Genomic DNA, 48,552 nt, shown 5'->3' with positions numbered 1-48,552 from the left:
GTAAAACCTATCGAGTATTATCAAAACAACGTACAAGGTACACTGACTCTGGTTGATGCTATGCGTGATGCTGGCGTGTTTAAATTAGTATTTAGCTCATCAGCAACCGTATACGGTGACCCTGCAAGCCTGCCAATTCGTGAAGACTTCCCAGTTGGTGGCACGACTAACCCGTATGGCACATCAAAGCTTATGGTAGAGATGATGCTGCAAGATATCGCAAAATCAGATGAACGCTTTGCCTTTGTTATTTTACGTTACTTTAACCCTGTCGGCGCACATGAATCTGGCCTTATTGGTGAAGACCCAAATGGTATTCCTAACAACTTATTACCTTATATTTCGCAAGTCGCAGTGGGTAAGCTAGAAAAGCTAGGTGTATTTGGTGATGACTACGATACTGTAGATGGTACAGGTGTTCGTGACTATATCCATGTCGTCGATTTAGCATTAGGTCACTTAAAAGCGCTGAACCGAATTGCAAGTGATACAGGTGCGCACGTATTTAACCTAGGCACAGGTAATGGTTACTCAGTACTACAAATGGTTACCGCTTTTGAGAAAGCCAGCGGTCAAGCCGTGCCATATCAAATTTCACCGCGCCGAGCTGGCGATATTGCAGCTTGCTACGCAGCTCCAGAAAAAGCGTTAAAAGAGCTTGGCTGGCAAGCAGAGCGTGGTATCGATGAGATGATGCAAGATACATGGCGCTGGCAAAGCAATAACCCGAACGGTTACAAATAGTCAAAATCATTATAAGGCCGATGTTCACACATCGGCTTTTTAATTTGATGAGGCTTTCTTAAGCTGCGCAATACCCCAGAAAAGTATCCCTGCCCCCGTGCACGATAAGAAAAAGAATAACCCTAAGCCGACAGGCGATCCCCAAAACAAAATACTGTATAAAACTTCCATATCTATATCCTTCATTATTATTTGAATAGTAAGTTATATAAGTTTTAGGAACAGCTCGTCAAGTCGCACATCAGCGCATCGCTTGAATGCTCTCAAGCGCTACAGCTAGCTGAGTTTTTAGTTTTTTATAGCGTATATAAACAACCAGCACGATACTGCCATTAACACCAAGCTGGATAAGCCATAGGCTGTATGTTTTGAACATAACCATATTAAACAAGGCAACGATTAACAAAGCGCACCAAAGCACAACGCAGCCAATAAAACTCACATGCCAGTAATGAATTTGATGCTTCAGCTGGCTTTCTTTAAAATTAAGCATTGCATTAACGTCTAACGTTTCTGCTCGCCAAAGCTTTCGTCTTAAACGGTATGACCAAATTCCAAAACCTAAAGGAATAGGTACTAATAGCGCAAACAGAATGGTTTCATAGGTGTTTTTTGCCTCAAACAACATGGCGTAAATACAAAATACGGTTACCACAACACCTAAAAATGAGTCGATTAACCCTTTTAGCTTTAACTTAGTTCGCGACTTTTGCGTTTGTGCAATTAACGCTGCACTATCCACTTTCGGCGTTGCCTGCACGAATGCCTGCTGCCACTTAGCTAATTGATCATCTGCTTCGAATTTATCCACTTTATTTACTCCATTAGGCTCGCAAGTTGTTGCCTTGCTCTACTTGAACGTTTAGCAACCGCGTCCTCAGACAGCCCCAGCGTTTGAGCTATCTCACTTTGATTAAACCCTTCAAGCTGCAAAGCAAGCACCTGCCTGTATTTCAGCGTTAATTTACGAAGGGCAGCCATTAAATCTAAACTGTTGTCTGGTGATTTATGCGCACTTAAGGCTTGGGTGTAATCAATACTTTCAGAGCTTGCCACCTCTTTGCGGTTTTGCTCTTTTATCACATGATCAACCGCTTTATTGTGAGCTATTCGGGCAATATAGGTTTTTATGCTGGCATCGCCCCGAAAGGCAACATCGGGTGATGAGTCATTACTTTCAAAAGCGCGCCAAACAGCCAACGACATCTCTTGAATTAGCTCATCTTGTAGCGCTTGATTGATCTCATAGGTTGCAGCAACACGCGCCAACAGCGGCGCGTATTCATTCAGCAATGTGTTTATTTGAACATCAGCTTTCACTGTACTTCCATGTTTTTATTATTATTTGAACAAACGATTATAGGCACAAAAGTAGGTACATGCTAATACCGGCCCTACCAACAACATAGGTAAAAGACTATAAGGGGCAGCAAAGGTAACGAGCATATTAATCAAACAAAGCATGCTTAATGGTTTAATCACCTTTAGTGCCGTTGTAATGCCTTCTTTAACAGCTGCACTAAGCGAAGCATCGTTTAAAAGTAACAGAGGTACCACAAACATAAGCAACATATTTACAGGAACAATTGATACAAACATGACCCCTACACGCCAGCGCTCAACATCAACAAACTGACCTGACAATAAAGCCGATAACTGCTCACTACCAATCAAAGTACTCCCAACAGCAAATTGCACCAGCGCCAGTAAAATACCAACAACTGACCACACGGCAACTCGCCCCCACTTCGTCCATGTTGCATTGTGCTTAAATGAAAAGCCTTGCTGATTATTCAGGTTAAACAACAATGGCCACACCGTTGCCATTAACATAGGCGCTAACCATTTTGATACTGTTAAACCTGTAGGTGCAGGTAATAGCTGCACTAAACCAGGCACAATAGCGAAAAGCGTCATAAGTAAAAAAAGTTTAAACGGTGCTTTTTTAAATAGCCCCCACCCTTCTTTTAACCAAACAGCCGCATCACTAAATGGTGCGTTCGTTGAATCAAGTTTTAGCGTATTCACAGTTGATGTTGTAGTCGTCATGAGTTTGTCCTTTTCGTAAAAATAGATACATAAGACACTGCCTATTGCTACCACCAAATAGAACAACTTCGTGTCATTTGCAGCTATAGACGAGACAAACACAGAAAACCTGACAAAATATTTTTAAAAAATTAAAAATAATTTTATTTCGTTGAATTTTAAAGATTAAAAAGAGGTGGGACGCAGCTATAAAAACAGCTGTAAGCTTTAATTTTGGATTTTTACAGTAAGAAAATGGTGGCCCCTCCCAGACTTGAACTGGGGACCTAACGATTATGAGTCGTGTGCTCTAACCAACTGAGCTAAGGGGCCATTGTATTAGCGAAAGCTAAATTTTTTTGGTGCGTTTAGTAGGTTTAACTGACTAAAGCGGGATGCAGTATAAAAAGTTTTTGTAACCTTGTCACTAGCAAAACCCTTTATTTTAACAATCACTAAATCAACTGCTCAAATAGTAAACTCTTTGTTTTTACAACGACCTTAAAGCATGCCGATTAGTTTCTAGCCTCCGACATTGTTCTAGATCAAATAGCTAAATCACTAAACTCGTTAAAATAGCCGCTCAATCAATTGCGGAGTGCTGACTGTGATAAATTTACCAAGCTGGGATCAATCTCTGATCAACAAGTACAATATTTCTGGGCCTCGATATACATCTTACCCAACGGCATTGTCTTTAGCTGACGGTTATAGCCAACAAGATATGATTAACGCGATTGCGGCTTCGAAAAGCCGTTCTTTATCCCTTTATATCCATATCCCTTTTTGCAGTCAGCTTTGTTATTACTGTGGTTGTAATAAGGTGATCACTCGTCATCAATCTAAAGCCGATTTATACCTAGATAATTTAGCGCTTGAGATTGCTGAACAAGCAACGCTTTTTGCCGATTATAACGTTGAGCAACTGCATTTAGGGGGTGGTACGCCAACTTTCTTATCGGCAGAGCAAATGAGCCGCTTAATGGCGTTGGTTGAGCAACATTTTAATTTTGCTGATGATGCCGAGCGCGGTATTGAGATTGACCCTCGTTCTTTAGCTGATGGCATGCTAGTACACCTACGTGAGCTTGGCTTCAATCGTGTTTCGTTTGGTATTCAAGATTTCAATGATGATGTGCAACTGGCAGTTAATCGTCCGCAAAGCGTGCAATCTGTAAAAGGTTTAATTAGTGAGGCTCGTGAACTTGGCTTTAAATCTATTAATGCCGATATGATTTACGGTTTGCCACTGCAAACACCAGAGAGCTTTAAAGAGACAATTGCACAGCTGATTGAGTTAAACCCTGATCGCGTGTCGGTATTTAACTATGCTCACTTACCAGATAGATTCGCTGCACAGCGTAAAATTAAAGACGCTGACTTACCGTCTGCGGGCGATAAGCTCACTATGTTCAAAAATACCCTTGAGCAGATGTTAGCGGCGGGTTATCAGTTTATTGGTATGGACCACTTTGCCCGCAAAGACAATGAACTAGCAATTGCACAAAACGCAGGTCAGTTACACCGTAATTTCCAAGGTTACACAACGCATGGCCAATGTGACTTATTAGGTTTGGGTGTGTCATCTATTTCGCAAATAGGCAATGCCATTTTACAAAACGAAAAAGAGTTGAAGCACTATTACAAAGCTGTGCAAGAAGGCTATGGCAGTGCAATCTGTAAAGGTGTTGCTTTAACTGATGACGATACGTTACGTGCCGCAGTGATCAAACAATTGATCTGCCAGTTTGAGCTGGATATTCCAGCAATCGAAAAACAGTTTAATATTAACTTTGCCAGCTACTTCTGCGAGGCACTACAGGCACTCGACCCATTACTAGCTGATGGCTTGGTGTCTGTTAGCCAAGATAAGATCACAGTAACAGCTCGCGGTAATTTATTTATTCGTATTATTTGTATGTGCTTTGATGCGCACCTACAACAACAAATCAAGCAAACTCGTTTCTCACGAGTTATCTAGCCCAACAAAAAGCAGAGCCTAGGCTCTGCTTTTATTTTGCTTAAATCGCAGCATGTTTGTTTAATTAAATACTACGTTTTCGCTGCCTGGAGCGGCTTTAAACTCTTCAATTATACGTGCACAATCCGCTTTAATTTCATCGCTATGCTGCTCTTCAGCACGCCAGCGAGCTGTGTCCATTTTAAAAATCTCTTTTTTAGAGTATTTCTTACGGGCATCGTGCGTTGGCATATCTTTTACGACTTCGTACATTTTAAATATGCCAGGGTAGCGCTCACTTAGCTCAAACTCTTCAGCAAAGCTGTATTGAGAGATCAGCACCCAAATACGCAAGCAGCCTTCTGAGAACTCACATTGCTCTTCATTCATTGCACGGGCAATTAAATGAATGCTATCGGCTAGCTTTGCATTACGCTTTGCTTTTGATACCGCAAGCTTTTGCTCATGCTCAGCTTGCTTCTTGGCGATAAGCTTATTTTGCTCTTTTAGTTTATACAGAAGTTGCCCTGCATAAAACGCAAGCCCTGCGATAATTGCCGCACCAATTACGATGGCAATAATCAAGGTTGTGCTCATCGCTCATCCTCATCTTCGTCATCAAACCATTCATTGGCTAAGTCATCAGATAAGTACTTATCGAAGTCAGATTCACCTTCATCAAATGAATCATCTTCAAAGTCATCTTCGTACTCGTCTTCATCTTCAATGCCTAATAACTCACACAGTGCTTGGTGGCGAGCAATACGGCTATTGAAGTACTTAGCATCTTTACCTGTTAATAACTCACCGCGCTCATGACGCTCAACCAGCTTAAGTAGACGCTCGTCATTCTCTAGCGCTTCTAACTCTTGCTCTGGTGTTAGTTCAGGCTCAGCCACTTTCTTAAGCTCAACCATAGGTTTTAAGTTGCGTTTCATTTCAACTTTCGGCTCAGCCTTAGGCGCAACTAAAGAAACCGGCTTTTTACTACCAACACGCTTATCTTTCGGTTGATTGTTTGCAGCAGTGTTTTTTGCATTTTGTGCATCAGGTGCATTTCGAGACCCAGGTTTAGCACCTTTGGTCTTTTTAACTCGCTGCTCTTTTAACGCGCGCATCTCTCTAAGCTTTTCTTTGCTTAGACGTACAGGACCATTCGATGGAATTTTACGCGACTTTTTCTTTCTACTCATATCTTGATCATCTCACTTAAGAGGTTGTGCACAACGCCTTTGTGGCATTGTAATGCTGGCATAACCAGAAGAATTCGATGTGCGGATGTGGTTGGTCAACTTGACGAACTGCGCACTTTTCATACTTTTAGTACAAACGGTGGCTATTGTAACAGGACAAATAAAAAGGCGGTAGAGAAAACATCTCTACCGCCTACTAATCTGAGCGCCAATTATCTGGACACTTCTCCCTTCGACTTTTTAGTCTTTATTATTTTTATTATTATTGTTTATCCATTTTGTTATTGTTTTAACCTTCCGTGTAGCATTCCATTTTGTTTTTATTATTAAACTTCCATGAGCTTTTATTATTCTCGGTCAATCCTGACGCTTTTTTGTTATTTCCTTTAGGACACCTAACCAGTGTCAACCCCTAAAGACTTGCCGCAGTCACTTTCCTTATTACATTGTCCATGTTGTTTTTGCTGTCTCAGCGACAGTGATTAATTTACTCATTAATAATTTTGTTACAACTGATTTATATAATTTTTCTTACAGATAAGATATTGCAACAAGCTCAACTTATTTAATAACAAAGAGTTATGTATAAAATTGAAATAAAAATAAGATTTAGCTTACAGCTCGATATGGACAATGTCTCACAAAGGCGTGGGAGATTTCGACATGGTTTAAATACAAAAAAAGCAGCTTGCGCTGCTTTTTTCACACTAATCAAATATTACTGCGTAATATTTCTACCCGCAATCAGACTTTAGTGTAAGCCACCTAAGTATTTTGAAAGTACTTCGATGTCTTTGTCTGTTAACTTTTTAGCGATGTCTTGCATCATACCGTTTAAGTCGTTATTACGCGTACCATCACGGAATTTTTCAAGTTGTGACTTGATGTATTCTGGATGTTGGAACGAAACTTTCGGGAATTTAGCTAGTGATGTACCGTTACCACGAGGACCGTGACACGCAGCACATGCTGGAATACCACGCTCTGCATCACCGGCTTTATAAAGCTGCTGACCTACTTCTACTACATCTTTAGGTGTTGTACCTTCAGACATATTTAAAGAAGAGAAGTAAGCTGCTAGGTCTTTCATGTCTTGATCGCTAAGCGGCATAGCCATACCACTCATTACTGGATCCATACGACCTTCTTTGCCGCCAGATGTCATACCTAATTTAAACTCTTGTAATTGTTTATAGATATAATCTGCGTGTTGGCCTGCAATTTTAGGGTAGATATTAACCGGTGCATTACCGTCTGGGCCGTGACAAGCCGCACACGTTGCCGATTTCTCTTTACCTGCGTTTACATCGCCATCAAATGCTGTTGCGTTGCTTGCTGACAACGTACCAAGCAATATAGTTAAAGATAGTGCTATTTTTTTCATGGTGAATTCTCTGTTTCCGACCCTGTATCATCTACAATATGGATGTTGTGATTTCTATATTCTACACGATAATAAATTCTCTGGCACGTTTTCTGCCCACATTAAGCTCATAATTTATAGGGATTTGACTTAGATTAAGTTTATACCTAGTAATTTTCCTAATTTAAAGCCAATTTAGCACGCTTAAATACGCTTTTGAATGCTGCTTTAATAGTATAAAATACGTGCCTTAAGTGGAAATTAGCCACTGTTTGTTATTTTTTATAAAAGACTAGGAGAGCCTGTGCTCAAATCTCGTATCAAATATAATACTGCGTCCTTTGTTACCAGCGCACCTGATATCTCACGCTTACCTGCTGATACGGGGATTGAAGTCGCGTTTGCTGGTCGCTCTAATGCGGGTAAATCAAGTGCTTTAAACACGTTAACAGATCAAAAGTTAGCACGTACTTCTAAAACACCCGGTCGTACTCAGCTGATCAATACCTTTGAACTTGATGCCGATAAACGCCTTATCGACTTACCGGGCTATGGTTTTGCTAAAGTGCCTATCGAAATGAAGAAGAAATGGCAAAAATCGCTAGGTGAATACTTACAAAAACGTCAAAGCTTAAAAGGTATCGTTGTTTTGATGGATATTCGCCACCCGTTAAAAGATTTAGACCGTGACTTAATCGACTGGGCCGTGGGCAGCGAAATTCCAGTGCTGGCACTATTAACTAAAGCCGACAAGCTAAAACAGGGCGCGCGTAAAGCTCAAGTTTTACAAGTTCGTCGTGAGTTAAGTAGCTTAGATGGTGATATTACAGTACATGCCTTCTCTTCACTAAAAGGCACAGGCTTACCTGAAGTTGCTAAAAAGCTTGATGAGTGGTTTTTAGGACCCATTGAAGCGCAAGCACCTGAGTCTGACGAACAACCAGAAGCTTAATCGCTTAGGCCAAGTAATAACGCTTGGCTAATGATTCTATATAGTAGCCCTGCTCGTCTGAGCAGGCTATTTCGGCCCACTGATAATAAACATTTCTCGATACCCTCGCAGCCAAGCCATGTGCTAATTGTAAGTAAGGCACACTGACACCTTCAAATTCTCTCAGTAATAGTGGTTGCTTTGCTGATACCAACCAAGCGCGCTGTAAATTATCGACACAACAAAGCGCAAGGCCTTGCTCTGTCTCTTCGAAACGCCAATCAACAATAATAAAAGGCACATCTTCGACTGTGATGGCCATTTTCTCGACGGGTGTTTTTAAAAAATAACTACCTGCTTCTTTGCAAAGCACAGAGGCAAAGAGTTTAACCATTGCCTCGCGCTTTATTTCACTGCCAGCATAAAACCACCGCCCTTGCACATCAATCAATATAGGCACTTGCCCACAGTTTTGTGGCTGCCATTGATCAAAAGGTTTATCGGGAGCCTGAAGAGCGGCTTCTAAGTCAGCAAGTGATTGCATTATTTTTCTTTATCTAGCGTCAAAGAAAATGTCACAGGAACAGCTGTTGCAATTGATGGTAAACCCGCAAGTTTTTGTAACTCACTAATACCTTCTGTTACTTTGAAGTCACTTGCATTAATAATCACCGGCGTAAACGATGAAACAGTCACATCGCCTTTCGGTGACATATTAGCAAGTACATCAATCGTTAGCTCTTTCTTGTTGCCATGAAAGTCTAATTCAGCTTTCAAACCTTTAAGCACATGTTGACCTGGTTTTAGCGTTAACAGCGCTTTGCTTAAATCAGCAGTTAACACTGCATTAGGAAATTTAGCTGTTTCAAATAACAACTTGGTCATGCGCTCATTACGGATAGGGATCAGAGTTTCAACCGATATCAGATCGATCATCAACTTAAATTGACCTTGTTCGTTAAGTGTACCCGACACCTTTTTGAAATGATGCGCTTCTGCAACTGAATTCTTTTTGATAGACACAAAGCTCACATTGCTTTGCTCATTATTAACTTGCCAGTTTGCGCTGGCTAAAGGGGCAACTAAAATACTCGATAATGAAAAGGCAGCAACTGCCAAAGATTTAAACATAACGCATTCCTTCGAAAGTAAATAAGAATCACTTTGATGGTATCACTTGCGTTAATTTGTGCAATGAATTGTATGATAAGAGAAAGAAAAAGCGACTCACTCAACAAGGAGTGAGCCGTTATAGCAAACTGGGGAGAAGCTATCAATACGTTGCACCCTTTCAGATGCATCATCAACAGGATGTCCTACAGGATGAGGACGGCGCGGACTTTAGCAAATAGCAGATTAAAAATAAATTGCATAACCGCAGAAACAACACAAATTGATAAACATATAACGAAACACTAAAACCTTCTTTTCTTATTTACTTAAAACTAACATTACAGCGAACCGTAATTTAGGGTATGGTGAATTAAAAGCACACTTAAATCAGGCTTTTTTAAGGCTTGTTAGTGATAAAAATTGCAGTAGAAGAGTAAAAGGTATGAAAAAAATCCCCTTAATTTTATTTGCTACCTTACTTTTTTTAATGACCCCCTACTGCCATGCCAAAAAAACAACGACACAATATCCGGTAATTTTAGTTCATGGGCTCATGGGGTTCGATAACCTACTCGGCCTCGATTATTTTTATAATGTGGCTGCAAGTCTCAACCAAGAGGGTACCTTGGTGTTCACGCCAGCGGTCTCTGCTATTAATAGCTCTGAAGTAAGGGGCGAACAATTACTCACTCACGTAAAAGCTATTTTAGCACTGACAGGCGCCAATAAAGTAAACTTGATTGGTCACAGCCAAGGCGCGCAAACAGTGCGCTACGTTGCTTCAATCAGACCAGATTTAATTGCCTCAGTAACCAGTATTGGCGGTGCAAACTATGGCAGTGGCATTATTGATTTAATTAGACAAAAACTACCTGCAAATTCTCAAGCAGAACATACCGCGCGGTTCGTATTTGATGGGGTTGGTGAGGTCATTTCACTGCTCTCAGGCCACAGCCAATTACCGCAAGATACACTCGGTGCTTTAAGTAGCTTAAGTACACAGGGCGCTGACGTATTTAATCAAAAATACCCTGAAGGTTTACCAGAAAATAAGTGCGATCAAGGTCAGTTAGTTGCCGAAAATGGGGTGTACTATTTTTCGTGGAGTGGTACAGCAGCACTCACCAATATACTTGATCCAACCGACTTGCCCATGCTGCTTGGCTCGTTACTTATTTTAGGTAAAGATGATGGCCTAGTATCGCGCTGCAGCAGCCATTTAGGACATGTCATCAAAGATGATTATGAAATGAACCACTTAGATGAGATTAATCAGTTTATTGGTTTGCACAATTTTCGGGAAGTTGACCCTATTGAGCTTTATCGTCAACACGTAAAGCGGTTGCAGGAGTTGGGGTTTTAGTTAACGAGTAATGATTTATTTTTGGGTGAGTCGGGTCGCACGAAGCGATGTTCTATATATAGAAGCGATCAGCTTTCAGCCTTCAGCGGTCAGACGCGCGAAACAAGTTTCACGCCTACTTGTAGCAGCGGCTTTATGCCGCGACCCTTAAATTGGAAGCTAGATTCGAGATAAATACGGTATAACGGTCAAGCAAATCGCTAACTTTTAGTCTGAAAGCTGACGGCTGATAGCTGACAGCTCTAACTTTCCCCTAGAAACTCGCTAACTTTTAACCTGATAGCTGACAGCTCTCACCTATTGCGACTATTAGTGCGCCTGTTGCCAGTTGTCACCGCTGTCGGCTTCAACAATCAGAGGCACATCAAGAGTCGCGGCTTCAGACATTAGCTTACAAATTTCAGCTTTATAGTCGTCAACACACTCTTCTTTAATTTCGAACACTAATTCATCGTGCACTTGCATTAGCAACTTCACTGAACCTTCAGCTTGCGCGTTCACCCACTGATGAACTTTTAGCATCGCTTTTTTGATGATATCAGCAGCAGTACCTTGCATTGGCGCGTTGATCGCAGCACGCTCAGCGGCTTTACGACGAGCACCGTTACGGGCATTGATTTCTGGTAAATGTAAACGACGACCAAAAATCGTTTCTACATAGCCTTTATCAGCCGCTTTTTCACGGGTTGTTTCCATGTACTCAAGTACGCCAGGGAAACGCTCGAAGTATTTATCAATATAATGCTGTGCTTCATGACGTGGTACGTCTAATTGGCGTGATAAACCAAATGCCGACATGCCATAAATTAAACCGAAGTTAACCGCTTTCGCTTTACGACGCATATCGCTGGTAACCTCTTCAAGGCTAACCCCAAAGACTTCTGCCGCCGTAGCACTGTGTACATCTAAACCATTCGCAAACGCAGTTAATAGCCCTTTATCTTGTGATAAATGCGCCATGATACGTAATTCAATTTGGCTGTAATCGGCAGCCACAATTTTATGGCCTGGTGCAGCAATAAAGGCTTCACGAATACGACGACCCTCTTCTGAACGAATTGGAATATTCTGTAAGTTAGGATCCGTTGAACTTAAACGCCCTGTTGCTGTTACAGCTTGATGATAAGAGGTATGCACTCGCTTAGTGCGCTCATTAACCATTAGCGGAAGTTTATCTGTGTAGGTTGATTTAAGTTTAGATAAACCACGGTGCTCAATAATCACTTTTGGTAATGGATAATCATGAGCAAGTTCTTGCAATACTTCTTCTGCTGTCGAAGGTGCACCCTTAGGTGTTTTCTTGATAACAGGCAGCTCAAGTTTTTCAAACAAAATAGCTTGCAGTTGCTTAGGTGAGCCTAAGTTAAATTTTTCGCCTGCAATATCATAAGCTTCTTGCTCAAGCTCTAACAGGCGCTCGCCTAAACGTTGGCTATGAGCTGCCAGCATGTTGCTATCAATTGCAACACCAGTACGCTCAATATCAGAAAGCACTGTGACAAGTGGTAACTCAATATCTTCGAATACTGACTTCAACTGGCTATCAGCATCAATTTTTGGCCATAACACTTGGTGAAGACGTAGCGTTATATCGGCATCTTCAGCAGCATAAGGCGCCGCTTTTTCTAGCTCAATTTGGTTAAACGTTAACTGCTTTTTACCTTTACCGGCAATATCTTCAAAACTGATATTTTTGTGGCCTAGGTATTTCAGTGCCAACGAGTCCATATCATGACGGCTACCTACACTATTAAATACATACGACTCCAACATAGTGTCGTATTTGATACCCTTTAACTCGAAGCCCGCATTTGCTAACACGCTTTTATCGTACTTAAGGTTTTGTCCCACTTTCGCTTTGTTTTCGTCAGCTAAGATTGGGCCAATTTTTGCCATTACGGTTTCTAAGCTTAATTGTTTTGGCGCATCAGGGTAATCGTGAGCAACTGGAAGATAAGCCGCTTCACCGGCTTTAACCGCAAAGCTCATACCAACCAATTGCGCTTGCATATAATCAAGGCTGGTTGTTTCAGTATCAAAAGCAAACAATTCAGCGTCATTTAACTGCGCCACTAAGGTATCTAGCTGCTCTTCAGTTAAAATAGTTTCGTAGTGTGCATCAGCAACTTTTGGTAGTTCGTTAGCTTCAGTTGGCACATCTAAATGCGTATCAGCGTCTTTAGGGTTATCAAGTAGTTCAGCTAACCAACGGCGGAACTCACACTCACCATAAAGTGCAATCAGTTCGTCACGATTAGGCTCTTGCAGCTTAAAGGTTTCAAGATCTGACTCAACCTCAACATCACACTTAATTGTTGCTAATTCATAGCTAAGTGGCAGATGATCAAGTGCTGCAGCAAGTTTTTCACCAATCTTGCCTTTAATTTCACCTGCATGATCAATGACACCTTGCAATGATCCATATTTTTGTAACCATTTCACTGCTGTTTTTGGACCACAGCCATCAACACCTGGAATGTTATCGACCTTGTCACCCATTAAAGCAAGGTAATCAATGATCAACTCAGGACCAACGCCAAACTTCTCAACCACGGTTTCTGGATCTGAAATGCTATCTGTCATGGTATTGATCAGCGTGACATGTTCATTAACAAGCTGCGCCATATCTTTATCGCCAGTTGAGATCAGTACATGACGCTGCTGCTCTGACGCTATACGCGCAAAGGTACCAATAACATCGTCAGCCTCAACACCTTCAATACTAATCAGCGGGAAACCCATTGCTTTAATAATGTTATGTAGTGGTGCGATCTGTGTGCGTAAGTCATCCGGCATTGGCGGACGATTCGCTTTGTATTCACTGTACATGTCATTTCTGAAGGTTTTACCCTTGGCATCAAATACCACCACCATGTGCGACGGATCATATTGCTTGATCAAACTCTTAAGCATATTAACTACGCCATAGATTGCGCCTGTCGCTTCACCTTTTGAGTTAGTAAGGTGCGGTGGCGAATGGTATGCACGGAATAAATAAGAAGAACCATCTACAAGAATAAGTGGATTTTCAGGGATCTGAGCCATGGTGAAATTGGATCCTAATTGAATAACATTAAATTGTTTGTAAGCATGCCATAAGGCCATGAAGAAAACGACTGTGAATTATTAACCAATAAAGGTTTATGACAGAGCAAGCTGTGGATAACTTTGTAGATAACAGACAGAGTTAATTCTCCCGAAATGAAAAAACATTTAGGAAGATTTTATAAGTTCATGTTTTGATTTAAAAAAGATATTACGGCGTTCTTTTTTTATTATTTTTGTCCGATGTGGAAAACGGTTTTAGTAGCGATAACCTTTTGCTTATTCGATACCGAATTAACATCCCTTTTCATAACCGGAGGAGTATTCTAGCATAATGGATCAAAGATCATAGCGATCCTTTATACTTTTTTTTTCGTTAGTAATTTATAAAAAGGCATAAACAGCTATTCATCACGCTTTGCGAGTTATCAAGCGACGAAAATTTTTTATTTTGTCGCCATGCTCGTATCCTTGTTAAACTAAAGCTAGTCGCATTAAGGAGAGTTCAAAAATGAAAAAAGTTGCTGTAATTTTAGCTGGTTGCGGTGTTTACGACGGCGCAGAAATCAATGAAGCCGTATTAACCTTATTACATATCGCAAAAGCAGGCGCGAGCTATCAATGCTTCGCACCCGATATCGAACAAATGCACACCATTAATCACCTAACCGGTGAAGAAATGACACCTAACCGTAATGTGTTAGTTGAAGCTGCGCGTATTGCCCGTGGTGAAATTAAAGCGCTGACTGAGCTAAATGTAGATGAATTCGATGCCTTGATCGTACCAGGTGGCTTTGGGGCCGCGAAAAACCTATCTGACTTTGCTGTTAAAGGCGCAGATGCCCAAGTTCAAGGTGATGTACTGACAACTGCGAAGGGCTTTGTCGATGCCAACAAAGCAGCAGGTTATATATGTATTGCTCCTGCCATGCTGCCGCTTATTTATGGTAAAGGTGTAAAAACAACCATTGGTAACGATGCAGACACCGCTGCCGCTATCGAGCAACTCGGCGGAGCGCACCAAAGCTGTGCTGTTAATAATATCGTTGTCGATTCTCAGCATAAAGTGGTCACAACCCCAGCCTATATGTTGGCCCAAAGCATTTTAGATGCTGATGCGGGTATCGAAAAATTGGTTAACAAAGTATTAGAGCTTGCTTAAACATCAAGCTAAGAGCCAGTATTTAATGCTGGCTTTTCTTGCGCTAACGCAAAAAAATGACGGTTTTTCTCAAGAAAAAGCCTTTTAGATCATTTTATAAATTGTGGCTTAGCGTTATAATCGTTCTAATTTCCGTCAGATATCGTGATTGATCACGTTCAAATCGAAGTGAGCAAGGCAAAATGAAAAAACTATCAGCTGCATTATTACTGCTAGCAACAACGGCATATGCACAAGCGTATGACAACTCTTTGACTGAAGATGCAATTAAAAAGCGTCTAGCGCCAATTGGTTCTGTATATCTAGAAGGTGATAAAGCTGCGGTCGCTGCTGAACCTACAGGTCCTCGTTCTGGTGAACAAGTTTACCAAGCAGCATGTTTTGCTTGTCATGGCACTGGCGCACTAGGTGCACCTAAATCAGCTGATGATTGGGCTCCTCGTATTGCTAAAGGCATGGATACATTACTTAACCATGCAATCAACGGTTTCAACGCGATGCCTCCTAAAGGTACGTGTATGGACTGTTCTGATGAAGAGATCAGCGCTGCTATCGATTTCATGACTAGCAAGTAACAGTTTAAAACTAATACTAAGGGCTTAATTTTATTAAGCCCTTTTTTGTGGCTGCTTTTAGCCGCTAGACTAATGCTGTAGCCAAATACGCCCCATCATAAATTACTATTTTGTTAACACCTGTTACTTGACGATCTAATAAAAAAGTGGAACTATAAAGGACGAAATTTAAACAACAATAAGATCTGGTTCTAAATCATTGGAAGATTCAGCAACACACATTGATAAGCTAGGCCGTAAAAATGCTCGCTTAAAATCGCTTTTACAAAAGTATAAGCAATCACATCACTTGCAACATGCTCTTTTACAATTATCAGAGCAAGCAAGCACTGTTGCCGAATTAACCCTGCTCTACCCTGCTATCCACAACATTCTGCAAGACTATATCCCAAGTAAAAACTTCTTCGTTGTGTTGCATAACCCGGTTTACGATAACCTTGAGCTATCTTATTTTGCCGATGAAAAAGATGGTCTTTCAGTACCGTTAAAATATGAGCAGTACTTTAAAGAAGGCCTCACAGGTTACGTATTTAAACAAGGTAAAACCTGTTACTTTACCAAACAACAAACAGAGCAAGCGGTTGAACAAGGCTTACTTAAGTGCTTTGGTACGCCAGCTGAGCATTGGGTTGGAGTGCCCGTCTATCGCGATAAAGTCATTATTGGCGTCATGGTCGCGCAAAGCTATGACAATAAGCAAGGCTATTCTGAGCAGCAAATTGAGTTGCTCGAAGCGATGTCACTGTATTTAGCGACAGCGATTGAACGAGTTAAAAAACGTGAGCTGCTCGAATCTGAAGTTAAAATTCGCACCCGTGCACTGACACAAAGTAACCAAGCACTCAACGACGAAATTCAACAACGTAAAAATGCGCTAGAACGCCAACAGATCTTGTTTAAAATATCTGAGCTGGCAACGCAAAGTAAAAACCTCGACGATGTATATCAGCATGTTCATAACATTATAAAAAATATTACCTATGCAGATAACTTATACATCGCATTGTATGACCAACAGTCACATTGGTTAAGTTTCCCTTACTGCGTCGATGAATTTAACGATAATGGTAAACCAAGGCCATTTGCTAAAGGTTACAGTGAACTAGTGCTCAGCACTGAAAAGTGCCAAGTCATAGACAGTGAAAGAGCAAAAGAGCTAATCAAGCTTGGCGTAGTAGAAAGACCCGTTAATGTACCACCAGAGCGCACCGCGACGAGTTGGTTAGGTGCTCCACTTAAAACATCACAGGGCGTTATTGGTCTCATTGTTTGCCAAGCTTACAATAATAAGCATGAATTTAGTCAGGATGATTGTGAGCTAATCACCTTTGTATCGCATCAAATTGCTAATGTTATTCAAACTCATCTAGCCAACCAAGAGTTAAAGCTTAGTCACCAAAAGCTTGAGCACCGGGTCACTGAAAAAACCAAAGAACTTCGCCAAGCCAATATGCACCTGCAAATGCAAATTGAAGAGCGTAAAAAAATAGAACAACAGCTGTACCACGATGCACACCATGATTCACTAACCAGTTTACCGAATCGCAGTTTATTCTTAACTCAACTCGAAAAAACATTGCAGCACTACCAGCGCTATCCAGAGCAGCAGTTTGCAGTGCTATTTATTGACCTTGATAAATTTAAAGACATCAACGATCATCTTGGTCACCAAGCGGGCGATCAATTTTTAATTGGTGTTGCCGAGTCTTTCTCGCATTGTATTCGTGAGCATGATTTGCTTGCACGTTTAGGTGGTGATGAGTTTGTGATATTGCTCACTCACTTAACAGAGCAACAGCAAGCCCAAGATGTTGCCAAACGTATTATCGAAATTATGAGAAAACCTTTCTGTATGAAGGGTCAGTGCATTCAAAGTGGTGCAAGTATTGGTATTACCTACTCAAAACCAAGCTACAAGCACACCGATGAAATTATACGTGATGCGGATGCAGCCATGTATTACGCGAAAAATGCAGGCCGTAATCGCTTTGAATGTTTCCATCCGCTGCTTAATGCCAGCAATATACAGCATGATGCTGACAATATGCATCACTTAGATGATTTGCCTATGCACTTTAGAAGTGCCGAAATCATTACCTTGGATGAGCAAACTCGTGCAGAGTCTTTACTCGAAGCATTTGGTGAACACCCAGTACTTGGTAGCACCAGCTTTGAAGTGCTTAAGAAGTTTGCGACCGATAGAGTTCAGCACTTTGAGGTTGAACTTAATTTACTCAAACAAGCATTCAGTTTAGTAAGTGACAGTAATCTAGAAAAAGTACTGTTCCCTTGCTCTGGTTTAGTCCTTGAACGTATTAATTTTCAAGCACTATGTAAGCTATTAAAAGCCCACGATGCAAATAGAATGTGTTTATTATTCAATGAACAAGAAATTCGTTATGCATCAGCGGTACAAATTGAAAATTTAAAAAACTTGGTCTCACAAGGATTTTCGATTGGTTTGAATGAATTTGCTAAAGATCGCTGTGAATTAAACTTACTAACAGAATTCCAATTCGATTACTTGTTATTAAGTTCAACATTCAGTAAGCGTGTACTACAGCAAGAAAACTATCATCTACAACTGCAAGGTGTGCTGGCGATTACTAAGCTGCAAAATATCCAAGTAATCGCGAAAGGCCCGTCAATTTTTAACTACCGCACGTTACTCGATAAGCACGGATTGTCATTGTTTATTGGTAAGCAACATGCGCTGGCGCCCTTCGAACACGAAGCACCGAGCGCACAATTTATTACTTCTTAAGCATTGCTCTTAGATTAGCTACACGAGCTTGGCCTTTTTCCATGCGCTCAGCCTGTGAAGACGGTGGCTTTTTCGCTTCGAAGGCTAAATCATCTTGTGGTAACTCTTGCACAAAGCGACTAAGCTCAGTATCTGACGTTTCACCAAATTGACGACGTAACTTAGCATAAGTCATTACCAGCTCTTGCTGTGCACGCGTAATACCTACATAAGCAAGACGACGCTCTTCTTCAACGTTATCTTCATCAATACTTACTTGGTGCGGTAATAAGCCTTCTTCCATGCCAACCATGAACACATACGGATACTCCAAACCTTTTGAAGCATGCAGTGTCAGTAATTGTACCGCGTCAGATTCGTCTTCTTCTTCGTTACGCTCAAGCATATCGCGCAGGGTCAGTTTACTAACCACTTCAGCAAGGTTCAGCGGCGGGTTGTCTGCGTCACCTGTTAGCATGTCGGTGATCCAACGATAAAGCTCTGAAACGTTTTTCATACGCATTTCAGCGGCTTTTGCACTCGGTGATGACTCATAAAGGTATGCTTCGTAGTTAATTTGCCTAACTAACTCTTTCACTGCTTCAAGGGTATCGCCCCGTACCGCATTATCAGAAAGCTCAACCACCCAGCGGGCAAAACCAGCTAAAGCATTAAAACCACGGCCCTTTAATCTGTGCGCAAGCTCAGGCTCAAAACAGGCAGCAAATAAGCTGATATGCTTTTCATTAGCAAGGGTGCCGAGCTTTTCAAGTGTGACCGTACCAATCTCACGGCGTGGCGTATTTACAATACGTAAAAAGGCATTGTCGTCATCTTGGTTCACTAATAGGCGTAAATACGCCATGATATCTTTGATCTCTGAACGCGAGAAAAATGACATGCCGCCGCTGATTTTATAGGGAATGCGGTTGCTCATAAGTGCTTTTTCAAACACGCGCGCTTGGTGATTACCACGATATAAAATCGCGTAATCTTTATAGCTGGTGCGCTTCATGAATTTATGAGAAATGATCTCTGCCACCACTCGCTCTGATTCATGCTCTTCATCACGACAACCAATCACTTTGATAGGCTCACCATAGCCAAGCTCACTGAATAGCTTTTTATCAAATTCATGGGGGTTATTAGCAATCAAAATATTCGCCGCTTTTAGAATTCGCCCTGCGCTACGGTAGTTTTGTTCAAGCTTAATTAAACGTAGGCCCGGAAAATCTTTACTCAATAGAACAAGGTTTTGAGGCTTAGCACCACGCCATGAGTAAATTGATTGGTCGTCATCGCCTACCACGGTAAAACGAGCTCGTTCACCCACCAATAACTTAACCAGCTGATACTGACTGGTATTAGTATCTTGATACTCATCCACCAGCAAGTAACGAAAACGCTGTTGCCAACGCTCACGGGCAGTGGCATTTTGGCCTAACAATAAAGTAGGGATCATGATCAGATCATCAAAATCAAGGGCATTATAAGCACGTAATTGATTTTGATAACGCGCATACAGCTGAGCAAACAAGGCTTTTTGCGGCTCACGGGCTTCGCGAACAGCACGCTCTGGTAGAATCAACTCGTTCTTCCAACTACCTATTTGCATCTTCAGTAGATTGAGTAAATCTTTGTCTTTTTTAAGTTCTTCTTCGGTCAGCTCAGCTAGTAACTGGTTGGTATCTTGATCATCAAACAACGAAAAACCAGGTTTAAAACCTAACGTCGTTAACTCTTTTTTGATGATCTCAAGCCCAAGGGTATGAAACGTTGAAACCCATAAGCCTTTCGACTCTTGTTTACCCAGTGTTTGCGTTACACGCTCGCGCATCTCTTTTGCCGCTTTATTGGTAAAGGTTACCGCCGCGATATTGCGCGCTTGATACTCACACTTTTGCACCAAGTAAGCGATTTTATTAGTAATAACACGCGTTTTACCAGATCCCGCACCGGCTAATACCAGACACGGTCCACTGATATACTTTACCGCTTCATCTTGTTTTGGGTTGAGTTTCATAAGCCCCTAAAGAAATTATCCAAAGACAGGACGGGCAATTTTACCGTAATCACTACACTACGCCTAGCCAATAAGGTAAGATTGTTTTTTTACGTGACTCAAGGGACGAAGATGATCAACCCAGCAAAACTTGAAGAAATCGCTAAGCAAATTACTGACAACATGCCGCAAGGCGTGAAAAACCTTGCCGAAACAGTTGAAGGCAAAACAAAGCAAGCTATTCAAAACAAACTTGCTGAGATGGACTTTGTAAGCCGTGATGAGTTTGATATTCAAAGCCAAGTACTTATTCGTACTCGTGAAAAACTCACTGAGCTTGAAGAGAAAGTTGCACTACTCGAGCAGCAACTTGCTAGCAAACAAGACGAACAATAAAAAAGGAGAGCGAATTAGCTCTCCTTTTTTCTAACTAGCTAGTTTTAGCTTTTTTCTGCCACGCGTTCAAATACGCGCTTAACGGCAATACCGTAGGTATCACTAGCTTCTTCAGCACAGGTCACAACCGACTCAAGATCATTAAGATGACCATTTGCTAAGCCATAAACCCAACCATGAATTGTTAACTCTTGGCCTTTCGCCCAAGCATCTTGCACAATGTTAGTACGGCACACGTTACGTACTTGTTCGATAACGTTTAGTTCAATTAGGCTATTTAAACGCTCTTGCTCAGGTAATGCATTGAGTTGTTCGATGTGTTTTTCTTTTACATCACCTACGTGGCGTAGCCAGTTATCAATTAAGCCAAAACGTGCTTCGTTTAATACTGCTTGAACACCACCACAGCCGTAGTGACCAACAACCATGATGTGCTTCACTTTCAGTACTTCAACAGCGTATTGCATTACCGAAAGACAGTTATGGTCGGTATGCACAACAACATTTGCCACGTTACGGTGAACAAATAGCTCACCCGGTAATAAGTCTACGATTTCGTTTGCAGGTACACGCGAGTCAGAACAACCGATCCACAGGTACTCTGGGTTTTGCTGCATTGATAGAATTTTGAAAAACTCAGGATCATTTTCACTCGTACGCGCTGCCCAACGTCTATTATTTTCGAATAAATTTTTTAACTTTCTCATTGCGCCTCTTTACGGTATTTAATAATTAGCTTGGATCAAGATATTCCTTGGTGTCAGCTGCTTTTCGCAAAACGTACTAACTGTTACTTGATACCCTTGTTGTTGCAAATATAAAGCACGATCGAGCACGAGCCAAACTTCAATTGCCCTTCTGAACACATGTCGGACGAGTTCAACTCGCTCAGTAACCCTTTTGCGCTTTTTACCTATTTCTAAAAATTTATTGTAATCAATGCCTTCTGGTAAAGGTAATGATTTTTTCTCAGCTGCCCACAAACAAAATGAGCTAAACGAATCAGAGAAGATCGCTTTGTTCACTGATGGCACACTCACATAGTGCATTTCACCGGTTATTGATTTACGTAACGCATCAAATCCAAGACGCCATTCAACCTCTGTTTTTCTTACCTTATCAACTCGGCTCGGTGCTGTTACCGTTTCTTGCAGCGCCAGTTTTAAATCGCGATGAGTAAGCACAAGTTGACTTTGCTTGGCAGGCTCGCTCATTGCTTGATAGGCGTTATCTGTGAATAAATGATAACAGCATGGTGAAAAACTGATTTGTTGGGTTTTCGCTTTGCTTGCTTGCTGCATAAATGTTTGATGCAGACGACCACAAGCATGCAAAGCAACTGCATGCTGCTGGCTTTCAAAAAAGCCATCAGTATCATCGGTTAATACATCTGCTTGTGAAAACTGCATCGCCAATTGCTGTTGTTTAGCACTGTGTTGACCTTGGTCGCACAAGTGTTGTTGTAGCTCAATGCTATGTACACTTGGTGCTCCATTGAATGCCAACATGCGACCTAAATGCCCTTTACCTGCGCACCATTCTAGAACGGGCTGGTTTAATGGCTGCTGACTGATCGCCGCAACAAAGTCTTGTAGTTGCTCAAACTTACGGCCTTTAATGCCATTACTTATCCAAAACGGAAATTCATTACGGGCAGCACTTATCGCTGGCAACTCACATAATTCTGCCAGCTTTTCGATGTGTTCGATTTCATCAGTAAAATAACGATATAAAGCCTGCTGATCGGCATCAAGTTCACTCACTTGTTGGTCATCAAGCGCCCATAATAAGTTGCCTAATTCAGGCCAAGGAAGATCATCAAAATCAAATGCGGTACATTGCCAGTATTGGCGTGTTGAAAATAGCAGTGCATCTAAGGCAGCAAAGTGCTCGGCAAGTGTCATAACTACTTAGCGACAAGAAATAAAAAGCAGTATAACAGATTTATCTTATTTAACGTCGGTTACTACTGATCAAACGAATGTACAATGGCACACATGCAATACTTAGAATGATGGCTAGGATCAGCATCCAAGATAGCTCAAATCCTTCTGTTTGTTGTTGATCATACATAAAGCCATCAAAAGCCTGATCAAACTCATCCTGATCTAAGCCATATAAATCTGCAATCAAACGCCACTTTGCCATCGACATATTGCCAAGATTAATGCCCGGTGGTTGGATATAGCTTGCTAACACATGCGCTTCATAGGCCAGCTCTTGTACGCTTTTATGGGTGGCATAGTGCTGCTTGGTTACATCGATGCTTTCTTCTAAATGTAATAAGGCATACCGCCACCCTTTTAAGCTGGCACGATAAAAGCGCTCAACAACCTCTGGCTTTTTCGCTAAAAACTGCTCAGAGGTATATAAAATATCGCCATACACATTCAAACCAAACTTTTGCGGGCAAATGAGTCGGTGACCGACTCCTTGTAATGTCATCGTGTAAGGCTCATTGGTGACATAAACTTGCACCGCATCTAAATCACCGGCAAGCCACTCTTTAATACCGCCTTCATGGCTAGCTGCCATCAAGCTTTCTAGGCTCAATCCAGCACGCTGTAACATTACCAGCAATTCAGCATTTTCAATTGAGCCGATTTTACTTAGCTTTTTACCAGCAAAGTCTCTTGGCTGAAAAATATCTGAGTTATTTTTTACCATCCAGCAGTAAGGTGAAAACTGCAGTATGGCTCCAAGGGCAACAACCGGTGCGCCTTGCTGACGCTTTTGTAATATGCCTGAGTGGGTAATGGCGAAGTCGGCTGTACCGCTTAATACTTTAGGGAAGGTATCTGGGTGGTTTGGATCAGCAGGAATAATAGAGACATCAAGGCCAGCTTCCTTATAAAAGCCTTTTTCAGCAGCCATATAATAGCCTGCAAATTGGAACTGGTGAGTCCATTTTAACTGTAAGCTAACTTTATCAGCACACTGTGCGCTCATAGAAAGTATTAAACAGATTAACCCTAATAGGCTTTTTATACCTTGCACGCATCATCCTTGCTTGAAACCGTGCATTAACTATAGGAAAAATAGAGAAAAAAACAAGGCTGCTAATTAGCAGCCTTATTCAGGTTTTATAACTAATTAGCCACTTTCACTGCGCTCAACTCCTGACCTTGGCTGGTTAGGAACTGGGTGAAACATGGATTGTTTGTTTCATCTTGAACGTTGTATCCCAAACGGTTCAAATGCTCATTGAATACTTCATAATCACTCGGTTCGATAGCAAAGGCCGCCAGCACATTACCAATCGCTCCACCATGGTTACGGTAATGGAATAAAGTAATATTCCAATTACTACCAAGAGTATCTAAGAATCGCGCCAGTGCACCTGGGTATTCAGGAAACTCAAAGCGTAATAAACGCTCATGAAGTTGAGCTGGCGCTTTACCACCCACCATATAACGAATATGCAATTTAGCCAGTTCGTTATCTGATAGATCGCAAAACGTGTAGTCGTTTTCTGTCAGTGCTGCTTTTAATTCATCAAGCTCTTGCTGCCCTTGCCTTAATGCAATACCAACAAAAATTTGCGCTTCGCCGGGACCTGCATAACGGTAATTAAACTCGGTGATAGCTCTGCCACCTAATGAGTTACAAAACTGCTTAAAGCTACCCTTTTCTTCTTTTATGGTCACGGCAAGCAGTGCTTCGTTCTTTTCACCAAGTGCCGTTCGCTCTGCAACATAACGTAAGCGGTCAAAGTTTAAGTTTGCACCCGATAAAATCGCAGCTACGTTTAAGCCTTTAACACCATTTTGTTGGCACCACTTTTTAAGGCCCGCTGTTGATAGCGCCCCTGAAGGCTCCGCTATAGCACGAGTTGAAACAAAGATATCTTGCATTGCGGCGCAGATTTCGTCGCCCGTTACAGTGACCACTTCATCACAAAACTTTTGCGCTAAACGAAATGTTTCTGTGCCGATAACTTTTACGGCTACACCATCAGCAAAGCTACCAACACGGTCAAGCTCAACGGGCTTGCCTGCTTCAAGCGCTGCTTTTAGGCAAGCACTCTCATCAGCTTCAACACCAATGACTTTGATATCAGGACGTAACGACTTAATATACACCGCCATGCCTGCTAGCAAACCACCACCGCCAACAGGAATAAAAACAGCATCAAGGTCGTTCAATTGCTGCATTAATTCACGGGCAACGGTACCTTGGCCAACAATCACATCAGGATCATCAAACGGTGGCACAAACACCCCGTTACGCTGCTCTGTCAGCTCTAAAGCATGGGCTTTTGCTGCATCAAAATGATGGCCGTGTAATACCACTTCACCACCGAGTGAACGTACTGCATTCACTTTAATTTCAGGTGTGGTGACTGGCATCACAATCGTAGCTTTATGGCCTAAAAATGAAGCACTGAGTGCAACGCCTTGTGCATGGTTACCCGCTGAGGCTGTGATCACATCAGAACCTTTTGGCAACTTGCTCAGTTTATGAAATGCACCACGAAGCTTAAATGAATAAACCGGTTGTTGGTCTTCACGCTTTAACCACACATGGTTGCCTAGCCGTGCACTAAGATCAGCCATTTCGCTGACCTCAGTGACTTTTGCAAGGGGCTCCATGTTCGCTTGGATAATAGCGCGAAAGTAATCGAGCTCTTGAGAAACCATAATTAACTAAGCTCCTCAAGTTTTGCTAAATCGCGAACAGCTCCTTTGTCTGCACTGGTTGCAAGTAACGCATAGGCTTTAAGTGCAGATGAAACATAACGGTCACGATCAAGTGGTTTATAAGCATCTTTACCGCGTGCTAGTTGCTTTTGTTTACGCGCTTCAAGCTCTTCATCAGACAACGCCAAAGTGATTTCACGGGTTGCGATATCAATGATTATTTTATCGCCATTTTCAACATAAGCGATTGCACCACCGCTTGCTGCTTCTGGTGAAACATGACCAATTGATAAACCCGATGTACCACCCGAGAAACGACCATCGGTGATAAGCGCACACTTTTCACCTAAGCCCACTGATTTTAAGTAACTCGTTGGATACAGCATTTCTTGCATGCCTGGGCCACCTTTTGGTCCTTCGTAGCGAATTACCACAACATCACCGGCTTTTACTTCACCGTTAAGAATGCCTTCAACCGAATCATCTTGTGATTCGTATACAACCGCAGGGCCTTCAAAGTGCAGCATTTCTTCAACTACACCAGCACTTTTAACAATACAGCCATCAAGAGCTAAGTTACCTGAAAGTACAGCTAAGCCACCATCTTGACGAAAGGCATTTTCAACACTGCGAATACAGCCGTTTTCACGGTCATTATCAAGTTCTGGCCAGCGGCACTCTTGGCTCATTGCTTTTGTCGTACGGATACCAGCAGGGCCTGCTTTATAGAATTTTTGCGCCACTTCATTATTCGGATCGGTGGCATCCCATTTAGTCACCATTTCGGCCATAGTGTGACCTGCTACGTGATCAACAGTTAAATCGACAAGGCCAGCCTTACCTAGTTCACGAATAATTGCCATCATGCCACCAGCACGATGCACATCTTCAATATGATATTTATTGGTTGCAGGCGCCACCTTGCAAAGGAAAGGAGTTTTACGAGAAAGCTCATCGATGTGCGACATATCAAAATCAACACCCGCTTCTTGCGCTGCAGCTAATAAGTGTAAAACCGTATTTGATGAACCACCCATAGCAATATCAACTACCATTGCATTCATAAAAGCAGTGCGATTAGCAATAGCACGTGGTAATACTGCTGCATTATCTTTTTGATAATACTCACGGCATAAATCAACAATGCGCGCCCCCGCTTCAACGTAAAGTTGTTTACGGTCTTTATGCGTAGCAAGTGTGGTACCGTTACCCGGCAGTGCTAAACCAATCGCTTCTAATAAGCAGTTCATTGAGTTGGCAGTAAACATGCCCGAACATGAACCACAAGTAGGACATGCTGAGCGCTCTACTTTTTCAGAGTCTTCATCGCTTACTGTGGTATCAGCGCCTTTTACCATGGCATCAACTAAATCAAGTTTAATGTCGATATCAGCTAGGCGTGTTTTACCCGCTTCCATTGGACCACCTGATACGAAAATAACCGGAATATTTAAACGCAGTGCTGCTAGCATCATCCCCGGGGTGATTTTGTCGCAGTTAGAAATACAGATCATGGCATCAGCACAGTGTGCATTAACCATGTATTCCACAGAGTCAGCAATTAAGTCACGCGATGGTAGTGAATAAAGCATGCCGCCGTGACCCATTGCGATACCATCGTCGATCGCAATAGTATTAAATTCTTTTGGTACACCACCGGCTTCGGTGATGGTTTCAGCCATTAGCTCACTAAGTTGGTTAAGGTGAACATGACCCGGTACAAACTGAGTATATGAGTTAACAACAGCGATAATTGGCTTACCGAAGTCTTTATCAGTCATCCCTGTTGCACGCCATAAAGCACGCGCCCCTGCACGTTTGCGACCTTCTGTTGTTGTTGCACTTCTTAATTTAGCCATAATTACCTCAGTTGTTGCAGTGGCATGCCACTGACTTCCTCATTCCTAATTTATTTCTCACTAAAGCATCAATCTGACTGCTCTAGTTACCTGTTGATTTTTACTAGATTGCTTGTTGTTGAAATTGGTTTTCAACATTGACGTGTTTCACATCAACCAATTTATTTAACTGTGATGTTAGTAGATAAATTGGCTTATCGCTGTCTACCGTCATAGTGACGTGAAACGCTTCATCTGCCATTTCTAAATTCATGGTTGTTAGGTCAAAGCCGCGATGACGTGCAACGCGTAAAAAGCGCTCTACAGCGACACTTTGATTCTTTAGCGCAATCGTTAGGGTGTGTTTCATTTTACTGTCTCCGTCATCATTTCATCATTGGCAGCACCGGGTGGTACAAGCGGCCATACATTTTCTTTATCATCTATGCAGGCATGCAGAATGTATGGACCTTCACTATTTACTAACGCATCAACTGCAGCATCGACTTCATCTGCTTTAGTGATGGTTTGACCTGGAATGCCAAACACCGCTGCTAACTGCACAAAATCAGGATTATCTGAAAGGTTTGTTTCAGAATAACGACCTTCAAAAAATAGCTGCTGCCATTGACGTACCATGCCTAAGCGCTGGTTATCTAGGATTAGAATTTTAACTGGCAGATTGTTACGGCGAATTGTTGCCAGTTCTTGAATGTTCATCATAATTGAGCCATCACCCGACACCGTGATCACAAAGTCATTTGGGCGCGCAACTTGAGCGCCGATAGCGGCCGGTAAACCAAAGCCCATGGTACCCGCACCACCACTACTTAAATGATTACTTGGGTGGCTAAACTTCATGTGCTGTGCCACCCACATTTGGTGCTGACCCACATCACAGCACACAACACCCGTTGATGGCATTTTTTGGCTTAGCTGGTTTAATAAATAAGGGGCAAATACTTTCTCGCCTGGATAGTCATAACGCCATGCATGTTCTTTCATCATGCTTTCGATGTGCGTTAACCACTCATCAGGCGTTACAAAACAATCAAGTTGCGGTAATGAGGTTTTTAAATCTGCGACTAATGATGCTTTTGCAGGCTTACGCTTACCAACCTCTGCCGCGTCGATATCAAGGTGTATCACTTTTGCTTTTGCGGCAAACTTGCTTAAATTGCCAGTAACACGGTCGTCAAAACGAGCACCGATACAAACCAAAACATCACACTCTTGCACTGCTAGGTTAGCCGCTTTACCACCATGCATACCTAGCATGCCAAGGTCATATTCATAATCAGGTAATACACTGCCTAGCGCTTTTAGAGTTGATACCGCAGGCATGTGAGTTTTTTCTAAAAACTGCATAAGCTCGTTTTGTGCATCCGCAGCCTGTACGCCACCACCGATATACGCCACAGGGCGCTGCGCTTCACTTAAGATTTGGTTAGCTATCGCAACTTGGTTTGCGTCTAATTTAGGTAAATGATCTTCGGCGGCTAACCAAGGGTGGAATGGTACTTGCGCCATTTGGATGTCTTTTGGGATATCAACTAATACAGGACCTGGGCGGCCGCTTTGCGCTAGGTGGATGGCTTCTTGTAGTATTTCGGCTAAATCTTCAGCCCTTTCAACCATGTAACTATGTTTAGTACATGATAACGACATACCTAACACGTCCACTTCCTGAAAGGCGTCGGAGCCTATCGCTGCGGTAGGTACTTGCCCTGTGATTGCAAGTAACGGCACTGAATCCATCATCGCATCAGCAAGGGCTGTTATTAAGTTAGTCGCACCAGGGCCTGATGTTGCAAAGCACACACCTAACTTGCCTGTGCTGCGGGCAAAACCTACAGCTGCAAAACCCGCTCCTTGTTCATGACGCGTCAAATAATGTTTGACTGGCGCACCGTACAAAGCGTCGTAAATAGGCATGATGGCACCACCTGGGTATCCAAAAACATCCTTAACGCCATGTTTGGCTAATAAATCGATTGTTAACTCTGCGCCTGTCATCGTAAATCCTCATTCCTCAGTGACATTGTGTATTTGCTGCGACTCAAACCTTAAAACGAAAAAGCCCCCCGGACTGTTAAGTGCGGGGGGCTTTTTAAATGCTTCACTTTTCTCTAAGCACTAACTAGCCCCCGCGGTAATAATAATCACCACGACGTTAATTAGAATTAGAGAAAGTTTGTTTGTAAGCATTTATCTGTAACCAAATTCTGTTCATTTGTAGCGGAAATCTAGCCATCCCGCTGTCTTTTTCTATTAGTACCGCGCTGGGGCCTGTAAGTCAAGATAAAAATCAATTCAAAAAACAGGCTAAAAAGCAAAATTAAAGAAATAAATATTCAACAATTTCACATATGAAGATTTATATTTCACTATTTATTAAAAATTGAAATTTCATACCTCGTTATTTGCTATTATATGATTGATTAATTTTTAGCAATTAGATGTGATTTTTCTGCATAAAGCCGATTTAATTTAACGCCTCAAAGAAAAATTAGTTTAGTATTGAAAAAACCACGTTATGAAAAGGAAAGTTATGAAATTCGTCCAGCGTATAAATGCCCTGTTTTTTATGGTGCTACTGCTTGGTTTTAGCCAATATACACTTGCAGAGCCGGGGTTATGGAAAGTAGAAAAAAACGGCGTTGCTTCTTATTTATTCGGTACCGTGCATGTTGGCGATAACAGCATGAAAGGCTTGCCAAGTAAGGTAACAAAAGCACTCGATAACTCAGATAAAGTCATTGTTGAGGTGGATATCAGCGCCATTTCACCAATGGAAATGCAGCGTCGCTCATTACCATTTATGATGCTGAAAAATGGCAAAACCTTACAATCAGAATTATCACCAGAAAACTATGCAAAACTGCAAAAGTACTTTGCTGATAAATCAATTGATATTGCAATGTTTAAGAATTTAGCACCATGGGCGGTGATGGTCACCATGATGCAGATGGAGTTCCAAAACGTTGGTTTTTCAGATCAATACGGCATCGACAAGCAAGTACTTGCTTACGCCCAAGAACATAAAATATCTGTTGGTGAACTAGAAACTCTTGAACGCCAAATGGAAATGTTTGAGCACTTAGCAATTATGAATGACAAGATGATCGAAGAAACATTCGAGCAACTTGCAGACGTAGATACCTACTTTTTTGGTCTTATCAAGGCTTGGAAATCGGGTGATATGAAAACACTTACGCAGTTTTACAATGAAAGCTTTGATGACTCTCAATATGGTCAACTAAGCGAGCAAGTGATGTTGATAGACCGTAACAACAATTGGGTTAATCAACTATCGACTCGCATCGGTAAAGAAAAGCTGTTCATTGCAGTGGGCGCTTTGCACTTACCAGAGCAACACGGTTTATTGAAGCAATTAACAGATAAAGGTTTTACCATTACCCGTATCTAAATGATTTCAATTATTAAAAAAGCGCCTTATGGCGCTTTTTTTGTGAAATCTGCCATATCTAAATAATTGTTGATACCGGCTATTTTGTCACTCGCGTGGTGATTAACATACACCACGGTGCTGGTGCCTGCAGCACAGATTTTTTCTATTAGTAATAACACGCGTTGCCTATTCGCTTCATCTAGGCCTAAGCAAGGTTCATCAAGGATCAATAAATTAGGGTGTTTAACCATAGCCCGAGCAATCAACAATAAACGCTGATCACCAAAAGACAGCTGGCTAAATGAACTGCTTTGCTTGTCACTTAATCCTAATAACGCTAACCATTTTTTGGCTATGGCAAGTTGCTTATCGGTGGCTTTTTGGTAAAGACCAATGCTGTCATAAAAGCCCGAAACAACCGTATTGAGCGCAGTGATACTCACCCGATAATCCATATGTAGCGCGTTAGAAATATAACCAATGTGTTGTTTAATTTGCCAAATACTCTCACCGCTTCCGCGCTGGTAGCCAAACACCTTGATATCATTGTTGTAACACTGCGGGTTATCACCAGTGATAAGGTTCAGCAAACAAGTTTTACCTGAGCCATTTTTACCTGTTAACTGCCAATGTTCGCCTTGGTTAATTTGCCAGTTTAGTTTTTCAAAGATAGCCTCGCCGCCATAACTCACTGCTGCGTTATTGAGCCTAACCAGCATAGAATCTGTGAGCGGAGGCGCTTGATGGTCAATATCAGCATCAGGTATTTGTAACTGAGTATGAGTGAGATGCAATAGCTTGAGTAAATCATCGCGCTGCTCAGGTGAAGGTTTCGCTAATTGCTCTGTGACATGACCCTCTTTAACGTAGGCGTAATGATCAACAAAGTCAGGGATCTCAGTTAAGCGATTGAGCACAAAAATAAGGGTCGTTGTTTTGCTAAGCTCTGCGAGTAGCTGATTAAGCCCAGCCATTGCCATGACATCTAAGCCATCAAAAGGCTCATCAAGCACAAGTAAATCTGGTCGACCTATTATGGCTTGGATCAGCATCAGTTTGCGGGTTTCACCGGTCGATAAATCGCGAAATGCCTTGCTAAGTTTGTCACTAAAATCAAATAGGCTTATTAACTGCTGTAGCAAATCACTATCAAGCTGTTGCTCGTCTCGACCTGCAATAATTAACTCATAAACCGTACTCGAAGGCGTAACGCCATCAATAATATCATCTTGATCTTTAGTTAGCTCAGCCGCAAGGAGCTGCTTTTGGCTGTCTGGCGAAACCAATGCTATACGCTCAAAGCTATTCTCATACTGGCCTTTTTCTATTTTCGCAAAACCGGCAATGGCAGCTGCCACGGCCGATTTACCTGCCCCATTCGCACCAAGTAAAACCCATTGCTGCAATGACGAGACATTGATATTGAGATCATCTAAATAATAAACGTCATTGCCCAGCCCCTTTAGGCTAGCTTTAACATTAACCAACTGCACTTGTTGCACTTTGAATCCTCATTCTAAGTTACCGTTAGCTTGACGTTACCGTATTCGATAAAAAATTAAAAATCGTTTAAACCTTTTTTGAACACAGCTGCGACTAAGGTATAAAAGGTCATCAACAGGAAACAGACAATGAAAAAATTACTTTGTGTAGCAGCTATAGGCTTAGCACTAACAACAACATACGCAATGGCAAAAGACTCACGTGAACTAAATCACAACTTTGCTGTGAGTGGCGCAAGCCAGCTTGATATTGATTTTCCGGTGGGCAGCTTAGAAGTCGAAAGCTATGACGGTAGCGAAGTCGTCGTTACAGTTCGCATTGAACCAAAAAATGACAATAGCTGGTTCAGCTCTGATGTCGATTTATCAGATATTGAATTAAGCCACTCGCAAAGTGCCAGCTCACTTAGCTTAAAACTAGATAATGACGACATTCAACAAAACTGGCATGTAAAAATGCCTAAATCGATGGCAATTGATGTTGAACTTGGTGTTGGCGATATTGAAATTAACGACGCAAGTAATTCAGTTGAGATTGAGCTTGGTGTGGGCGCGGTAAGAATTGATAGCGCGCTTGATGATTACAAACGTATCGAGCTTGATACGGGTGTGGGCGACACTAAAATACGTGGCTTAAAAAATGACGGGAACACCAGCCGTAAAGTGGTTAGCTCGCATTCAAGCTATCGTGGCAATGGCCAATACGATATCGAAGTCGAAGTGGGTGTTGGCGACATTAAAGTAACAAACTAATTTAACGCTTTAGTTATCCCTGTGAGCTCTCAGTAAATAAAATGCTGAGAGCTTTTTGCACTGAATCCAGCGTGATCGGTTTGTAAACGTGCAAGTTTGCTCCAAGTTCGTATACTCGTTGTAAATCATCATTCGATGTATTGGCTGTCACCACCAAAATTGGCACCTGCAGCCCCTGCTCATTACGAATAATATCAATCGCTTTAAAGCCATCCATAACTGGCATATTTAAATCCATAAAAATTAAATCGTAATGCTTATCTGAGGCTTTATCTGTAGCAATTAAACCATTTTCCGCCACATCAAAGCTGTAATTTAAATGGCTAACCATGCGCCCTAAAATGGTGGCGTTGAGTGGGTTATCTTCCACAATTAAACAATGTAAAGCTTTCGGCAGCGGCGCTGGCATTGCTGATTTAGGCGTGCTTTCTAGTTCTAAATTAATTAACACTTTCACACCTTGTGGCTCAGCATTAAGAAATTGGATTTCTCCTTTTAATGCTTTCACAATGTGCATAACTCTAAGCAGTCCCGTTTTTAAGCCTTGAAAGTGTTGCTCTGAGTCATTTTCGTAGCTAAGTAAATCTGTCGGCGGCTTTTCAAAGCCTTTACCGTTATCTTGTATTTCCATTACAAAGTGCTGCTCACCTTGGCATGCAGCGGTTACGGCAATACGGCCTTGGCTTGGAGTAAATTTAACGGCATTGTTAATGATTTCAGCAACGATTTGCGTCAACCTTGCATGGTCAGTGCTCACCTCTTTATCGAGTGAGTCAGCTAAGTTCACGCTCAAGGTAATACCTTTATCGTTACAGGCATATTCATAGGGTGAGATAGCTTGCTTTAATGTTGATAACAAATTGCTGCTAGTAAAACTTAACTGCCATTCACCCGAGGTTAGCTGCTGTAAATCCATTAATTCGTCTAGCATGGCCACCAGCCTATTAACGCAATAAAGCGCCTGCTGTTTAGTCAGCTGCTGACTGTCGCTGATATCAAGCGCTTCGATGGATGCGGTTAAACCTTGCAAAGGTGTTCTAAATTCATGACTAGTACGGGCAATAAAGCGCTCTTTATTTTTATTAACACGCTCAGCGAACTCTTTTTGTTCTTTGTACTTAGCAATATTTTTAGTGACCAGTTTCTCCATAGGTTTAAAAATGAAAAATAGCTCAAGTGCTAATAACGTCATGGCGAGCAACCAAAACAATAACTCTAGCACCGCCAAAAACGTGACTTTCTGAACTGATTTTTGCTCGAGTAACTTAACCGCTTGGTCTAGCTTTGTGAGCAGTGCTTCAAGCTGATTGCTAACAAATGTTGAGCGGTCCACATAGGCAAAATCATCGGTATTGTTTAATAGCTGCTGTGCTTTACTCACATAGCGCTTTACATGTTCATCTAACGCGGTCGGCGGCGAGAAATAATGGGCCTCAAGCGCCTCATTTAAATGAATATAGTGACCTTGCTCATCTTGCTGAATTAAAAATTGATGCCCTGCAATAAATTGCTCAACCGCTTGTTGCAATAGCCTTCGGTGTTGCTGTTGAAAATGATCGGATTCATGATAAATGAGTGCATTGCCATACAAGGCAATTTTTTGTGACAGCATACGTTGTTTACCGGCAATATTGATGACCTTGGCATCACCCTTTTGGATATACAAAAGGCTCTGTATCAAGATAGCTGATACAGAGACCAATATGGCAATCGCCAATAACCCCCAGCGATATCGTTTTCGGATATCTGTGACTAGCTGCAACATGCTTTACTCATTATTTTTTAAAATAATTGTAGTTCATAGAATACAAGAAAGCCCACTTGAAGTGGGCTTTAAACATGATAGTTAACAGAAATTTATCGATTTTCGAGTCGGTTATAGTCAAATAACCCAAATTCAACGCCGCGATACTCTTTCGCTACACGGTGTAAAATATCGCTGTATTGCCAAAACTGTGGATGTGTTCGGCGAATAGCAAACTCACTTTTCAGATCTCTGTAAGCTACTTCATCTGTTGCTTTAGCAAGCCCAGCTACAAAAGCTGCAACTTGCTGATCATTGTGCAAGTACCAAATGGCTTCTGGGTAATCACCTATAAACCCAGGCACAATCGTTACTGTATCTTCGTCATAAGCTCGTTGCCCTTCTTCATTCAATAAGCTAGAAATATTGTAATGAGCATTATGGTGGATCAGGGTATAGGCCTTGTGCTTATTATCGCCATCTTTGACTAACACAAACGAAATTTGCGGTAGCAAGTTAACAGCTTTAACCGGAAGGTTGTTAATTTTAGCAAGCGGCTCAGGTACTTTCGTATAGTCGTAACGAGGGCTCAATATTGGCTTCAGTTTCGCTTTTAGCATATTGAACAACTCAGACTGCGGATCCATTGTTTTGTATTCAATACCCGTAGGTTGACTAAATGACAATTCATCCTCAAAGAAGCTCGTTAAGCTAGGTGGCGATTTACGATACCACTGAGCTTTAATTCCTCTGCGCTTAGCTTCTGGTAATAATGCAAGGTAGTTTGCTTCACCTTCTAAGCGTAAAAAGTCCATGTACAAACGAGTTAATAACTGATGACCAATGTTGCCATAAACATCAAAACCCGCCACCAGCAAGTAATGAATACGTTCAAATAGTGCGTAGTCGAGTATCCAGGCGGTTTTTGGTTGCTGGCCTATCCAGCCTTTTACAACTGTTGCGCTATCAAAGTGGCGGAACACTGTGAGTGCTGCATTTTGGTTATGGCCATCACCCTGCCAAAGTAAATCGGTTGTTAGGTGCTGACCGTTCTCAAACATCTTATTAGCCAGTGCAACTTTGGCTGACAAATATTTGTTTTGGCGTTTTGAATACTTCACCCAACTAGAAATCGGCAAGGCATTGCTTTCTTCTTCAGCTGGTAATGCTAAGGCATCTTCATGTTGTAACAACATTTCACCGACTTTAGGTGTCGCCGCCATTTCAGGCTTCGCAAAACCCACCCAGAACTGGTCGTTAATTACATTTAACGCGATTTGACCTCTACAAACAGGCCCTTTAATAAAGCCCATAATAATAAGCTCAGCTTCATCAAGCATAAACTGATAACGTGAGTTGACTGGGATTGCAGCAAAGGCTTTAAATGGGTTTGATGCCACTTCTGGTTTATAGCTTGGCAGTTTATTTACTTGATAATCAGCTTCAATAAATTGCGAATGGATGCGTGCAAGCTTTTCGTCATTTAATGCTAAAGGTAAATGTGTTTTCGCTAAAATAGTCGAGCGGTCATGCATTAAACGGTAGTAAACACGCTCAACTTTAGGGTCTTCATAAGGGCGACGGGTGCTAATGTGTTTGATCTCTTCACCCGGCGGAGTCGAAGAGCGAACTAGCTTAAAGTAGCTGTGTTTATCGCCATGCTCAGGGAAGTAAATATGCGCTAAATACCAGTGCTCATAAATATAGCGAGCAGCCAACTGATGCTTTAAACCATCTTGATTTAAAAATGCTTCCCAACGTTCGACTTGTTTGAGTACACCCTTTTCAGGAGGCTCGATATGAGCTAAATAACCGCCTTTTCGGAGCCACTTAGCAAGGTGCTGAAATTCTTCACTCGAGATACCCGGTAAACCATAAGGCATACCACTATGCGGGCTATCTTTAGCGAATGAGTCAAACTCATTCATTGTGGTACATGTTTGCTCACGGTCGAGTGAAAAATCAAACTCATCGCCTAAAATTGCTTGTTTAGGCAGTGGGCTGCTTTGCTTAAGTACTAAGGCATTATAAAGCACACTACCGGCAAGGTTCGCTTCTTCGGTTTGAGCTCGCTCATTAAGTACTGGGGTAAAGCCTTTTTCACGCCACTGGGCGGTACTTGTCGCATCAAACAACAAGCGGCTTGGCTCTTGCGCTAGTAAACGTGTGCCGTCATAAACACGCTCTTTACTTAAGCCGCGGTCGATACCTTCCACAGAAGATAACTTAAGCTGACACGGTGCATCATAGCAGCCATGACAAACCACACAGCGACTATCAAGTACGGGCTTTACATCACTTAAAAACTCAGCACCTTCAAGTGTTGATGCTGCAACCACGCGCTGTTGTGGTTGTTCTTTACCAAACAGTTCATCGTAATGAGCAGCACCTAAATATGCACAGCCACTTAATAGAATAAGGCCAAATACGGTGGTGAGGAGTTTTCTCATCCTTCCTCCTCGATATCTTCAACGTCATCACCTAAATCGAAGGTTGGCATCATATCGACTTGCGGCGATACAAAGGTTTGGTCGTTGTCGCAACTAAGCATCGCGCTTAATAGTGGCCCACGAACGAGTGTCAGCTGCGCATCATGCTCACCATCAATCAATGCTTGATAGTCATCATTTAACGCTTCAAGACGGTATTCATTAATGGCAATTGCGACACTGCTATCAACAGCTGGGTTTTGGCAAAGCTGCGCGAGTAACTCTTCGCTTAGCGTTACATGTAATAGTAAATCTGGAGATTCGATGTCACGGCTATGAAGGTTTTCATCGAAATAAAAAAGAGGAAGGGTTAAATCGCTATTTTGCTCTAATTCCATGTGCTGCTCTCTACATCAAAATGACTTTTAATTGTACGAGTATAGCAAACTATAAGTTCAATAATTAGCGAAACTTATCAGCCGTTAGCAGCTTTTTAGCTGCTAACTAACCGAACTATAAAAACAGTGAACAATGCATTACCAAGGTAGCGTTTCGCCGTTTGAATGCCAAAATCCACCTGTGTTGCTAAGGTTTAATTCGTCAATCCGCTTGATGAGCCGCTCTGCAGCAGTTTCTGGGCTGATATCGCCAGCAAAATTAACCATTTGCGTTTGTACAAAGCCCGGATGAAATAACCCTACGGCAATTTTTTTATCTTTTAGCTCATGGGCTAAACTAACACTGGCGGCATTAAGTGCCGCTTTTGACATACGATAACCAATGTAACCGCCCGAGCCATTATCTGCAATTGAGCCCATGCGCGATGTGATCATCGCCACTTTAGCATCAATACCTAAGCTTTGCTGTAATGCATGAGTAATACGAATAGGTGCAATACTGTTCACGCTGATTTGTTTTTCGATGGCAGCAAAGTCCATATCAGCTAATGTTTCATTATGAAAAATACCGGCGTTGTTAACCAAAATATCAATCTTGTCGCCGTGTAAGTAATTGGCAAGTGTTGCAACATCATCGGTGTTAGATACATCTATGTCGCTAATAATTTTCACATCGAGTGCTTGAAGCTCCTCACTTGGCGTGCGAACCACTGCAGTAACACGGTAACCTTTGGCTAAATACTGTTTACAAAAATTAAGACCAATACCTTTATTGGCCCCCGTAACCACCACATGCTTAGTCATCAATCTGCTCCTTAGTAGGCTTTTTTATACCCAAACCACCTCAAGGTGCGAGTTTGTGCATTTTGAGGAGGCTTAGATATATATACCTTGGGACAGATTGGCAAAAACCAAGGGCTTAAGTTAATTCATCAATGGTTGATTTAAGAATAGAAAATACGGCCCCTTGCGGATCGGTAATCACACTAAAGCGCCCAACATCTGGAATGTCTGTTGCTGGCACACAAATAGCGCCATTAAGCTGCGTTGCTTTAGCGACTGCCTGATCGCAATCTGCTACCGCAAAATACGGCATCCAATGGGGTGGAATATCATCTGGCCATTCATTGGTCATCTCAAGCATGCCTGCTATCGGTTGCTCATCAATGGTAAATAAAGTGTAATCCATCCCCTCCATTGGTTTCACCTCAAACTGCCATCCGAATAACTGACAATAAAAGTCGCGACTTTTTTGCATGTCTTTCGACACAAGCTCAAACCAGTAAGGCAGGTTAAGCTCTTGTACTCGTTTTGCCCCGATATGCTCACCGGCTTGCCATAAGGCAAATGTTGCACCGCCTGGTTCTTGAAGCATCACCATGCGACCTGCCGTCATAACATCATGTGGCCCTGCCAATACAGTTGCACCTAATGATTTTGCCAGCTCAGTACTTTGGTCAACATTATCAACAGCAATGTACAATAACCAATGGGTTGGCATCTCGCTCATACTTTCTGGCAGTTGATACATAGCGGCAATATCATCACCTTGTTTTTTCAGCATGGTGTAATACATATCTTCGCCTATCGGCTGGTCATCAAAGCCCCAGTCAAAAAGTTGCGTATAAAACTGCTTTGCAGCTTGCCAGTCTTTCGCGCATAACTCGGCCCAGCAGAAAGTACCTGCGGGGTGTTTTGTATTTATTTTTGTCATGGCTGTTCCTCCTTGGTTAAACTTAAGCAACAATGGCACAATTTACCAATCAAACCAGACAATAGTTGTGACACTTCGTTGAAGTAAGTAGTTTTGCCTTAGCTAAACAGACAATGAACAGCTCTAGCTAACGCTGAGTTACAGAGACAAAAATGCCGCTAAAAAAGCGGCATTGTAATAACTAATTAGTGATGATGCCCATGCTCACCTTTGAGCTGATTACCTTGCGCATCATAAAAACCGCTCGCGCCATGCTCAACAAACCCTAAGTTGATCATTTTAGCTAAAAATGGATCGCTTTCATTATCACCGATATCTGCGTAATCGGTCGTTTGATAGTTATCCCATTTCGCAAATTCTGCCTGAATCTTTTGCTGGTTGTGATGACTGGCTGTTAAAGCAATTTCACGGCTATAAGTTGGTGTTGAAATACGAATTGCTTTGAGTAACTTTTGATTGGCAAGCCAGCTTAGCTCTATTTTGCTCTCACCCTGCTGTTGTGTGTAATATTCTGTTAGTTCACAGCCTTCACCCGTACTTTTTTGGTGCGTCATTGACGCTAAAAACTTATCGCTTACTAACTGATATTTGCTACTCCAATCTTGCTCACCTTGCACTTCCGATGGTTGATACTCAATACCACGCTGGGCATGCTGAAAATAACGAATTGGGCGAATTTGTTGATTGCGCAACTGTTGCCATAATTCAATAAACTGTGGATTCTGCTTAGCCACCTGGTGAGGCGTACGCCAAAGGGTAAAGGTGTTTTCAGTATGCTGCTTATTAGCAACTATATCTGTTGTGACCGTATAGTCTGCTTGCGTAAAACCGGTGTTCATATCGCATTGCCCTGCAACAGCAAGTGGGCTAAGTAATGAGGCAAGTAAGATGGCTGCTTTCACGGGATTCTCTTTTTTGTCTTGGTTTTCAGTATAACTAATTGAGTAAGGGAGGCTCAGAGCCTCCCAAGCACTTATTACTGTGCTAATTTAGCATCGGCTTGTTTAACAAGGTCAGCGGCATAATCCATAACATGGAAAATAAGGCTTTGCTCATTAGTGCCTGTTACTAAATGTGCACCTGGGCCTACTGCATACACACCTACATCTTCTGCTGCGTGTGTTTCAGATCCCAGTGGTACGACGGCTTCTTGGTGGAAACCAGGTGTTGTTGTGTCAACATCAGTTAGATCTACACGACCCGTTACCGGCGCAAAGTTATAGCCTGCATCAGCATCAGTCTCATCACCTAAGTTGCGGAAACCGCCACCATTGGTATAACCAACTGTTGTGTATGGCATGTTATCTGCTGCAAGTGATGGTTCATCACTACCCACAGGTACCACTTTACCTAAGATTGGGTTACCACGTTTTGGGTAGCCTGCAATAGTAAATACGTGGCTGTGGTCAGCTGTAACTATAATTAGCGTGTCTTCAATGCTGGTTTTATCAAGAGCAACTTGGACTGCTTTTGAAAGCGCAACTGTGTCGCTTAGTGCATTGTAAGCATTACCCGCGTGGTGCCCGTGGTCAATACGGCCAGCTTCAACTGTTAGCATGAAACCATTGGCGTTGTTATCTAATACATCGATTGCTTTAGCTGTCATTTCAGCAAGTGAAGGCTCGCCCGCTACATCGTTTGCGCGATCTGCTTCGTATTGCATATGTGATTCATTAAATAAACCAAATACGCGCTCTGTTGACTCTGCATCGATTGCATCAAAACCAGCTTGGTCCATCACATATTGACCTGCTGGGTATTTAGCTTTCCATTCAGCAGTTAGGTCACGACCATCTGTACGGTCACCTTCTACTGAGCTCACAGCATCAGCAGAATTAAAAGCAGCGTCTTTCGGTAAGAAATGACGACGACCACCGCCCATGACAACTTCTAAGCCATCAACATCTAAGCCTTCGTAGCGTGCCTCTAGGTTTGCTTCAAAGTTAACTAACTGCGATGCAATATCTTCACAGCCAGCGGTAACTGCCGCTTCTGGCATATCTGATACGTCTTCCCAGTTACGGTCAGCCGATTTTGCATACGTTGCTGCAGGCGTTGCGTGAGTGATACGCGCTGTCGAAACAATACCAGTCGACTTACCGGCAATCTCAGCAAGCTCAGTGGCTGTAACTAGTTCATTACCTGCAACCGTTGCACAGTTACCACGCTCGATGTCCTCATCAACACCGATAACGCCAGCATCCGTTTTTACGCCCGATGCCATTGCTGTCATCGTACCCGCAGAATCAGGTGTTTGCGCATCAACGTTATAGGTTTTAGCAAACCCTGAGAATGGTAGTGTTTCAAAGCTAAGCTGATGCTCTTCACCTAACTTACCTTCAAGCTGACCGGCCATGATACGTGCTGCCGTCACGGTTGAAATACCCATGCCGTCACCAACAAACAGAATCACGTTTTTCGCTTTACCTGACTCTTTTACAACGGCAGCAATGTTTTCTTCGCTAGTAGCGACTTTAACTTGTGCTGACTTGAACCATTCATTATCGGTCAACGGCGCTAATTGCGATGCCGTTAACGACGTTGCTGGTGCATTACAAGCAACGGTTGTGTCCGTTACTTCTGCTGAGTCTAGCTCACCGTTATCGTTACTATCTTCACCGGTTAGGGTTTCTGTACCACCGTTTACACACTGCTCAGAACCAACAGCTAATGTATTTTCAACGGTTAATGTTTTTGGTGAGTTGTCATCATCATCAGAACAACCCGCTAATGCCACTACTACAGCAAGAGAAATTAAATTTAGTTTTTTCATCGTCGTCGCCATTATTCTTCAATTAGTTCTAGAGCTTGGTTAATGATGTGGAAAATTACGTTTTGCTCCACAACGCCTTGTGCTAGTTGCGCACCTGGACCTTTTGCATGAAGTGAAATATCTTCACCCGCATGAGTCTCAGAACCTAATGGCACAGTGGCTTCTTGGTGATAACCAGGCGTCGTCGTATCAACACCCGTTAAATCAACACGACCTGCAAATGCCGCTTCGCTATATGATGCATCTGCATCAGTTTCATCACCTAAATCGCGAAAACCTAAGCCATTTGCATAACCAACTGTGGTGTACGGCATACCATCTGCCGCAAGGCTTGGCTCTTCGCTACCAATGGCAACCACTTGACCTAAGATTGGATTACCGCGCTTTGGATAACCCGCGATAGTAAATACGTGGCTGTGGTCAGCAGTAACAAGAATAAGTGTTTCTTCTGGGTTGGTGTTCTCTACTGCTGTTTGCACTGCTTTGGCAAATTCAACGGTATCGTTTAACGCGTTATAAGCATTGCCCGCATGGTGGCCATGGTCGATACGACCAGACTCAACGGTTAAGAAAAAGCCTTTTTCATTGCTCTTTAAGATGTCGATCGCTTTACCTGTCATTTCAGATAATGACGGCTCACCCGCTACATCGTTAGCGCGATCTGCTTCGTATTGCATGTGTGATTCGTTAAATAATGCAAATACACGTTTGCTGTCAGCATTTAGCGTATCGAAGCCAGCTTGGTCCATAACGTACTTACCATCAGGGTACATTTCTTGCCATTCAGCAGTTAGGTCTCGCTCATCAGTACGGTCACCTTCTACTTCACTGACTGCATCAGCTGAATTGAACGCTGCATCTTTCGGTAAGAAGTGACGACGACCACCGCCCATCACAACTTCAAGACCATCAACGTCAGTGCCTACGAAGCGTGCTTCTAGATTCTTTTCGAAATTAACAAGTTGTGAGGCGATATCTTCACAACCGGCTTCTACAGCATCAGCTGGCATGTCTGACACGTCTTCCCAGTTACGGTCAGCCGATTTTGCATAGGTTGCAGCTGGTGTTGCGTGAGTAATACGTGCCGTTGAGATAACACCTGTTGCTAGACCTTTAATTTCTGCCAGCTCTGTTGCGGTAATTAACTCATTACCCGCAACAGTTGCACACTCGCCACGCTCGATATTTTCGTTTACACCAATTACACCTACATCGGTTTTAACGCCTGAAATAATTGCTGTCATTGTGCCTGCAGAGTCAGGTGTTTGCGCATCAACGTTATAGGTTTTGATCTGCGCTGAATAAGGGAATTCTTCAAAGCTTAGTAAGCCTTCTTCGCCTAACTTGCCTTCCATTTGTCCCGCCATGATACGCGATGCAGTCAGCGTTGAGATACCCATACCATCGCCAACAAATAAAATGACATTTTTAGCTTTAAATGTTTGCTCAGCCTGAGCCGCCGCCTCTTTTTCTGTTAATTTTGTTTCAGCAGCACTATACCAATCATTTTGTTTTTGACTGTCTGGTAACACACCTGCATTGGCCGTCGCTGACAATGCCAACGTTAAACCAATTGCAGTAGCAATTTTATTAATTTTCATCGTTACGTTCCGTTAGTACGTTATTTTAAGAATTTGAGTGCTAACTAAACTGCACTTGGATAATTAGCGCAGCCATACTAAGAAGGCATTGTTACTAAAAAAGTGAGTTTTCATGACGAAATGATGAAACCCAAAAAAGTAGCTCAAGAAGGTAAGTAATTAGTTTTAGAGGAAATAATAGGGTTAGTGGTTTAAGAGTAATTCAAGCTTCCTTTTAAATAACTTCAATGTAATCAACATGAATAAAAAGCCCTTGAGCATATTACTCAAAGGCTTATAGTTGCATTGTTATTTAATTTACTTACTTTTTGCGACGTCTTAGCAAGCTAAATGGCGCTAGAAGTAAAGTTAGCCAAAATAAACTACCGCCGCTGCTTGAAGATGATTTTTCAACTTCAGGTTTGCTACCTTCACCGTTTACAGTCACAGTAACGGTTGTTGAAACTTGTTCTGAACCATCAGATACAGCATAGCTAAATGTTTCTGTCGCTGAGCTGCCAGCATATAAATCAGCAAACTTCCCAGCTGGGTCATATGTGAATGTACCATCCCCATTATCAGTAACAGTTCCTTTAATACCTTCCACATCTAACGAGACCACAGATAGAGCATCGCCATCTTCATCACTATCATTCACTAAAGCATCTATGAGTACTGTTGATGATTTAGATGTTGAAACCTCGTCAGCTTCAGCTGAAGGTATAGTATTGATACCCGTAATAATCACAGAAACCTGAGCCATAGACTCTGAACCCACTTCATCAGCTATCGTATAAGTCAATGCATCTGTTACTTGTTCACCTTTTGTCAATGAATCAAATTGACCATTTGTAGAATATGTCCAAGTACCATCATTATTATCTGTTAATTCACCTGTTAGAGTATCCAAGTAATCAATTAATGTTATTGAATGACCATCAGCATCACTATCATTTTGTAATGGTGAAATATTTACAGTTCCATTTTCGTCAACATAAACAATATCGGCTTCAGCTGTTGGAGGCGTGTTGATAGATACAGATATGGTTACCTGCCCCTCAACAAATGCACCATTATTATCAGTCACAATATACTTAAAGGAATCGGAAATAACTGTTCCAGGAACTTCATCATCAAACGCGGTTGATGCATCGTATGTAATCTGACCATCAACTAAACTTACAACACCCAAGGTTCCATTATTTTGTACACTATCAATTGATAGAGTATCACCATCTAAATCTGTATCATTTTCTAAAACATTGATAACTGTTGTTTGACCTGACCAAATTGATGCAACATCTTCAGCTGCTACAGGTGCGTTATTTGGAGGCGTATCAGTATTTAGTGGAGCACCCGCACTAATTTGGTATCCACCAGTAGTTGCGGTCGTATCTTCATGCTGCACTGCGGCGTAGAGAGTTGACTCTAAGTCCGTAGTAGCAACTTTATAGAACACATAGCCTGTTTTAGAAGGGTTTGTATCTAACGTAATATCTTGATCAATTACAGTTATGCCATCTGACTTATATAATGTAAGGCTAGGTTTCATCCCCAAGCTTAAGTCAGATACACGAACAACAAACTCACTTGTGGTATCAATGTTTTCGATTTGATAAAAGTCTAGGTCTCCCTGAGAGTCAACCATCCCCTCGATTCCAGCATTACTTGGAGTAAGATCATCACTCAGATAATAACTGTCATTACTATCGCTGTATGGGACATCACTGACTACTAGTGAAGTTTTAGCTATACGAACAAAATTCTCATCGATACTTGGCAATGTCTCAGCTTCTGGTACTGAGCCATCAATTGTTGGCGTTAATAACCCTGTTGTGGTGTACACTGCATTGCTGTCATTATTGTCTACATGCACTTCAACTTGATAAATACCATTTTGATTATAAGGTGCAATTACTGAGTAAATTCCGTCCCCTGAAACAGCATCTCCACCAATGCCATTATCAAACATTTCAAGTTCGCTTTTAACTTGGTTTGGATCTGTAATAGTTGCCTTAACATTAGCGCCTGTAATTAGTTTATCTTTTGTGATTGCCGTAGTCAGGATCATAGGGGCTGGATAAGTAACTGCGTTCCCATCAACTCCTTCAACGTTGACAGAGTATGTACCTGATAAGCTTGGTTCAGCACTCACATTTACCGCAGCAGTAAGGCTAGTACTTTGATTTAGATTCGTTAATTGTAACTGCCACTGCCCTGCACCATGTGCAGATAGTTTCTGGTTAGAAATATTAGCACTACATGATTGAGTGCTAGCAGTATCTATACAGTTGAAATCTATATCGGTAACGAGTGTACCAGCACCATCAAATAGCGCTAACTCAAGATCTGCAAGATCTGCATTGTGATTTACAAAAACATTTATGTTATCTAGCCCAGAATCAACATAAATTGGCTGACTGGCGCTTTGAGTACTATCAATTGAGTATGTTGTAGATGCAAGGTTCTGATTATCTGTCGCAATCGCATTAGCTTGCAAGAAAGCATCAACAATTTCAGCCAATGATGTTGGTGAAGAAAAGTACTTACCACCAGTAGCATTAGCTAAAGTGAGAAGTGGGCCAGTTGGTGATGCACTACCATAGCCAAAACTGAAAATTGGCATATTGGCTTGTTGATAATTACTGATAACCGACGCCTGTGACAAGCGAGAATCATTGTCATCACCGTCGGCTAGGACAAAAACAACACCTGGGGCACCGCTTGCCTGAGTTTGTTGATATTGTTCTAAGTTATCAAGCGCTAATTGTGAACCATCGTAAAGGGCTGTTGACCCTCCAGCTCTGATTGAATCAATTGCTGCTTTTAGTTCAGTTTTTACTGAAACATCTGGGCTTTCAATTTTAGTTACAGGAAAATCTTGTATCACATTATAGTAGCTAGAGAAGCTAACTAACCCCATTGATGTAGTGCCTTCTGCTGTAGCATCAACAAGTATTTTAGCTGCTTGTTTGGCATTATTGATTGCCGCGCCGCCCATACTACCTGAACGGTCAATAACCACTTGCATATCAATATCACCTTCAACCCAAACTACATCAAGCTGATCTCGGCATGATGCTTGAGCTGAAGGTAGTTCAATCTTTACTGGTGTTACATCATCTGGAGCATTGTTAGCCAGAGTAAGAAAGCGAGTACGCTCTGGTTGAGCCGTTTTTCTTCCTAACTTAGGATCATCTTTGGCATCTTGTAATAGCACTTCCCATGCACTTTTTCCGTATACTCGACCTTGAGCTGTTCTATCAACATTACCAATATTTGTTGCAGTAGAGTGATTAAGCCAAAGCATATCACCTTGTAGAGCTTTCCACTGATTACTCATAATAGAGTTAGTAGCTAAATCAGTTTTTATAGGGCTATTTGCATCTGCGCTTTCAGCTACGCCTTGATACTCGTCAAAAAGGCCATAAGCATAGTGCCCCCATTCATGGGCAAGTGTATAACCAGCACCTTTAGGATCTTGAAGCATATCATGGTCTTTGCCAGCACCTGCACCGTTCGGGAAAACATCACCAAACCAAATATGCATGCCATTCGCACCAAAACCTGACGCATTAGCTCTAGGCCATTCTCTTGACCCCCAAATAATATCTGATTTAGAGCGATGTTTATTTTCTCTAAATACACTCACTGTGCCAAGCTTATGCTCACCATTTGTTTGCTCACAAATAGCATCTGCGAAATTTTTAAAAATTTCTTCATAGGCATTCTGCTCTGCACCTTCTGGATTATTGTATAACGACACTGTTATATCAAAAATTGCAGTTGACGAATCAGTACTGACAGCTGAAAGGCTTTGCATCCTGTTAGCTGCAAATACTTTCTTTTGCTGATGCTGATCGACGGTACTGACTCTAGATAACCAACTATTGGCAGCAATTGTTGATGTTGAGGCAAGTGCAGCGGCAACGCATAAAGCAGTTTGCGTAAGTTTATTTTTATACACTAATAATTCCTTTTTATATTAAAAACTTAAATTTCACCTACTGTTTTAAAGCTACTATTCGATTTAATAACTAAAAATATTGGGCGATAACTCCTTACTTAAATGTGGTCTATATTTTAAAAGTTTTCGACCACTACAGAAGGAAGTGCCTGTTACAGGAAAGGAATTAACATTAATTAGATTGATATATACATAGTTATTCATACCGATTGTTGGCAAATAATTAACACAACAATCCCCACCGAGGTGTGAATTTTATGTATGTCTTCAGTATTTCAGAGCTTTTGAAGATAGAAAGAGAAAACCTACTGCAACTTATGAGCAATTTAGATCAAACCATCAAAGTACAAGCTATAAAGATACTGAGCATCTAAAGGGGAATTAAAAATATACTGCAAATAGCAAAGCTATTTTTTGACAAGTAGCACTTAAGCTAGTCATTAGCCATCCCTGATAAAACCATTCCATTTACATGACGGCAGTGATTCTAACAAAATCCATTAACAAAATACTACTATAAGATTGATTTTCGATTTCCTGTTTAGGAACAATATATTAAGCGAGATTTACCCAACTCTTATAATATTTAACTGACATCTAGCTGATACTTGAGCAATTTAAGCTAATTTCACATAAAGAATCTAACATCCCCAATACAGAAACTATATTAACAATAAAAATTTAGTGAAATATTCACATTAAAATGACGTTATTAATGAATAAAACGATAAAACAATAGCGTAATGGTGATTTTTATACAGTGGTTAACGAGGGTAAAGTTCAAAGGGTCTAGGTAAAGCCATTAGGAGGAATGGTTTATGGTAATGGGGGTCATAAAAGAAAAGGTTTACATGGTTGTGTTGGGTTTCGCTGCGCTCAAACCAACCTACCCGAAGAATGAACAGGACGAATACCGAGTGAGACACCACACAAACCAACCCCACCAATCTAATCTGACGTCTAAAAGCTGATAGCTCTGTTTACGTTGGGTTTCGCTGCGCTCAAACCAACCTACCCGAAGAATGAATAGGGCGAATACCGAGTGAGACACCACACAAACCAACCCCACCAATCTAATCTGACGTCTTAAAGCTGACAGCTGATAGCTTTTTCACCCATAAAAAAACCCGAGACTAAGCTCGGGTTTTTCTTAATGCTTGATGCATTACTATAGTTGATTACTC

Annotated in this window: 37 protein-coding genes and 1 tRNA gene; 10 read left to right on the top strand and 28 right to left on the bottom strand. The window is 41.8% G+C overall.

The features are described from left to right. On the top strand, nt 1–744 hold a 744-nt coding region (gene galE, locus HUS61_RS18795; RefSeq protein WP_175083384.1), incomplete at its 5' end, for a UDP-glucose 4-epimerase GalE. Nucleotides 745–985: 241 nt separating this feature from the next. Here the strand turns inward: galE and HUS61_RS18790 are convergent. The 4 genes from HUS61_RS18790 to HUS61_RS18775 all read right to left on the bottom strand — a co-directional run bounded on the left by HUS61_RS18790 (nt 986) and on the right by HUS61_RS18775 (nt 3,105). Beyond that, nucleotides 986–1,555 (bottom strand): hypothetical protein, encoded by a 570-nt coding sequence (locus HUS61_RS18790; protein ID WP_175083383.1) that lies wholly within the window; start codon nt 1,553–1,555, stop codon nt 986–988. Nucleotides 1,556–1,560: 5 nt separating this feature from the next. Further along, a complete protein-coding gene (locus HUS61_RS18785; protein WP_175083382.1) occupies nt 1,561–2,064 on the bottom strand; it encodes an RNA polymerase sigma factor in 504 nt (167 codons plus the stop codon). 21 nt (nt 2,065–2,085) lie between these two features. After that, nucleotides 2,086–2,793, bottom strand: a complete 708-nt coding sequence (locus HUS61_RS18780; protein ID WP_175083381.1) for a hypothetical protein — start codon at nt 2,791–2,793, stop codon at nt 2,086–2,088. Nucleotides 2,794–3,028: 235 nt separating this feature from the next. Further along, nucleotides 3,029–3,105: transfer RNA gene (locus HUS61_RS18775), tRNA-Ile, on the bottom strand. A gap of 274 nt (nt 3,106–3,379) precedes the next feature. On the opposite strand from HUS61_RS18775, the gene hemN reads away from it, so the two are divergent. Further along, on the top strand, nt 3,380–4,753 hold the full coding sequence (gene hemN / locus HUS61_RS18770; protein WP_175083380.1) for an oxygen-independent coproporphyrinogen III oxidase: 1,374 nt from the start codon (nt 3,380–3,382) through the stop codon (nt 4,751–4,753). Between the two features lie 60 nt (nt 4,754–4,813). On the opposite strand, the gene HUS61_RS18765 is transcribed toward hemN, so the two are convergent. The 3 genes from HUS61_RS18765 to HUS61_RS18755 all read right to left on the bottom strand — a co-directional run bounded on the left by HUS61_RS18765 (nt 4,814) and on the right by HUS61_RS18755 (nt 7,309). Continuing rightward, nucleotides 4,814–5,329: a DUF2489 domain-containing protein gene (locus HUS61_RS18765; protein ID WP_166341077.1), complete on the bottom strand. Its 516-nt coding sequence runs from the start codon at nt 5,327–5,329 to the stop codon at nt 4,814–4,816. Then, on the bottom strand, nt 5,326–5,925 hold the full coding sequence (gene yihI / locus HUS61_RS18760) for a Der GTPase-activating protein YihI (RefSeq protein WP_175083379.1): 600 nt from the start codon (nt 5,923–5,925) through the stop codon (nt 5,326–5,328). The genes HUS61_RS18765 and yihI overlap by 4 nt, the downstream gene beginning before the upstream one ends. Before the next feature lie 751 nt (nt 5,926–6,676). Beyond that, nucleotides 6,677–7,309, bottom strand: coding sequence for a cytochrome c (locus HUS61_RS18755; RefSeq protein ID WP_054561153.1), 633 nt, complete (start codon nt 7,307–7,309; stop codon nt 6,677–6,679). Between the two features lie 283 nt (nt 7,310–7,592). Here HUS61_RS18755 and yihA point away from each other — a divergent pair, with 283 nt between their 5' ends. After that, nucleotides 7,593–8,240 (top strand): ribosome biogenesis GTP-binding protein YihA/YsxC, encoded by a 648-nt coding sequence (gene yihA, locus HUS61_RS18750; protein WP_054561154.1) that lies wholly within the window; start codon nt 7,593–7,595, stop codon nt 8,238–8,240. 4 nt (nt 8,241–8,244) lie between these two features. On the opposite strand, the gene HUS61_RS18745 is transcribed toward yihA, so the two are convergent. Continuing rightward, the gene (locus tag HUS61_RS18745) at nt 8,245–8,763 is read right to left on the bottom strand and encodes a DUF1285 domain-containing protein (RefSeq protein WP_175083378.1); all 519 of its coding nucleotides are present in this window, start codon (nt 8,761–8,763) and stop codon (nt 8,245–8,247) included. After that, on the bottom strand, nt 8,763–9,350 hold the full coding sequence (locus HUS61_RS18740) for a YceI family protein (protein WP_175083377.1): 588 nt from the start codon (nt 9,348–9,350) through the stop codon (nt 8,763–8,765). Before HUS61_RS18740 ends, HUS61_RS18745 begins: the two co-directional genes overlap by 1 nt. A 424-nt stretch (nt 9,351–9,774) precedes the next feature. On the opposite strand from HUS61_RS18740, the gene HUS61_RS18735 reads away from it, so the two are divergent. Then, complete coding sequence (locus HUS61_RS18735) at nt 9,775–10,695, top strand: triacylglycerol lipase (RefSeq protein WP_175083376.1); 921 nt, start codon at nt 9,775–9,777, stop codon at nt 10,693–10,695. A gap of 309 nt (nt 10,696–11,004) precedes the next feature. Here HUS61_RS18735 and polA read toward each other — a convergent pair whose 3' ends face one another. Beyond that, nucleotides 11,005–13,740 (bottom strand): DNA polymerase I, encoded by a 2,736-nt coding sequence (gene polA, locus HUS61_RS18730; protein WP_175083375.1) that lies wholly within the window; start codon nt 13,738–13,740, stop codon nt 11,005–11,007. Between the two features lie 511 nt (nt 13,741–14,251). Here polA and elbB point away from each other — a divergent pair. From elbB to HUS61_RS18715, 3 genes are all read left to right on the top strand, one after another. After that, nucleotides 14,252–14,902: an isoprenoid biosynthesis glyoxalase ElbB gene (elbB, locus tag HUS61_RS18725; RefSeq protein WP_175083374.1), complete on the top strand. Its 651-nt coding sequence runs from the start codon at nt 14,252–14,254 to the stop codon at nt 14,900–14,902. 182 nt (nt 14,903–15,084) lie between these two features. Further along, nucleotides 15,085–15,477, top strand: a complete 393-nt coding sequence (locus HUS61_RS18720) for a cytochrome c5 family protein (RefSeq protein WP_054561160.1) — start codon at nt 15,085–15,087, stop codon at nt 15,475–15,477. A 199-nt stretch (nt 15,478–15,676) separates the two neighbouring features. Continuing rightward, entirely contained in the window at nt 15,677–18,241 is a 2,565-nt protein-coding gene (locus HUS61_RS18715; RefSeq protein WP_175083373.1) for a diguanylate cyclase domain-containing protein, read from the top strand. On the opposite strand, the gene rep is transcribed toward HUS61_RS18715, so the two are convergent. Next, nucleotides 18,231–20,243, bottom strand: coding sequence for a DNA helicase Rep (rep, locus tag HUS61_RS18710; RefSeq protein ID WP_054561162.1), 2,013 nt, complete (start codon nt 20,241–20,243; stop codon nt 18,231–18,233). The two genes, HUS61_RS18715 and rep, sit on opposite strands and share 11 nt — an antisense overlap. A 111-nt stretch (nt 20,244–20,354) precedes the next feature. Between rep and HUS61_RS18705 the strand changes: the two genes are divergently transcribed. Further along, nucleotides 20,355–20,618 (top strand): ubiquinone biosynthesis accessory factor UbiK, encoded by a 264-nt coding sequence (locus HUS61_RS18705; RefSeq protein WP_054561163.1) that lies wholly within the window; start codon nt 20,355–20,357, stop codon nt 20,616–20,618. Between the two features lie 44 nt (nt 20,619–20,662). Here the strand turns inward: HUS61_RS18705 and can are convergent, their stop codons facing one another. From can to ilvG, 7 genes are all read right to left on the bottom strand, one after another. Beyond that, entirely contained in the window at nt 20,663–21,325 is a 663-nt protein-coding gene (can, locus tag HUS61_RS18700) for a carbonate dehydratase (protein WP_062568501.1), read from the bottom strand. Between the two features lie 18 nt (nt 21,326–21,343). After that, nucleotides 21,344–22,522, bottom strand: a complete 1,179-nt coding sequence (locus tag HUS61_RS18695; protein ID WP_175083372.1) for a methyltransferase — start codon at nt 22,520–22,522, stop codon at nt 21,344–21,346. Between the two features lie 49 nt (nt 22,523–22,571). Continuing rightward, nucleotides 22,572–23,567, bottom strand: a complete 996-nt coding sequence (locus HUS61_RS18690; RefSeq protein ID WP_175080898.1) for an ABC transporter substrate-binding protein — start codon at nt 23,565–23,567, stop codon at nt 22,572–22,574. Between the two features lie 140 nt (nt 23,568–23,707). Beyond that, nucleotides 23,708–25,258, bottom strand: a complete 1,551-nt coding sequence (gene ilvA, locus HUS61_RS18685) for a threonine ammonia-lyase, biosynthetic (RefSeq protein ID WP_054561166.1) — start codon at nt 25,256–25,258, stop codon at nt 23,708–23,710. A gap of 2 nt (nt 25,259–25,260) precedes the next feature. After that, nucleotides 25,261–27,117 (bottom strand): dihydroxy-acid dehydratase, encoded by a 1,857-nt coding sequence (ilvD, locus tag HUS61_RS18680; protein ID WP_175080896.1) that lies wholly within the window; start codon nt 27,115–27,117, stop codon nt 25,261–25,263. Nucleotides 27,118–27,220: 103 nt separating this feature from the next. Beyond that, complete coding sequence (ilvM, locus tag HUS61_RS18675; RefSeq protein WP_054554110.1) at nt 27,221–27,466, bottom strand: acetolactate synthase 2 small subunit; 246 nt, start codon at nt 27,464–27,466, stop codon at nt 27,221–27,223. Next, complete coding sequence (ilvG, locus tag HUS61_RS18670; protein WP_058585968.1) at nt 27,463–29,112, bottom strand: acetolactate synthase 2 catalytic subunit; 1,650 nt, start codon at nt 29,110–29,112, stop codon at nt 27,463–27,465. Before ilvG ends, ilvM begins: the two co-directional genes overlap by 4 nt. Nucleotides 29,113–29,647: 535 nt before the next feature. Here ilvG and HUS61_RS18665 point away from each other — a divergent pair. Continuing rightward, on the top strand, nt 29,648–30,526 hold the full coding sequence (locus HUS61_RS18665) for a TraB/GumN family protein (protein ID WP_175080897.1): 879 nt from the start codon (nt 29,648–29,650) through the stop codon (nt 30,524–30,526). 26 nt (nt 30,527–30,552) lie between these two features. Here HUS61_RS18665 and modF read toward each other — a convergent pair whose 3' ends face one another. Continuing rightward, nucleotides 30,553–32,010, bottom strand: a complete 1,458-nt coding sequence (gene modF, locus HUS61_RS18660) for a molybdate ABC transporter ATP-binding protein ModF (protein WP_175083371.1) — start codon at nt 32,008–32,010, stop codon at nt 30,553–30,555. Between the two features lie 129 nt (nt 32,011–32,139). On the opposite strand from modF, the gene HUS61_RS18655 reads away from it, so the two are divergent. Next, nucleotides 32,140–32,763 (top strand): hypothetical protein, encoded by a 624-nt coding sequence (locus HUS61_RS18655; RefSeq protein ID WP_062566584.1) that lies wholly within the window; start codon nt 32,140–32,142, stop codon nt 32,761–32,763. Between the two features lie 13 nt (nt 32,764–32,776). Here the strand turns inward: HUS61_RS18655 and HUS61_RS18650 are convergent, their stop codons facing one another. The 9 genes from HUS61_RS18650 to HUS61_RS18610 form a co-directional block, all read right to left on the bottom strand. Beyond that, a complete protein-coding gene (locus HUS61_RS18650) occupies nt 32,777–34,528 on the bottom strand; it encodes a response regulator (RefSeq protein WP_175083370.1) in 1,752 nt (583 codons plus the stop codon). A gap of 92 nt (nt 34,529–34,620) precedes the next feature. Next, nucleotides 34,621–36,957, bottom strand: a complete 2,337-nt coding sequence (locus HUS61_RS18645; RefSeq protein ID WP_175083369.1) for a fatty acid cis/trans isomerase — start codon at nt 36,955–36,957, stop codon at nt 34,621–34,623. After that, complete coding sequence (locus HUS61_RS18640) at nt 36,954–37,334, bottom strand: hypothetical protein (protein ID WP_055198464.1); 381 nt, start codon at nt 37,332–37,334, stop codon at nt 36,954–36,956. The genes HUS61_RS18645 and HUS61_RS18640 overlap by 4 nt, the downstream gene beginning before the upstream one ends. A 138-nt stretch (nt 37,335–37,472) precedes the next feature. After that, complete coding sequence (locus HUS61_RS18635) at nt 37,473–38,138, bottom strand: SDR family oxidoreductase (protein WP_175083368.1); 666 nt, start codon at nt 38,136–38,138, stop codon at nt 37,473–37,475. A gap of 115 nt (nt 38,139–38,253) precedes the next feature. Further along, nucleotides 38,254–39,048, bottom strand: coding sequence for a VOC family protein (locus HUS61_RS18630; RefSeq protein WP_175083367.1), 795 nt, complete (start codon nt 39,046–39,048; stop codon nt 38,254–38,256). Between the two features lie 185 nt (nt 39,049–39,233). After that, a complete protein-coding gene (locus tag HUS61_RS18625) occupies nt 39,234–39,950 on the bottom strand; it encodes a hypothetical protein (protein ID WP_252949353.1) in 717 nt (238 codons plus the stop codon). 74 nt (nt 39,951–40,024) lie between these two features. Further along, on the bottom strand, nt 40,025–41,821 hold the full coding sequence (locus tag HUS61_RS18620; RefSeq protein ID WP_175081067.1) for an alkaline phosphatase: 1,797 nt from the start codon (nt 41,819–41,821) through the stop codon (nt 40,025–40,027). Nucleotides 41,822–41,832: 11 nt separating this feature from the next. Continuing rightward, entirely contained in the window at nt 41,833–43,422 is a 1,590-nt protein-coding gene (locus HUS61_RS18615) for an alkaline phosphatase (protein WP_175083366.1), read from the bottom strand. A 301-nt stretch (nt 43,423–43,723) separates the two neighbouring features. Next, nucleotides 43,724–47,368, bottom strand: coding sequence for an Ig-like domain-containing protein (locus tag HUS61_RS18610; RefSeq protein WP_175083365.1), 3,645 nt, complete (start codon nt 47,366–47,368; stop codon nt 43,724–43,726). Between the last annotated feature and the right edge of the window lie 1,184 nt (nt 47,369–48,552).

The sequence above is a fragment of the Pseudoalteromonas sp. 0802 genome (assembly GCF_013350085.1).
Taxonomy (GTDB): domain Bacteria; phylum Pseudomonadota; class Gammaproteobacteria; order Enterobacterales; family Alteromonadaceae; genus Pseudoalteromonas.
The sequence above is the reverse complement of the archived record's forward strand: the minus strand, read 5'-3'. Positions and strand labels throughout refer to the sequence as shown.

What these genes read in the sequence shown, in the direction of transcription:
- HUS61_RS18780 (WP_175083381.1), bottom strand. Translation starts at nt 2,793, where the DNA reads ATGACGACTACAACATCAACTGTGAATACGCTAAAACTTGATTCAACG.
- HUS61_RS18765 (WP_166341077.1), bottom strand. Translation starts at nt 5,329, where the DNA reads ATGAGCACAACCTTGATTATTGCCATCGTAATTGGTGCGGCAATTATC.
- yihI (WP_175083379.1), bottom strand. Translation starts at nt 5,925, where the DNA reads ATGAGTAGAAAGAAAAAGTCGCGTAAAATTCCATCGAATGGTCCTGTA.
- HUS61_RS18755 (WP_054561153.1), bottom strand. Translation starts at nt 7,309, where the DNA reads ATGAAAAAAATAGCACTATCTTTAACTATATTGCTTGGTACGTTGTCA.
- HUS61_RS18745 (WP_175083378.1), bottom strand. Translation starts at nt 8,763, where the DNA reads ATGCAATCACTTGCTGACTTAGAAGCCGCTCTTCAGGCTCCCGATAAA.
- HUS61_RS18740 (WP_175083377.1), bottom strand. Translation starts at nt 9,350, where the DNA reads ATGTTTAAATCTTTGGCAGTTGCTGCCTTTTCATTATCGAGTATTTTA.
- HUS61_RS18735 (WP_175083376.1), top strand. Translation starts at nt 9,775, where the DNA reads ATGAAAAAAATCCCCTTAATTTTATTTGCTACCTTACTTTTTTTAATG.
- polA (WP_175083375.1), bottom strand. Translation starts at nt 13,740, where the DNA reads ATGGCTCAGATCCCTGAAAATCCACTTATTCTTGTAGATGGTTCTTCT.
- elbB (WP_175083374.1), top strand. Translation starts at nt 14,252, where the DNA reads ATGAAAAAAGTTGCTGTAATTTTAGCTGGTTGCGGTGTTTACGACGGC.
- HUS61_RS18720 (WP_054561160.1), top strand. Translation starts at nt 15,085, where the DNA reads ATGAAAAAACTATCAGCTGCATTATTACTGCTAGCAACAACGGCATAT.
- rep (WP_054561162.1), bottom strand. Translation starts at nt 20,243, where the DNA reads ATGAAACTCAACCCAAAACAAGATGAAGCGGTAAAGTATATCAGTGGA.
- HUS61_RS18705 (WP_054561163.1), top strand. Translation starts at nt 20,355, where the DNA reads ATGATCAACCCAGCAAAACTTGAAGAAATCGCTAAGCAAATTACTGAC.
- can (WP_062568501.1), bottom strand. Translation starts at nt 21,325, where the DNA reads ATGAGAAAGTTAAAAAATTTATTCGAAAATAATAGACGTTGGGCAGCG.
- HUS61_RS18695 (WP_175083372.1), bottom strand. Translation starts at nt 22,522, where the DNA reads ATGACACTTGCCGAGCACTTTGCTGCCTTAGATGCACTGCTATTTTCA.
- HUS61_RS18690 (WP_175080898.1), bottom strand. Translation starts at nt 23,567, where the DNA reads ATGAGCGCACAGTGTGCTGATAAAGTTAGCTTACAGTTAAAATGGACT.
- ilvA (WP_054561166.1), bottom strand. Translation starts at nt 25,258, where the DNA reads ATGGTTTCTCAAGAGCTCGATTACTTTCGCGCTATTATCCAAGCGAAC.
- ilvD (WP_175080896.1), bottom strand. Translation starts at nt 27,117, where the DNA reads ATGGCTAAATTAAGAAGTGCAACAACAACAGAAGGTCGCAAACGTGCA.
- ilvM (WP_054554110.1), bottom strand. Translation starts at nt 27,466, where the DNA reads ATGAAACACACCCTAACGATTGCGCTAAAGAATCAAAGTGTCGCTGTA.
- ilvG (WP_058585968.1), bottom strand. Translation starts at nt 29,112, where the DNA reads ATGACAGGCGCAGAGTTAACAATCGATTTATTAGCCAAACATGGCGTT.
- HUS61_RS18665 (WP_175080897.1), top strand. Translation starts at nt 29,648, where the DNA reads ATGAAATTCGTCCAGCGTATAAATGCCCTGTTTTTTATGGTGCTACTG.
- HUS61_RS18655 (WP_062566584.1), top strand. Translation starts at nt 32,140, where the DNA reads ATGAAAAAATTACTTTGTGTAGCAGCTATAGGCTTAGCACTAACAACA.
- HUS61_RS18650 (WP_175083370.1), bottom strand. Translation starts at nt 34,528, where the DNA reads ATGTTGCAGCTAGTCACAGATATCCGAAAACGATATCGCTGGGGGTTA.
- HUS61_RS18645 (WP_175083369.1), bottom strand. Translation starts at nt 36,957, where the DNA reads ATGAGAAAACTCCTCACCACCGTATTTGGCCTTATTCTATTAAGTGGC.
- HUS61_RS18640 (WP_055198464.1), bottom strand. Translation starts at nt 37,334, where the DNA reads ATGGAATTAGAGCAAAATAGCGATTTAACCCTTCCTCTTTTTTATTTC.
- HUS61_RS18635 (WP_175083368.1), bottom strand. Translation starts at nt 38,138, where the DNA reads ATGACTAAGCATGTGGTGGTTACGGGGGCCAATAAAGGTATTGGTCTT.
- HUS61_RS18630 (WP_175083367.1), bottom strand. Translation starts at nt 39,048, where the DNA reads ATGACAAAAATAAATACAAAACACCCCGCAGGTACTTTCTGCTGGGCC.
- HUS61_RS18620 (WP_175081067.1), bottom strand. Translation starts at nt 41,821, where the DNA reads ATGAAAAAACTAAATTTAATTTCTCTTGCTGTAGTAGTGGCATTAGCG.
- HUS61_RS18615 (WP_175083366.1), bottom strand. Translation starts at nt 43,422, where the DNA reads ATGAAAATTAATAAAATTGCTACTGCAATTGGTTTAACGTTGGCATTG.